The following is a 57671-nucleotide window of genomic DNA, read 5'->3' on the forward strand; positions in this document are numbered from 1 at the left end:
CGAAGAGCCCGGGACCGCACAGGCCGGCGGTACACGGTGAACACGGCACACCACCTGATACTCGCCGGACAACTGAATGACCTCGGCAACCACTGGATCACGGGCCTTCCCCCGTGAAGGTGGGCACGCGGTTATTGATCACGCGGCGAGCGTGATTTTAGCGGTGTGGTGTCGGTGTTCGTATTCGTTGGGGCTGAGGTGGCCGTTGGCGGAGTGCCGACGGCGGGTGTTGTAGCGGGTCAGCCAGGCGAAGACGGTCCTGCGGCAGGTGTCGGAGTCGCCGTAGTGGTGGGCGCCCTGGAGGGTCTCGCGTTTCAGGGAGGCGTGGAAGCTTTCGCAGGCCGCGTTGTCGGCGCTGGTGCCGACCGCGTCCATCGACCGGGTGACTCCGAGCTGGTCGCAGAGACCGGCGAAGGCCCGGGAGCCGTACTGGGCCCCGTGGTCGGAGTGGAACACGGAGCCGTCCAGGCGGCCACGGGTCGAGGCCGCCATCCGCAGTGCGTCGGCGACCAGACTGGTGCGCATGTGGTCGGCGATGGACCAGCCGACGACCTTGCGGCTGAAACAGTCCAGCACGGTCGCGAGATAGAGGAACTCCCCGCCTGCGAGCGGGAGATACGTGATGTCGCCCATGTACTTCAGGCCGGGTTCGATGGCGGTGAAGTCCCGCTGGAACAGGTCCGGGACCGGTGAGGTGGCCGGGTCCGCGACGGTCGTGCGGACGCGTCTGCGCAGGCGGATTCCGGTGATGGAGAACGTCCGCATGACGCGGGCGACCCGCTTCTCGTTGACCCGCAGGCCCTTCGCGCGGAGCTCGGCGCTCACTCGCGGGGAGCCGTAGGCGCCGCCGGACCCGCCGTGGATCTCGCGGATCTTCTCGGCCAGGACCCGGTCCTGGTGCTGCCGGGTGACCCGGGCCTCGGCGCCGGCGAGCCACTTGTAGTAGCTGGACCGGTTCACGTCCAGGACCTGGCAGAGCCGCTTCACCTCGTAGGTGTCCCGGTGATCGTCAACGAACTGGAAGCGGCTCCTCACCAGTTCGTCTCTCCGGCGAAATACTTGGCCGCCTTGCGGAGGATGTCCCGCTCGGTGGCGAGCTTGCGCTCACTCACCTCGAGCTCGGCCACCCGGGCCTCCAGCTGCCGCACCCGCTCGTCCGGATCAGCGGACGGCACCGCCTCCCGAGGCTGGGTGCTGCGGGACCGCAACCGCGGCGGTGACACCACGGCGTTCGCGGTCCCGCAGCACCCACCCGCGCAGCGTGGCCCGGTTGATGCCCAGGTCGGCGGCGATGCTCTTGTACGTCGCCCCGGGTGTGGACTCGTACAGGGCCACGGCATCGGCCCTGAACTCGTCCGAGTAGTCCTTCATCGCCATCGGCGGTCTTCTCGCTTCCTCCGGATCAAGCAGATCCGGTATCAGCGTGTCCACCACTCAGGGGGAGGCCCCGCCCGGGGGCCGCTGGCCAAACTATCGATCGACGTAGCCATCGAGCACGGCCAAGCGTGCCCGTTCTGCAATCCGGACACGGTGCTCCAGGCCATTTCGGAGTGGGCCGACGGGCGCGTGGCCAGCCGTAGGCGGCTCTATGTGCGCCGCCGTCTCCAGCGCAAGCGCCGTGAAGCCATCCACGCCTCGCAGGCCTCCCGCCCTGTCTCCGAACACCTCGCGCTGCCAGGCCAGTTGGAGCTCTTCCACCTGCCGCGCGACTGGACCCGCCTGGCGGGACTGTCTCCACGGGAGACCGACGGCGCTGACGAGATGTGGCTGCCCTGGCCGTGCGGCGGTGTGATCGATGCTCCCGCGCAGTCCGCTTGCGAGTCCGGACCGGAGGAGTCGGGTAGGGAAGATCGTGTATGGGGCGGTCAGCGCGCCTTCACGGCGGTGTGGTCGAGGACGGTCAGGTGCAGGGTGTGCAGGGGCCGGGTCCGCGTGGGGCGGATCACCTCGAACCAGTCGCTCACGTCTTCCAGCAGCCGGGGCAGGTAGCCGAAGTCGTGCCAGCCGAGTCCGATCCCCACTGTGGGCGTGGGAGCGCTGTGGTGGCTGTCGGTCAGGGGTTCACCGTGGAGCAGTACGTGGTCGAGGGTGTGCCCGGTGCTCTCCAGATGGGCGAGTGCCCCGGCGGCGGCTCGGCGCAGTGGGCTGGTCTCGGTCCAGCGGTGGAGTGCTTCGAGCGCTGCTGGATGCTGCGGTGCCGCGTCGGGCAGGTCGAGGCGGTCGATGCGGACGGCTCCCTGGGAGACCAGGTCGACGAGTTCGATGCGGACTGGTCGTGGGATCCACCGGTCGAGGCCTTCGAACGCCTCGATCATGTGGTCGCGCGGGGCCCGGCCGGCGGTGGGGTCGGGGGTGAGGGCGGCCAGGCGGGCGCGGGCGGCGTCGACGGGTTCGGGGCGGGTCCACAGCACGGTCAGGGGGAAGCCGTCCTCCTCCAGGGTGCTGCGCTCGCGCAAGTGGAGCTGCAGGCCGCGGCTGCGGCCTTTCAAGGCGCGTTTCATCGATCCGGACGGATCACCGCCGTAGGACAGGGCGTGGACGAACTCGGACGTCAGCCGCTTGTCCGTGCGGTGCTCGACCACGACGTCGACGTCGTGCGGCTCCAGTGCGCCGCGGGCGTAGGAGCCGAACACCAGGATCTGGTCGACCAGGTCCAGCGGCCATTCGCCTCCTTCCAGGCGGTCGAGCATCTCGGTCAGCAGTAACGTGGCACGAGCGCGTTTCACGGAAGAAACCTCCAGCGGGGTCCGGCCGGGGTGGTCATGGCGGACCTCCACGGTCACGGTGGTCTGTTGGGGACATGAGGTGGACGGGGAGCTGCAGTTGGGTGTCCGTGATCCTGTGGTGGCGGCAGGCCCATGCCTGAACTGCCCAGCTGTCCCGGTGAGGGGCGAGGATGACGGCGATGAGGGTGTGGAAGGCCAGTTCCGGGTCGCGCAGGAGCCGGCGGTAGGTGCTTGCATCGCGCGGGCTGGGGGTCGTCGTGGCGCTGGTGGGATGGGTGTGCCATTCGCCGACCCAGGTGCTGCCGTCGTCGGCGAACGCCTGGTCCGCGAGTGCTTGAGCATGCGCCAGGTCGCGCAGGAAGGATGTCGGTGTCCGTACTGCGGCGGGGCCGGGGGTGCCGGCGTGACGGACGACGACGGTGTCGCGATCGTGACGGCCCAGGAGGATGCCGCCGGTTTCGGTGTCGTGGTCGTTGGCGGCCAGCTCCGTCGTGATGGTGCGGACCGCTCGTGCGGTCATGCGTACCCGGGTGACCGGCTGCTGGAGGGTCATGGTGTGTCGCACGTGGGGCAGCCCGGTTCCGGGGGTGTCGCGGGCAGCCAGCGCAGTTCGCCGGTGCGGTTCAGGTCGAACGGTGGGGAGCAGTCGGGCTGGCGGCGCAGTGCCAGGAGAGCGTGTTCGCCGGGTAGCCGCTGGTCGGGGTGCCCGGCGCGTTCCAGGATGGTGGCTACGGCTGTTTTGGCGGCGAGGTGGGCGACCAGGTGCAGGTCGGGGCCGACTGCGGTCATCGGCCGGTGGCGTGTGCCGGTGCCGTAGCCGGCGTCCAGGGCGGGTTCGGGGTCCATACCCCCGTTGTTGACCAGTGCCTGGCGGCGGCAGGTCAGGCAGCCGTGGCGGGGCCAGGGTCGGAGCCTGAGTACCTCGCCGATCGCGCCGTCCTGCAGGACACATGCCAGGACGGCGGTGACGTCTGCACGGCGTGCGAGGTGGCCGATGGTTCTGCGGGCCGCGACGCCGTCGGCGGTGCACACCACAATGTCGACGGCGGGGAGCAGCGCCCGTACACGGTCTGCTTGGGTGATCACGTCCCAAGGCAGCGGTTGAACCTGGGTGTCCGGGCGCAGCCGGGTGAGTTCTTCAGTCAGGGCGGTGACTTTGTGGCGGCCGATGTAGCGGCCGGCGCTGGTGTGGCGCACCAGGTTGTGCCAGGACAGGCGGTCGGGATCCATCAGGGTCAGCTGTCCGATGCCGTAGCCGGCCAGGGCGTGGGCGGCGGCGCTGCCGATGCTGCCGGCCCCGACCAGGAGAGCGTGAGATTTCTGCAGGTGTGCTGCCGGCCAGCGCGGCTCCAGTTGGGCGATGCCGGTGGCCTCGGGCTGGATGAGGATGTCGAGCGGGAGGGCGCCTTCCGGGCTGACTTGCCAGGCGACCAAATCGGGCAGTGCGGCGTCGGGGAAGGCCTCTGCCATGCCGGGTGCGTAGGTGACGGCGAGGTAGGGCGATCCGAAGGTCTGGTAGCCGCCGCGTACGGTGTCCCGGAACACTGTTCGGGGAATGGCCGTGTCCTGGCGGGCGCGGCACTGCGCCCAGGCCAGGTGCAGGGCGGGGTCGACCCGGTACCACAGGCTGATCGGAGCGGGGTCACAGTTGGCAAGGAGCCGTTCGGCGGGCTCAGGGTCGACGGAGACTCTGGGGTTGTTGCCGTCCGACAGGGCGCACACAACGGCCAGTTCGTCCGGGGCGCTGACCCGCAGGGTCAGGTAGCCCCAGGTGCCAGCCTTTCGGATCGTGGCAGCAGCCAGGTGCGGGAAGAGGATCAGCACAGCGCCTCCGCCTTCGGGCCGGTGTCCGCTTGGCCGGCTACGGGTGCGGTATCTGGTTGACCGGCTGCGGGCGGCGGCTGGGAGAAGAGGTGATCGTGGCGGTTGTCGCTGACGATGCCGCAGCGGGACATCTCCTGGATGATGCCGTGTCTCATCAGGGCGTACTCCAGCCGCCATCCAGCCGCTTTGAGCAGCAGGTCGATGAGCGAGTCCCGCCCGGTCCACCAGGCGTGCTCCTGCAGCAGGCACAGGGTGCCGTCTCCGTTGACGTGCCAGCGGGTCTGGGTCCACTCCTGGGGCGGCGGCAGGGGGTCCAGGGGGTGCAGAGCGGGTTCCACCATGGGGTAGGCCTGGTTGTAGGCAACGGTCAGCCGCAGCCCCTCCTCCCCCACCCAGGCGCTGAGGTTCGGCGGTTGTGGGCGGTCGAACGGCCAACACGGCAAGACGCCGGTCCAGGTGCCGGCGCCGTCGCTGTTCCACACAAGGCCGCTGAACCGTGCGGTGATCTCGGACTGGTCCCGTTCAAGGCGCCGGGGTTCGGCTTTCCACCATGTGATCGGTTCACGGTCGGACCTGTCCATGGCTGTCATCCCTGGGGTGCATCCTTGATCGGCCGGGGTGCGACCAGGGCGGGTGTGCCTGTGATCTTCGACGCGGGCTTGGCGGGTGCGGGGAAGCCGTCGCCGAAGATGTCCTGCCACAGTCGCAGCGCACCGTCGGTGTCGCTGGCGGCAGCAGCGGCGCAGGCCCGCTCGGCGAGGTCCGCGGCATCGGCGAACGCGTCGGAGAGTCCGTCGTAGTCCAGGTCGGGCTGCACTTCCCCGCACAGGCCCGCGGGATCCGAGACTCCTTCGTTGACCCTGGCCGCGGCGGCGGTGAAGAACGTCTTCAGTCCTTCCGCGCGGCTGCCCTCTTTCGGCATGCACTCCAGCGCGAGGACCTCGACGACCAGGGACTTGATGCGGCCCTGGACCGGCGCACTGTGGCGCCAGTCCTTGAGCACCCGCACCAGCGGACGGAAGTGTTCCCACGCGCCCTGGTGCTCGGCGACCTTGCGGATCAGATACTCCGGATCCGCCGGGACCCAGCAGCGGTTGAGCTTCTCCGGGATCAGCAGGGTGCCGTCGCTCTGGCGCAGTGCCGGCATGACGTCGACCGTGAACGCCTCCTCCTCGTCCTTGTCGTCCAGGAAGCATTTGACCGCGTGGTTGCGCGGCACAGCCAGGCGGACCTCCTGGGCGACGGTGCCGTAGGTCTGGCCCAGAAGCCGGTGGATCTGATCGCCGGCGTGGTCCAGGGCCTCGCCCGCGCTGTCGCCCGGTGCGCCCCAGTCGGGGTGCGCGGCCGCGTGGTAGACCACGACGATGTCCACGTCGTGGATGGGCTTGAGCTGAGTGCTTCGGCTCAGGGAGCCCGATCCGAACGTCTCCAGGACGTCCTCCTCGCCGGACATGGCCTTCTTGAAGGTGTCCCGGCGTTCGCGCGCCAGCTTGACCTGGTCGATGTCGGCGTTGACCTCTGCCTGGAGCTGATCGAACGCGTCGTTGATCCCCATCACGTGCCTCCTCAGGCTCGCCGTTCAGCCCGAGTGCGCGCCGCCGCAGGCCGTCCGGAGACGGTCAGCGGGTCTAGTTGGAGGCACCGACAGCTGTTCCTTCCGACAAGCCTAGGACCCGCCACTGACAACGCCCCGGCCTCGTCCGCCGCTGCCTGCGGGGCGGGGTGGTGCCGGGGCAGTCGGATGTGTGGTGGGTGCCGTGACGTCTGCTTCCTGGTGCTGAGGCGGGTGTGGTTCAGGCATCCACGGTGAAGGCCGCCTCGTAGACGTCCTCCGTTGCCACGTGCTCGTACACCACGGTGGGGCGCAGCCGGTTCCAGCGGTGTCCGAGGAGGAGGGCGAGACCCATGGGGCAGGCCTGGAAAAGGTGGATCCGGGATGCACCGTGGCTGGCCGTACGGAGAACGTCACGGATACCGACGGCCAGGGCATTGGCGGTGGCGGCGTCGGGGATCGAGTTGTCCTTGGCGCCGGTGGGCGGGCGCAGGACCAGGAGGCGCGATACTGGCAGTTGCCGGTTTTGTAGGAACTCCAGGACATCGGCGGTGGGGTCGGTGGCCACCGCGATGGCCACGGCCAGGTCCTGGCCTTCGTCGATCGCGTGCGTCTCCTGGGCGGGGGCGAGCGCAGTGTCGTAGGGCTCGGCGGAGGACCAGAGTTGGCCGCGCTGGAGTACGGCCAAGTCGGCGCCGGTGACCATGCGGAAGGCGGTGCCGGTCAGGAAGGCGGGCGCAAGGCGCAGGCTGCCGGTTACCGCCACGGCTGCTGTTCCCGGGGGGAGCCGGTGGGGCGCCGTCTCGATCTCCTCCTGGAGCTGTGCCCAGGTGGCGGGGGCCTTGGGCCGACACTTGGAGTAGGCGGTGTCTCCCTCGAAGCGGTCGGCCCAGTCGATGGCGTAGTCGGCGTCGTCGGCCATCGGGTCTGGCTTGAGCGTGGCGATCGACACGACGGCACGGTTGGGGCCGGCCGTGAGCGCGAGCGTCTGGACGGCATCGGTGATCTGGGCCAGTGACAGCGTGCGCTGACCGTTGATCACCTGGCGGGCCACCCAGTCCGCGCCTGCTTGTACAGCAGCCGCGTCGGGGCGAAGGCCCGCAGCGAACATCAGCAGTTGCAGGTGTTCGTGGAGGTGGGAGACGTCGCGGGCGATGTCGAAGCGCAGTACGCGCAGCAGGTCGAGAAGTTGCTCTTCGTCTATCCCGGCATTCGCCGCCCAGCGCCCGCGGGCTTGGCCTTTCGCGGATCGGGGTCCTTGCTGACCGGCCTTGGGCATGAGCGTCTGGGTGCGTGGATCACGTAGCGCGACGAGCGTGTCAGCAGGGTCGGGCGCCCGGTTGCTGATCAGTGTCAGATCGACGGGTGCCCCGTCGGCGGTCAGACGCTGCCAGCTCTGGGTGATCTTCTTCAGGAGCGAGGCGCCGCCGGAGGTGCTGGGAGTGAACAGGTACGTCTCATTGACGGGGGTGGCGGCGTCGGCGGTGTACTTCACCTGGGCGTAGGTGTGCGGAGGGCTGGCCCGGTAGAGGACAACATCGTCCAGGTTGCCCGCCTGGTCGGCTTCGACACCGACGCCGACGACCGGGTTGGGTGTGCGGAGGGCAGCGTCCCGTAGTGCTGTGACACAACCCTGCCAGGCCCACAGCCACTGGTATCTATCGCCGGCGATCCGCACACCGGTGGGGCCAGGGGCCGGAAGGTCAGGCATGCGGTCCGCTCCGTGGTCTCGGGGTTGAGCTGCAACTGTTCGCGGGCTTCGATGCCCCATTGCGCAGGGTGGCCGATCTCGGAGCCGTACGACGGGCGGCGGCCGGCCATCACGGGGTGTCGCGCTTGGCCACGGCCGCTGGCAGAGCGTACTGCTGGGCCGGGTCGTGGGAGAGCAGGCCCGTGCCACGCTCACGGCTGCGGACGTTCTCATGGACCAGCTCCCCGAGAGCGAAGGGGCAGACGCCCGGCTGGTGTACGGCGAGCAGAAGCAGCACATCCACCTCAGTCACACCACGCCTCGCAGACACGGTCCGCGCCCACGAGCCAGCAGCGGGCGCTGGTAATGCCGGAGCCAGCCAGCACCCCGCTGCCCACCGACGCCCCTGTCACGCTCAAGCGTCATGAACCAAGTGCCGTCACCACCACTGACATGCGGGCAGGATTTTCAGTCCGGCACCGATCCGCTCCCGCAGCCGAGCTCGTAACCACCACGATCCGCCAGACCAACCCTGACCAGCGCATACCTACCCACCCAGGCCACGCAGCCATAAGGAAATCCTGAGCCGATCACTACATTCCGAAGTGATCACTAAACCTGCACCTCAGAGCCTGCCCGCATCCCAACTACCCCAGGAAAACCCAGGTCAGAACCATGCCGTACCATGGCAATAGATCCCGAAACGATCACTAGATACACACGTCAGCGCATCCATTCGCCTAGTGATCGTTAGCAGATTTGTCACAGATCGGCCGGTACACCGCGGCCACGCGCTTGGAGAACAGCACCAGCAGCTAGGGTGGCGCTACCGTACCTGCCCACACGCCCTGGCGGGTCAGATCGTGTCGTCCTCCAGGGCTGGCCAGCCGAACGGGTCCGTGTGCTCGATGTCGTCCGTCCAGTAGCCGTACCGGTCGCCGAGCACCGACAGCAGTGCCTGGGAGTCGAGCGGGCCCGGGCGGATGGTGAGGCCGAGGCCGCGCGCGGTGCTCACCGCAGCCACGGACAGGTGTGAGCGCAGGGCGTGTTCGGTGAATGCCTGGGCAGGGACAGGCGGGTCGTCCGGGCGCTCGGTGGCCTGCATGGCGGCGAGGATGCGAGCTCGGTGTTCGGGGGAATCGCCCGGGGAGGGGCGCAGGCCCTGCTGCTGGGTGCGATGGTTTCCGGCCGCGTTGGCGATGGCGGTCAGCAGGTGCCAGTCGCGCCATCCTTCCTGCCTCAGCTGCGTGGCTGTGCGCCGGAAGCCGGGGTGGGCGGCCAGGCGGGGAAGGGTGTAGCGCACGATGGGGAGCAAGTTGGCATAGCGGTTGCGGACGGTGTCGAGGGCTGTCTCGTGTTCGTAGCCGGGTCCTGGCCCGGTCCGGGCCGGTAGGGCAGCTGGTTTCGCCTGGCCGCGCGGTGTGCCTGCTCCGACGGCCGGGTCGGCGAGTGCAGCCATCGTCTGGTAGTCGTCGGCTTTCAGGAAGTCGGCCAGTTCGTCGTAGGGGCGGCCGACGAAGAGCTTGTGCCAGAGGCCGCCGGCGAGCGCCTGCTCGACGAGGTGCATGAATGCCTTGTCGGAGAGCAGCGACTGGGAGAGCACCACCTTGACCAGGGCGGCGAGCAGACGGGATGGTTCTGTTTCCAGGTCCGCGGGGGCGATTGTGGGCAGGCGCAGCCTCCACCGGTTGGTGTCCCGGTCGGCGTTCTGATCGCAGGCGGCGGGCTGGTCGTGGGGCAGGGTGGTGTCTGCGCGGATTTCGACGCTCAGGCTGCCGGGCAGGAACAGCGGGTCCTCTAAGGCGAGTTCGCCGAGGAACACCTGGAGTGCTGCGGTGTAGCGTTCCGCGGCCAGCACCGAGAGCCGGTCGTTCGGGCAGGTGATCTCCCAGTCGACGCCGAGCGCGTTCCAGGCATAGAGGCGTGTGGGGCCGGCGTCGCTGAAGGGCCGTCCCACACCGTGGGCGTCGGCCTCCTCGGCGTACGTCTCTTCGGCTGCTGTGAGGGCGTCTGCGGTCGAGGCGAGCAGGTCGTCGATGATGGTGTCGATGCCCGCCGAGGCGGTGATCGTGCGGAGCAGGGGGACCAAGCCGGGCCTGACCGCGTCGGCTACGCGCAGGGTGAGCGCCTGATTGCCCATCATGTCCCAGACGTAGGGGTAGCGTTCGTGGTTGTACGGCTCGTCGCAGTAGGCGTTCTGCGCCATGAGGCCGATGCAGAACAGGCGGGTGGCGGTGATCCAGTTTCCGGCTTGGCGGTCGTACTGGGCGGCGAGGATGATCCCGCGGGGGACGAAGCGGTTGAGCTCCGGGGCGGGTGAGGACTTCGCGGCGGTGGCGGCTGCGAGCGCGTACTGCTTGGCAGCGGTGGGCAGGCCGAGTTCGCTGTAGAGGCGCGCGCACAGCAGCAGCATGATCAGGCCGCCCTCGAGGGTGTCGCCGCGCAGCCAGTTGGCCTTGGCTTCGTGGATCTCCTGGAGCGCTTGCGGGAGGCGGCCGCTCTTGATCAGGGCGTGGCCCCGTGACTGTGCGCGTTCGCCGCGTGCACTCTGGCCGGTGACCCGGTCGGTGGCCTGATCGAGCAGGTCACGGACCTCCCGGTACAGGGGGTGGTCCACCAGTAGAGGGGTGAGGTAGTCGAAGAGGTCGGTGGTGTGCTCGATGGGGAACAGCGGCGCGTTGTCCAGGTGGTGGCCCAGCCGGAGCAGGATGCGCATGCCGGTGTCGAGGTCCGTGAGCGGGGGCTCCGACTGCAGGGCAGGGATCGGCTCGCCGGCTTCTACCGCTTCGCGGACGGATGCGGTGACCTCTGCGACGGTCGGCAGGTCCTCGGGCACGGATTCGAGGTCGGCGGTCATGTCGGCGTGCAGGGCCAGGCGGGCCCGCAGGGCCAGCAGATGGGCCATGGCGTTGGGGGGCGGGTCTGCAACCAGCAGGCGGTCGATCTTGTCTGCCAGCAGGTGCTGCCAGCCGCACAGGTCCTCTACGGTCAGCGCGGTGAGGCGGCGCACCCACGCCCCGAATCCGTATTGGAGGAGCACAACGGCGTCCTCGAGAATTCCGGGGTCGGTGAGGGCATCGTCGGCGGTGACCCTGTCGAAGAAGTCGCGGGCCAGTTGGTCCGTGGGGTGCATATCGCCGAGGCCGCGCAGGGTGGCCACGACAATCTCGTAGCGGGCGCGCAGGGCGGTGTGCTCTCCCTCTGCGGCGGCCAGCAGGGCACGTGCGTGGCCGATCCATTCCGGCAGATCGGCCCGGGCCTCGTCGTGGAAGGTGGCGTGGCGCAGCGGGCCCCGCAGGTCCACCAGGTCGCCCAGGGTGCGGGCCGGCTCGTCGTTGGCCTGCCATCGCCGGCGGGCTTCGACATACCAGTCGGGCAGTTCACCGGCTCCGTCCGGGCGCGGTGGAGCGAGGTCGGAGGGCAGGTGGAGGTACTGGACGGCGAGGTAGAACAGGTCGTAGTCGGCGAGGTGGAGGGCGAGGGCGGCCGCGTCCCAGATCTCCAATTCGACCTGGTGCGTCCGGGCGGCTTCGTCGATCAGGTCGTGCCGCTTCCTGGTGGGCACGGCGGTCACCGTGAAGAAGATGACGCGGTCAACGGGGGTGCCCTGCCCGCAGATCGATGCCAGGTCTTTTCGGATCTTGCCGGGGATGTCGGTGGTCTGGATGGTGCAGGCCACCACCACCCGCTGGACGGAGGCCAGCGACGCGAACAGGGACGTGCCGGGCAGTTCCCGGGGAATGTTGCTCCAGTGACTTTCGGCGTCCCGGCCCTGGTCCCCGCCACTGCTGACGGGGCCGGTCGCCGGTAGCAGATTGCTGGTGATCCTGCGGCGGGCCAGGCCCAGGCACAGGGCCTCGAACTCGTGGTGGCTGTTGCTCTCGCCGAGGGTGCTCAAAGCGAAGCGGATACGCCTCTCGAGCTGGACGGCATCGTCACTCACGTCGTTCCCCCTGGTCTCGCTGCCGCAGTCACGCACGACCAGTGTCCAATACCCCACTGACATCGCGGGGCCATCCATGCGTCTGCGGTACTGAGCGGGCATGGGTTCAGCCGCCGGGCGCGTGCTCATGCGCGTCAGGTACCGGCACCCCGCGTGGGCTGAGTCTCAGCACCGCGCGGCGCAAAGGGATCGAGCAAGAACGCATCACCAAAAACTCACTCGACGCCATCCGCCGCGACCACCTCGCCGAAACCCACCACCGCCCCCGCACACGCTGAACCGGCCTTTTCGCCCAGCGCCTCAGCCGCAACCCCTGCCGGCCCATTCACGTCGCCCGGTACTGCCCCCGCTGAACACGGACGACCCGGCCAGCCTTAAGAAGTCCGTCGATGTAGACGGACACCCCGTTACGGGTGCTCAGCTTGCCCCCCGCAGTCATCGCCTCCGCGATGTCGCCGAGCGCCATGGGAGCGTCCGCCCCCTTCAAAAGCGTGACGATGGCCTCGGCCTTGGTGAGGTTTTCGAATCCCTCAACAGGACTTTCAGCAGTCTCTACAAGCTTCCTGAGAGCATCGCGTTCCGCCTTGAGCCCCTCGATCCGGGCACCGAGCCGCTCACGCTCACGCTCCGCCTCGCGAAGACTCTTCTCCACACCCTCAAGGTCATCCCTGTAGTCATCCATAGAGACACCTTAAGTCAGAAGCTTAGGGATTATCTAGAGATTAATTAACATCTTCTAGTGCCGGGTGCTGTCACCCCCGCACCCGGCACTCGCGGACGGCCGCCCGCGAGCCACTCATACAGCGGTGCAGAATCGGCCGTACTGAGCTGTTCAGGAACCATCACCGTCCGATCGCTGCGAAACTCTGCCTGGCAGACGGTCGCACTGGTCGGGGGCGTGTAACTGTGGCAAAGACGAAGGCGAAACCTCGCAAGGGCTATTACCGGGCCGCGCACTACGTGAAGCCGTCGTCGGCATCCAGCCGATGGAAGAAGCCATCGATGGGCCTGGTCCTGGTGGGCATTGTTGTGGTCATCGCCGCATGGAACACCCTGTTCTCAGGCGGCTCCGGCGACTCCGTCAAGACGCCCCAGCCCCAGCCGTCCAGCGCGTCGGCCTCCGCCGTACCCGGTCACTGATCCCGCGCCCGGCGGAAGACCGACAAAGGGCGCTGCCACGCTCTGGCCTTCTCAGGCCCGCCGTCACGGGTGACTTCCGGGCCTGCCGTCTGCGCCGGCACGTTCTGCGCGCGCAGCTGCTGCCAGACGGTCTGCCACTGCATGATCTGTTCAGCGGGAACACCGCACGCTGAAAGGTAAACGGCCGTGGTACCCCACGTCGCCGGAAGAGTGCCGCGGTTGAGCAGACGGCCGACGGTGCCGGCCGCGATGCGCCCGGCCGACCGCTCGCTGACCGCCTGATGAGTCAGCCCACTGACCACCCGCACATCCGCGAGAGCGGTGAAAAACCCGGTCACGGTACGGATCGCGCACGGATCCGGCCAGGGGCGCTCCCCCGCACCCGCACCCGCAGCACCCGAGGCCACAGCAGCAACGGGCGCGGCAGGCAGATCCGCGTGGTTACGTCCGAGCGCGACCTGGGCACCACTGTTACGGTCCCGCGCCTGCGGAACAGGATGCCCGCGCGCCTCCAGCGTCAGACGCAGATGCCGGTACAGCGCACCGAGATCAACCAGCGCGGGACCACCCGGTATGCCCCGGCGCAGGGCCTCCAGCAGAGCCCCGGTGAAGGCCGTGTAGGTCTCCCCCGCTGGCGCCAGAGCAGTACGGGTCTCCGCGGCGGCCGCCAGCAGGAAACTGCCCTCTACCGCCGCCTGGTCGGCAAGCCCCGTCCCCGCGCTCATCCTCCCCAGAGCCAGACCGCTGTAGCAGCAGTCCAGAATCACCACATGCCGCTCGGCCCGGGAGTCCAGCAGCAGAACCTCGCGCACCCAGTCGTAGGGCAGACCGGTCTCGACGCGGCCGAACTCGGTACACGTCAGAGCCAGAACGAGCTGATCCCGGGCATCGACCAGTCCATGCCCGGCGAAGTAGACCACCAGCGTGTCGGTGGCCTCAGCGGCCGCCTGCCGCACCGCGCCCACCACCGTGTGCGCGGCAGCCGGATCCTCCACCACACTCACATGCCGGACCGGCAGCTGCAGCGACAGCGGGCTGGACAGAAGACCGGCGAGAGCCCGCAGATTGTTCGCCACGGCCGGCAACGGCTCCAGATGCTCATAACGGCTCGTGCCCACCAGCACGGCCCGTGAGGCCCCCGGATCGGGCAGCGCACTCACCGATCGCCGCCGCCACCGTCGACGGCCTCAAGCGCCCGGACCGCCCGCGCGATCTCCTCCTCAGAACCCTCCGCCAGGACGATGACCGTCTCCCCGCGGCGGATCTCCACCCGCGGCCGCTGCGGCCGGCTCTGCCGCCACGCCGCCACCGCCAAAACGAACGACGCCGCACTCCACCCGTTGCCCGTCACCAGCTCAAGCACATCCAGGGCCGTGCCCATCTCCCCCGGCCCCGGCACACCACCCCGGACCCCCACCACCACAGACCGGCGCACCACAGGATCCGCACGCAACCAGCCCTGCAGCGAACGCAACTCCCCCGCACCCAGCCCGACCTGCAGCTCCAACCGCACCCCGGCCTCCCCCGATCCGCACACGCACCCACCGACCATGCACAACAGACCAGGAAACCCGCTACCCCACAACACCACACCCCGACCAAAAAAAGACCCCTGACCAGCACAAACACACGCCAGACTTTTACGCGCTACCAACACCTACAACAAACCCAACCCTCCTCAACCCACCATCAACAACCCCAGCCCACACCCTTGATCACCCTCCCGAAGCCACCCCACCCAGCCTCTCAGCGAACCAACAACACACCAGGCCAGCAACCACCCACCACACCCCCTTCGAGCGTCACCACCACCGTGCACGCGGCCGGCGGGGAGACGCGAAACCTCACCGCCGAACTCCACACGTTTCTCAGGAGCACGGTCGAGTAGCTGCGGCAACACCACGTGAGACAACCTCTAAATCCTACGAGCACAGCACCTTGCGGGAACCTCACTGACACGTTTCTATGGTGGAATGCACAGGAATTTTTCTCTAATCAGCATAAGCCGGGTGGTGGTCACTGCAATAATGGTCTTGGCGCTCGTCGGGACCACAGGCTGGCTACTGGTTCCCGGGACCTGGCTAGTCGCCGGGGGTACAGTGCGACGCCTTCACGGGGAACAGCAGGCTGCAGCGCTCAACGCAGTACGGACGACGCTGATCGCCGCCTTCGTCGCAGTCATCGGACTCTTCACCTACATCCTTAATCGGAAAGGCTACTTCCTCAGCCACCGAGGCCAGGTCGCAGAGCGATACGCCAAATACGTCGAGCAATTATCATCGGGCAGCCCACTGGTACGGGTCGGCGCAATTCATTCCCTGGAGAGCGTGCTCGCGGAGGCTCCCGGGTACCATGCAAAAATTGTGCGGACCCTGGCCATCTTCGTCCGGATAAGCACCCGAGCGATTGGCGATCCACCGGCAATACCAGCAGAAGACGTCATCGCAGCGATGACCGTTCTTGCCTGCAGGCCCGTGCGGCGCGAGGACTTCCAGATCGACCTGAGTGAGGTCAAACTCCGAGGACTGAACTTGCACAACGGCGACCTGCCGGGTCCAGCCCGACTCCACCAGGTCAACTTAGCAGGCTCCGATCTTAGCGAGGCGAACCTTAGCCAAGCCGACCTATCTGGGGCCATACTGGACGGGGCTAATCTGTCCAGTGTTATAGCGGACTCTGCCAGCTTCGAACAGGTACGGCTGGCAAATGCAAACTTGACCGGTGCGAAGCTCTCCTACGCTCGATTTCAGAAAGCCGAGCTTGATGGCGCCGTGCTGAACGGCGCACATTTAAATCACGCGGACTTGACCGACGCCTGGCTGGACGGGGCGTATGTGGCCGAGACCAGCTTCAATTGCGCAATCATGACCCGCGCCTCGCTAGGAGCAACCGACCTGAGCACTAGCAATCTATTGCGCAAGAATCAGGTGCTGGTCGCGGACCTGTGGAACAACACCGTACTCCCGGAATTTCTCGCCCATGACACGGATGTACTGAACCACCTGGCCGACGTGGAGTCACGCGTTCGCCGCCCCCGACCCGCGCACAGTTAATTGGGACATGGACAAAAGCGGCAAGGGTGGGAGGAATCAATTTTTCCGAAGTTACAGAAAGAAACTTCTCCACGATTTAGAGAAATCTAGCCGCCGTTGGAAGATTTCCCCTCTCCACACATCTGGGCCGCCTTCCAAATATCTCTCTACCGACAAAGTTCGATTCCCAGTATCCGGCGATGCCTCCAGGCCAAGGCCAGGCAGGCGCGTGCTGCCGGCAAGGTCGCAGGGCTGTCGCGGTACTGGGCCACCACGTCTTCAGTAAAAGGCAAACCTTGGTACGGGCCCTTCTTTCCAGGCAGAGCGTAGAGCGCCTTTCTGAGCCGCTCGGTGTTCACAAGCTCGCCCTCAAACATGCTTTTCACCATTCCTGCGAAGACCTTGTCAAATGTCTTGGCATCGAACACGCTCACCACCAGTATTTCCGGTTTCCACGTGAGTGGATACAGCCCGATGCCCAAGTAGTGCAGCTGGGCGGCACCGCCCCGTACCACCTCTTCTAGTCGGCGGTGGTCATCGGGATGCAGCCGTGGGTTGTGTTCGGCCGGATCCTGAACGTCAGCCTCGTTCAGGAACTCCTCCGCGTATTCCCGGATGATCGTGGCCCTAAGGTCGAACTCGGTTCGCGTCAACGGCCCACCCACGGTCGATGGTTGGAATTCACCGGCTGGCACCACGTGTACAGTCCCCGCAGCCGTCGCTACCCCTGTCCGCCGGTGCAGATAGAAGGTGACGTCCCGGTTGGCCCTTCGCACCGTGAGCACGTTCACCCCCGGGATCCCGCACCGCTTGGACAAGTCGAACGGGTCAGCAAGCCATTCACGGTACGGGCCCAACACTGTTTCTCCTGCGGTTTCCTCGTAGCGCTTCGCTGCTTCGAAACCCAATGGCTCGCTTGTGTCGAACGCTTCAAAGTAGGTGCCCTCTGTAAAGGTGAAAGCTGGTGAGGGGAATGGCTCTACCTTGACCAGCCGGAAAGATCTCCCGTTGAAGAAGTGGCCCGGGTGCTGGTAGTACGTCACCGCGTCCGAGTACGTAGAGGTCGCTCTGCCCGGAACGTCAGGCCAATAGGCAGCGGACTGAGACTTTGCTTCAACGATATCTTCGCGTACGGAGGTCCAATAGAGCTGAACATCAGTAAGCGGAAGCGGCTGCGAGGGAATCCATCCCTCCTTATTGAGTAGCGGAACATCCCCATCGGCTCGGAACCCCTGCTCCTCAATGGACCGATGGATGAGGTCCGGTGCCATTGCGCCGACAGCCCTGCGGATCCTTATGAAGGTCTCAACGGCGGGCTGGTGAGACATCCGAGCTCCGGACTGTCCGTGTCGAGCCTCATCCCCGGCCTGCTCACTGCGTCCTCGTGGCGGTAAAGTCACCCCACTCTGTCCCTCTTTGGCAGCATCGGCCGCCCGCCAGGCGTCCATGACAGCCTGAGTCAAAACGTGGACGTCCCGGTCTGACCCTTCTGTACACGCTTTCAGGGCCGTCGCAAGGGCGCTGATCTGCGGACGGTTCGACAGCGTCGTACCGTGAAAAATAGCCCTCACCGTTCCCATGCCGACCTTGGGGCACGACAGCTCAGCGATCCGTTGCAGAGCCGGCCGTCCTGCCTCCACGTATAGCACCCACAACGCCTCGATGAAATCCCGATGCGGCCCAGGGGGAACCGCATCCGGGCCAGGCTTTTTCAGACTCATGGGCGTCCTTCCCGGTTGCGCTCCCCGGCGTGCCCTCGTGCTCCGCCAGGAAGATTCAGCAAACCAGACCATGCCTGACATCGAATAGGCCCCGAACGAAATCAATGAGAAAATATACGTCCTGCTGGCCCCTTACCTCCGCCGAAACAGCGGGCCGTTGAAAAGAGGCACGTCAAACGCTCTCAGGTGAGATAGTCGAGTGATGACCTGGGTAATCTTCGACTTCGCTGGTGTCATCGGACAACATCAACCACAGGCAGATCGAGACGCGATGGCTGCCACCGCAGGAGTGTCGGCGGCCGATACCTTCTGGCAGGCGTATTGGGCTCATCGCGAAGGCTACGACGCGGGCCGATTCGAAGCTGCTGACTACTGGTCCACGGTGCTCGCCGACTGCGGTGAAGTTCTGGCCCCGTCCACCCTCGACCGGCTCGTCTCCCTCGATGTCGCCAGTTGGCTACACCCGAACCAGGAGACAGTCGAGCTGCTTGACGACCTGACCATACGAGGCACTGACCTGGCCTTGCTCTCCAACTGCCCAAGGGATCTTGCGGCGGCGTTGGAGACGTTGCCTTGGCTCGACAACCTATCCCGCAAGTTCTACAGCAGCCATCTGTCGATGGTTAAACCTAGTCCCGAGATCTATCTGCGTGTCGCCCAGCTGATCGGCGTCGAACCGGGTGAGTGCATCTTCGTTGACGACCGACCAGCCAACATCTCTGGTGCGGAGCAGGCGAATATGCATGGGATCGTATTCACAAACGCAACCAGACTCAGAGAAGCGCTACTGTCCAGCCTCGATTGAGCACCTGGGGATCAAGAGAACTCAGTGGACGTTAAGTCCGTTTCTGGTAGCGGCCTCGTCCGGGCTGGGTGAGGAAGCCTTGACGGAGGAGGCGTCCGAGACGGCTGCGGGTGATGTTGACGGATGCCTCGTCGGTGGGCATGCCGAGGAGTTCGTGCAGCTCACGGGCTCGGAACTCCTGGCCGGGGTGCTGGTTGAAGGCGTTCACGATGGCCTGGTAAACGCTGTTCGTCTCGGGCGCTTCGGAATCTTCTTGGGTCGGTGCGAGTTCGGCGATGACTTTCCGGGTGGTCGCCAGGTCCGTGAGTCGTGCTTCGATCTCGGCCAAGGCGGCGGTCAAGCGCCCCATCTGGTCGCGTAGTTCACCGGCCCGAGCCGTGGCCTTCTCGTGCTGCGCCTGGAGGTCTGCCAGGAGCTCGAGGATGTTCACGCAGCCAGCCCGAGGGTGTCGCGCCAGGCCGGACTCGGGGTGGTGAGGCGGCGGGTCATGTTCGCGATGGAGGCCCAGTAGACGCGCGAGGCAGAGGTGTCGGGCCGGTGATCGTACTCGCGGGCCAGACGCCGGTGCAGCATCAACGTGCCGTTGACCTGCTCCACGATCCACCTTTTCGGTTGCGGGACGAAGCCTTTGCCCTGGTCGGCCGCGTTGCGGCGGACGACCTCGACGTCGATGTCCAACAACGCGCCATGGATGAGGACTTCGTCCTTGAAGCCCTAGTCCACCAGAGCCTTCTCCAGCCGCATCCCGCACCGCTCGGCGGCCTGGTCGAGCAGGGCGGTGCCGGCGGTGTTGTCGTGGGCGGATGCGGCCAGCACCACGACGCCGATGATCAGCCCCAGCACGTCCACGGCCAGTCCCCGCTTGCGGCCCGACACCTTCTTGTTGGCGTCCAGCCCCGTCGTGGTCTTCGGGACACCCGCGGCCGCGCGCACGGACTGGGTATCGAGGATCACGAGGGACGGGTCCTCTAATCGCCGGGCTCTCTCCCGTACCTGACAGCGCAGGAGTTCCTGAATCCGCTGGTCGAGCCCGTCCTGGCGCCACAGGCCGAAGTAGTAGAACACCGCCGACCAGGACGGCAGGTCATGGGGCAGATAACGCCACTGGCAGCCCGTCCGGTTCTGATAGAAGATCGCGTTCACGACCTCCCGCAGATCACAGGATCCAGGATCTCCGGTCGCTGACCGCGCCCCCCCCCGGTCCTGTTTCCAGGCCGTGATCATCGGCTCGATCAACGCCCACTGCTCGTCCGCTAAGTCGCTGGGGTAAGGCTCTCGCTCCATGCCCGCATCTCAGCATGCACATGCCCAGCGGATGGCCCGCCCGACGATCAGTACCTCGATCGAGCGATCACGAACCGAGAAAGATCGGACTTAACGTCCACTGAGAGCGTGGTGTCTTCTCTCCCACCTTCTTCACCTCGATGGTGCGCGGGTCCACGGCTTCGCCGGGGGCGCCTTCGCGGTACAAGCCGCCGGGGAGGCTGTCGCGGTCGTGCGGGAGAAGGAAGAAAACACGGCGCTTGTAGAAGCCGCTGTCAGGGTCGGGTTCGGCCTGATCGTCCAGGAGAGCGTAGCCGACCATGCGTCCGTCGCGCGCGTAGGGGGGTTTGGTATTGCGGCGCCGGGTCTTGTCGAGGGCGTGGCGGACATAGTCGAGGTGTTCGGGGTCTTCCAGCCACACGACGTCTTCCTCGTGGGTGAGATCGCCCTCGGTCAGTAGCGAGCTCATGGCTGTAGCCCCTCCTTCGTCTGCGGGACCCGATCGCGGCCCGCCTCGTGGTGTGGTGAGCCGCCCGCTGCCGGATGTGGCCCTGCGGCTCCATGGTAAGTCGGGCGGATGCGGGTGGGTAGGCACTGCCGGGCCTGCCGGTGGCCTTCGCCGGTGTGCGGCAGTTCGCCGCAGGGGCGCGGGAGTTGGTTCATGACGGGGCATCCAGCAGGGCGAGGCCGGGGTAGTACTTGCGGCCGTTGGATTTGATCATGTCGGCGGGTGAGGCGAGGCCGACTTCCTGCCGGACGCGGGTGGCGAAGGCACGGGTGCCGGCGGGGCGGATGCCTTCGCCGGTGCTGCACCAGGAGGCGTAGGCGGTGTAGAGGAGCCCCTGCTCGACGCGGAGGTCGGGCTGGGCCTCGGTGTCGCGGGTGCAGCACTCGGTGAGGAAACGGCCGATGTGGTCCTCGGTGTTGGCGTACGCGCTCGTGGCGATACGGACGCGGTCGGGGCCTTCGAGGTTGTCCCGGGTGGTGAGGTAGCGGCGGGCGCCCTCGATGAGCCACTGCAGGATGCCGGGGCCTTCGTCGCGGACGAGTTCGAGCGCCAGGTTGTCGATCTTTCGGTGGTCGGGGACGGTCCGCTCGAAGGGCAGCAGGCGGATACGGCGCCAGAACGCGAACCCGCCGGTGGAGACCTCCGGGCGGTGGTTGCCCAGCAGCCACAGGTGGTGAGTGGGGCTGAAGGAGAAGTAGTCCTGCCACATCCTGCGCGCTTTGATCTTGTCTCCGCCCGTCAGGAGCCTGACGCGGGCCTCATCGAACTTGTCGTTGGGCTTGAGCTCGCTGCAGACGATGAGACGGCGGCCGTGGAGCTCGGTGAGTTCGGTGGAGTGCTCGGAGAACGCGCCGCGGTCCATGAGGAAGCCGGGCGGCGCGGCGTCGGCGTAGTCGCCCAGGATCTGGATCATGGCGTCGAGGAGGACGCTCTTGCCGTTCTTGCCGTGTCCGTGGAGGAAGGGCAGGACCTGCGCGCCGACGTCACCGGTGATGGAGTAGCCGAGCAGCAGGTGCAGGAAGTCGATCATTTCCTGGCCTTCGGCGTCGTCGCCGAAGGTGTCGTGCAGGAAGCGGTGCCAGCGAGGGGTCTCGGTCTGCTGGGGGGGGCGACGCTGGTGGCGCGGGAGTGGAAGTCGCGGGTGGGGTCGGGCTTGCGCAGCAGGCCGGTGTGCAGGTCGACGACGCCGGCAGGGGTGCACAGGGCGTAGGGGTCGCCGTCCAGGGTGTCGGGGTCGACGGACAGGTCCGGGGAGGCCTTGGCCTGGGTGAGGAGGGCCCTCATGCCGGTGGTCGACAGGGTGCGCTTCTTGTGGTGGTGGAGATCGCGGTTGCTGAACAGGCCGCTGGGATCGGTGTCGGGCATGTCCTCGGCCATCTCGCCCGCGGCCCACAGGGCAGCCTTCTCGCCGCCGGTGCGCTTCCACCGGTAGCCGTCCCAGGAGAACCAGCCCAGGCCTTCGACATGGCGGAACTGATCACGGTAGAGCTTCACGAACAGCTTGGCGTTACCGCGGTCGGTGAGCGTTCCGGGCAGTGGGGCCGGCAGCGCCCAGGACGGCGCCGGCGTGGTGAGGGGGGATGCGTGGGCCTGGGCGGGCAGCGCGGGCTGCTGCTGGTCCGGCTGGTCGAGGTCCAGCATCTGCTGTGCAGCGGCGGTGGCGTCGAAGCGCGGCGTCTCGGCGCTGCTCATGAACGTCCTTCGAGGTGGAGCGGGCGGGCGGACCCGGCGGCGCGCGACCCCCGGCCTGCGCCAACTGCCCGGCCGCGCCACGTGGGCGCCGTCGGCGTCCACGGACACCTCGGTGTTGGGCCCCGTGGCCGCGTCGTCCGCGTTCGCCTCGGTCATGACGTTCCCGCTCGCCGGGCAGTGGGCTTGGGCTGTGCCGAGACCGCGTTCAACCGCCGTGACCGCCAGGCGGGTCGGAAGCGCGGGTGGTTGTTCCACTGCTCGGCCATCTCGTCCAGGAGCGCGGCGGTCGCGCGGATCCGGTTGTCCCCGTGGTCCATCTCGGCGAGCATCTCCGCCAGCATCGCCCGGCTGCTGGCCAACGCGGCCGCGGCGGTCCTGGTGTGCACATGGACCCGACCGGCTGGCGGGGCAGCAGCGCCACGGCTGGGCGCTCGCTGCAAAAGGAAGTGGATGTTGATAGGCCGGACGTCCTTGCCAAGGAGCTGCCGACGGACCAGACCTTCTTCCTCGGCCACGATCCGGGCGAGCGTCCGGGCATGGACGGCGGCCAGCTCTGCGTCGTTAGCCTCTACCCGTTTCAGGGGCCTCGCGTGCCAGACCGCAAAGCTTGTCAGCACCCCAATTGCCAGGGAGATGTCTTCCAACGGCGCGCCGAGGGCAAACGCCCACAAAGTCCCAGTGAGACCGGCGACCAGCACCACCGAGATGGCCATCCGTGCGCGTTATCGCCTGCCCCGGTACCGTCCCCCGACCCGTATCACGCTCCTCATCATGCAGTACCTCTACACTCCGCGACCGAGTCTCCGCAGACATCCGAGACGACCGACTTCGACTTCGGAGCGGTGAGGCATACGCCGCGGCGTGGCTTCGCGTGCTTGGGCGGGTGACGCCTCGTCTGCGTCCCCTCAGGTTTGCTGTGTGGGCGGAAGTGCCCAGCGATGCACCGCTCCAGCGGCATCACCGGCTGCCAGGCAGGTCGCGTCGGGAGAGAACGCCAGCGCCCGGACAGGACCGGTGTCGGGTCCTGTGAGCGGCTTTGTGGTCGGCTGGTGTGCGGCGAGATCCCAGAGTTGAGTGCCGACGCTGCTGCCGGTGGCCAGGAGCGCGGCGTCGGAGGAGAAAACGAGCGCCCGGACGGGGCCGGCGTGGTGGAGCTGGCCTATTTGCCCGCGGGTGGTGGCGTTCCATAGTCGTACTGTCGCGTCTTCCCCGGCTGTGGCCAGCAAGGTGGAGGAGAACGCCACTGCGTACACCGCTCCACGGTGCCCGGTGAGTACATCGACCCCCTGCTGGCTGGACACGTCCCATAGGCGGGTCCTTCCTTCGTGGCTGCCGGTGGCAAGAAGGGTGCTGTCGGGGGAGAACGCCACTGAGTACACCGCCCTGTCCTGGCCCGTGACGAATTCGCCGGCCAGCTGACCGGTGGCGCAGTTCCACAGACGCACCGTCATATCGCTGCCCGCCGTGGCGAAGTGCTCGCCGTCGGGGGAGAACGCCACTGCGAACACCTTGCCGGTGTGACCGAAGGGCGGATCAGGGACAGGGAGTCGCGCGGCCCGGTCCCACAGCCGCACGATTCCGTCCGCGCTGCTGGCGGCCAGCAGAGCTCCGTCGGGTGAGAACGCCACCATGAGCACGGCCTCGTCGAGGCCGGTGCGGAATTCTTCGACCCATTCGCGCGTGACCGGATCCCACAGCCGCACGACTCCGTCCTGACCACCCGTGGCCAGAACACTTCCGTCCGGGGAGAACGCCAACGAGTTGTGACCGCCCGATTCGGTGGGGATCGAAAGAAGCCGTGTTGCCAGGCCTGCGGCGAGGTCCGCCCGTAGGGCGCGCCCGCCCAGAGAGAGCGTGTGGATCAGAGGGGGCGAAGTCCGAGACGACAGATCAGTCGACGCCCCCGGTGCTCTCGGGGCTCCGCTCGCACCCAGGGCCACGCTGACCGGTGAGGATTCGTCAGATCCTGATACGGGCGCATCACGAGCTGCGCGGAGGCGGCGACGGTCGCGCGGGACCGCAGCACGCAACAACGCCAGTGCTCGCCACCGCTTCCGCCACGCCATCAGATCCTGATGGGTCTCCGGCACGAGGCTGTCCACCTCGACCTCCCCCTTGGCGTTGCGGGGACTGAGCAGGACTCGGACCACGGCCATCAACTGGTCCTCACGACTCAGCCATCCACCGTTGAACGCCTTCCCCGCGGTCGCGACGGACACCATTTCTCCGGAGCCGCGTTGGATCTGTCGCAGTGACAGGTAACCCGTCTCGAAACGCAGTTCCCGTAAGTCGTGCGTCATCACGCTCATCAGGCGGTTGTACTCACCAGTTGCCGCCGCTTCTGAGATACGGCCCTCGCTCGGCGACCTCATGACCTTCACCCCCAGCAGGCGCACCAGAGGACCAGGTTAGGTCCCGCCGGCGCGGACAAGGGCAGACACCGGCGAACAGACGCAGACATCCCGGCGACTGCCCGATATGCGGGCGCCGCACCCGGTGTATGCGTCCGATCGACCTTGTTCATACTGTCCGTTACGCCTAGTAAACGATCAGCAGTTGAACCTCTACTGACCGCCATGACGACCTTGCCACCGGATTCCTCGGGCCCGACCCCACCAGCCGCTGAACGCCCTACCTACCTCGACGGGACCGTGCCGCGTGAGCGGCTGTTCGATCTGATCGCGCTGCTGATGCTCTTGACCGTCACCGCGGTGCTCTACGTACTGTTCGGCCCGAGCGCGGGCATGGTCACTGGGACGGCGGCAGGTCTGTACACCACCTACTGCCGCAGCAACTCACAGGCCACAGGCCATCGGGCGGGCAGAGATGACATGAAGTAGCCGCGATGACCGAGGGATCCCCGTGGTAACTCGCGCGCGAGCGTCTAGGGCACTTTGGTGGCCTCGACAGGAGGGCGCAGGTATCCCGCAGATCCGTCGGGCGCGGCATCCCCGAGGTTTTTGGAGCCTCTTGCTCGGGCGTAATGAGCAAGGCGAGCCGCGGGAAGCGCGACCGAAAGAAGCAGGTGGGCAACGGTCGTTCGGTTGCAGCTGGCACGTCGACGGTTGCCCCGAGGCGGCCAGCACGCTGAACATGTGCTCGTCCACGGTGCGCCCGCGCGGCGCTGACAGTCCGTCAAGGTCCTGGTTCCCACTGGCCAGCCGCGCCCGGGCAGAGGTCATCGTCCGTCCCCCGATCACCCCCGACCTGGGCCGCGAGATCGCCAGCCACCACGTGGATGCCGTCCACTTCGAGGTCCCTCCGCCCGAGCCGTGGCCGCGGCGCGGGAACTGCGGGCAGCTGAACCCGCGTCAGTGGCGGGTGACGGTGTAGCCGGTGTCGTTGACCGCGCGGGTCCACACGTCCCGGTCGAACCATTTGCTGATGTCGGGCTGCGCCTCGGTGATGGTGCGCATCCGGGCGTCCCAGTCGTAGCCTCCGGGCCCGCGGCTGCCGTCGCAGCCGGTGCACCCGTCCTCGCCGTGGATGTGGCCGGCCATCCAGGCGTTGACCGCGACGTTGACGATGACCCCGTACAGGTCGCCGCCGGTCTGGGCGAGGGTGTTCGGAACACCCGCGAGGACCAGGGCAAGTTCCGGATTGTCCAGCGGCGGCATCGGCGCCTGCCCCACCCCTTGGCGGGCGCTGCTGTCCTCGAAGGTCCGCGCGCTGTCGGCGAGGCGGTCAGCGAGCGTGCCCGCGTCGAAGTACCGCCAGGCCAAGCGCAGTTGGATGCCGAGGCGGTCGGCCACCGTGCGGATGTTCTTTTCGATGGTGTCCTCGACCATCGCCGGCGCGAGCGTCACACCGCGGTGGGCGAGCTCCGCCAGGGTCTGGGCAACGGCTTCCTTGAACGCCTTCGTGTTCCGCACGATGACAGCGTAGGGCAGCCCTACCAGCGGGCCGGCCCCCACGCCAACGGGCCACACGGGCATGGCTGTTGCCGAGGGAGGTGATGGTTCCGTCGCCTGGTAATCGCTGGCGCTCAGTGACCCCACTCAGGGCATGGGCGTGCGTGTGGCGTGCCCGAGGAGCCGGGCCACGTCCGGGGGAGCCACCGTCCATTCGGATTCCCAGGCGTACTTTTGCACGATGTCCACCAGGTGCTGCCAGTCATCGTCGGAAGGCGACGCCTCTTCGAGGTACACGACGAGATAGGTCTGCAGAGCGTCGTAGCTCGCCTCCAAGGTTTCCAGCGTGGTGGCCGCGGCCTGGGCGGACGGCCGACCGGAAACCTTGAACCAGGCACGGAACCAGGGCGCCAGAGACTCGTCGTTGATCCCAAAGGCCTGCAGAAAGGCGACGTACTGCCGGAAGTCCCGTGGGACGGTGCGGACGGTGGTGATGGCATGGGCGGTACTGCGCGGCAACCGCCTGGAGGACAGTTCCATCCTCTGTGCCCCCGGCCGCCCCTCGTACGCCCAGGCGTCGCGCAGGGCGCCGCTGAGATCGGCGACGTCCCTGACGAACTGCGGCTTGGGCCGCACACTTGACCGGCGGGAGTCCCGCTTGGCCTGCGTGACACCCTGCACGGCCTCGGAGTAGTAGATCTGGGTGATCAGGGACGGCCTCAAGTTCCCCGTGCATGCCCCCACGTACGCGAGCATCACCGGGCGAGCAGGCAGGCTTCTGCCACTGGCTGCCCGCTTGAGGTGGGCGGCCGAGTAATTGGTTCGTACGGCGAGTTCGTCGTACGAATGGCCCGCCGTACGTCGGAGCTGGCGCAGGTGCTCGGCGAGCATGCCCAGGGCGGGCACGGTGCGGTCGACCGGCGTTTCCGGGCGCGCCATCATCGCCCGCCCGTCAGTTGCCGGAGCCGGGCGTCAGCGCGGCTTTCAGCAGGCGCCGCAGCAGACTGCGTCCCCCGCCACCGCGCGGGAAGCCGACGGCGAGCAGCACTGCGACGCCAATCGCGCCAGCGGCGGCCAGCAGCGTGACGGAGTCGCGCATGCTCATGCCCGCGGCCAGTCGGAGTACGACGGCGGCCGCGACGAAGCCGAGGACCACAAGGGCCTGCGCCATTCCGATGCCGGCCGGAGCCGCCGGGCTCGGCGACGTCACGCCTTCGGGGACGGGTTCGGACGCGCGCGTGGTCGCCTGGGCGTTCTTCTGGGGCATGATGCCTCCCGAATTATTCAGAGGGCCGGCCACGGCGGCCGCCGCTCTCGCTGCTGACAGGGCGAATCCGGTGGATCGCGGGGCGGTTTGGCGTTCCGCCCCGTGCGCGATGGGGATTCGGGTGGTCCGTGGGCCGCGGGCTGTCGGCGTACAGTCCGGTGCAGTGGCGTGGGGACCGCCAGAGGCCAGACTTCCGTAACTGGAGCGTCTTCACGGACGCACCTGGCGTTGGCTCAACATCCGTCCAAGGCGGGGACTTTCCTACCGGAAGCTCTGACCTGCCGCTTCGCCTGTGTGTGAGGGATTGGCTCCAACTTTGTCCCCCCTTAACAGCACGACGGGCGCCTATTTGCGGACGCATCATGGACAGCGTCGCTCGCGCGGTCCGACGGTCCCCGCGAGCGCACCCCTGAATTGCTGCTGACACATCAATCTGGGGATCTATCGGGCCGCGATTGGCGCGCGGCCCAAGAGAGATTGGGCCGGTGGCCGCCGCCCGACAACGGCCACCGGCCCTCGTCATGCGGCCCTTTCAGCCCAACCAACGGCCTCGCCGAGTCACGCCCCACCGCGAGGTGCGGGCGAGCCCCAGCCGGACCGGACCGTGCCAGAGGTAGATGGCTGTGTCCGGGACGCCGAGAGCGCGCAGCAGTGCATCGAGCTGGAGAAGGAGCCGGACCTGGCGCCGGAAGCCAGCGGGCCAGATGCCCGCAAGCCGGTCACGGACGGTCGCCTCGGGCAGCGCGGCCCGGCGGGCCAGCACCCGGTACGGAACGGCGGTGCGGCCGCGGCGGCGCAGAGCTTCGAGGGACTGCCCGAGCGACCACATGATCACCCTCGGGGTCACTCCGGGACGGTCAACGGGAGCGAAGGGCTGCCAGATCGCCTCGGTCCTCAAGCACAACAGCTTGCCCGGGTCAACTCCGGCAACAGCCGCCAGCGCCTTCACGGTCTCCGCCGAGGGCACGCACCTGCCGCTGCGTGCCCGGCCTACCGTGGCGGCCGAGAGCGGGAGGACGGTCGCGGTGGCGTGTATGGCGACCTCGGCGTCGGTCCATCCCCGTAGTACGTCGTCCAGCGCGGCAGCGAGACGGCCTTGGGCACTGCCGGGCGGGTGGGCGGGGCGCCGGGGGCGGCCACCGCGCCGATACGGGCGCCTGGTAGAGGGGGAGAGCGGAACGGACGGGGGCATGGGGACGGTGACTCCTGACGAGGGATTGGGTGAGGGTGGAGTGCTGGCCAGCGCCGACCGCGCGAAACCAACCTCACCACCCGTCGAGGCCGTCCACAACCTGCGCAGGTTGTCCCGTGAGCGACATTCCTATATTCATCAGCGAACAGGAACTCGCATGTCACAGGGTGCGTTTGTGACATCTTCCCGAAGACGTCAGGGCCATGGCCGAGCAGCCCCAGCCGTGGCCCGAGTCCGGGTTCGTCCGTGCGGTGAGGCCAATAAGGCCGCCACCGGAATCCCCCTTCTCGGCCACGTCGTTGTGCGGCGTGCTGGATGAACTGGTCGAGGGTCTCTCGTACGGCGGCCGCGCGGGCGCTCATCTCGTCCCGGTCGACGGCGCGGTGCACGATGTTCGCTTCTACAAGGATGCGCCGGGCCTCGGCGACGAGCTCGGCGTCCTGGCCATACATGTACAGCGCAGAAATGGGGCAGCTCCGGTCGCCGCCTCCCCGCTCGACACCCGGCGTCGAGCAAACCGCACAGGCCATCGCGGACCGCTGGTAGCCCGCCGGGAGCGTGTGTCGCAGGTGTTCGGGGAGGGCCGTCGGCGGAGTGAAAAGTGGCCTGTGTCTCGTTGTGCTGAACCTGGTGGGATCTGCTGCCGCGATCCGTACGGGTCCGATAGAAGAGGGCCATGACGGCGGATGAGCAAGCGGCGTTGGCGGAGGGGATGTGGCGGGCCACTGACCTGATGTGGGCCTACCTCACCGAGGACCGGACCCGGGTCAGTGCCGGACTGGAAGGCCTGGACAGCGACCAGCTGGCGCACACACTCGCGTGGCAAGCCCGGGACCACGACTGGCTGTTCGACGACCTGGGAGAGCCGTCGATGTCCGTGCCGCTCCTGGACACGGTCGCCGCCCTGGCACCGGTGGACTGCGAGTTCATGATGACGACCGCGGTGCGTAAAGGTGTCGCTGCGGGAACGGGACTCGCCTCCAGCGGGCTGGCGGACTTCCCGCCGGCCGCCCAGATCCACGCGCTCACGGTCTGCATGGCCGTGATGCTCCTGGAAGCCCACGGACGCCAGGGAGCCCTCGAGTTCGCCGCCGCATCGGCTGACAACTACGTTCGACGCGGTCACCCACGCCCCTACCCGACCCCCTGATATCGAGAGGCCGGCGTCATGGTCCACGGGCCAGCCGACCTTGCTCATTTCCAGTTGAGATAGACAGCCCGCCCATCTGACGCAAGAACCCCTTAGCTGGTCTGGGTGGGGAGACCCGGTCGGATGCGACGATTAAGGAGCACCAGGCGTGGCAGCAGACACCCCCGACGGACTGGTTCCGGCAACAACACGTGGGCAACAGGCCCTCGATCAGATGATCGACACCCAACGCCCACTCGTGCGGAGGAACATCGCCCGGGCCCGCCAGCGCAACCCGGAGGCGAAACCAGCACAGGTCATCCGCGATCTGGAGTGGAAGTACATCAGGGACTTCGCAGGGAGGGGTGCCGTAGCCGGAGCTGTTGCGGCCGCGCCCGGCCTCAGCACGAGATCCGTGTCGGCAGGCGAGGCTCTCTCATCTCTCCAGTTGAGGACCCTCTTCGCGCTCTCAATCGCCGAAATCCACGGAGTCCCCGACGACGAGGACGAGGACGAGCGCCTGCGATTGATCGTGGAAGGAGCCGTGCTCTCCGGGATCGGCTCCGCCGTCATCCCCAAGTTCGCCGGGCGCACCGGACCGCACTGGGGGCGTCGGGTGGTCGCCAGTGTGCCTATGGCGAGACTGGATCAGATCAACGGCGTGCTGGGGAACAACTTCGTCACGAAGTACGGGACCAAGCAGGGAATCGTCGTGCTCGGCCAAGTAGCACCGCTCGGTTTCGGTGCCGCGATTGGCGGTGGCACCAACGCCGCCCTCGCCGCTCTGCACGTGCGGGCCGCTCGCCGTGTATTCGGCCCGCCTCCGACGTCGTGGCCATCGCCGACGTACAGCACGCCGCCCACGTCCGAGGACTCGCCGGGCTGATCCCTGGTGCGCATGAAGCTCACCGCCCACCGCTCGCTGGGGCGTCGTACACAGTGTTGGCGGAACCGAGAGTTCAGTCGTCGTCCGGAGCGGTCCCCACCCAGGCGACGGGCTGTCCTTCGGAGTTGGCCCCCAAGTGCGGGTACTCCGCTTCGTGCCCGATGTCCAGGACGCAGACCCTCCCCCACCTGCCGTGTTTGCCCGGACATGAGCGGCTCAGCAGGTCGAGGTCGGCGTCCCGGACCGCTCGGTCGTACCGTTCCTGGAAGTGCCGGAGCAGGGGGCTGAGCTCCTGCGCCATGGAGGCTTCCAACGCGGCGATCTCTTGCTTGAGGCGCCGGGCCTCGGGGTCCGACATCACGGCGCTCAGAGCCGTCTCGGTCTCCCACTGCACGCGCTGCCGCGCGAGCATCTCCCGGCGCTGTACCTCTTCGTTCGCCACCGCGTTCCCTTTCTCGACGGCTGTCGCGTTACGGGCGGCGGTCGGCCGGCGCCGTCGGGCAGGCGATCACCGGGAACGTCTCCGTGTGCCCGCCTGCGGTGAACGCGATCGCGGCGGGCCTGGTCGGCCAGAACGGGGAGACATCGATGAGGTGGTCGCCGTACTCGGGGTTGATGCGCAGCCACACCACCACGCTGGTGATGCTGGCGCGGTACGCGGTCACATCCCACGGCCCGGTCGTGAACCCGCAGGTGTCGGCCCGGGCGATCACGGTGTCCGGGTGGTCGGCGGTGGACAGGTGCAAGGCGGTGCCGTCGTACACGAGCCGGATGCCGTCCTGCTTCAGGTCCTGCCGCCGGGGAGCCTGGCGCAGCAGGCCGTACAGATCCCGGATCTTCAGCTGAGCCATGTGCCCCTCCTCTCCGTGACGTTCCCGGCCGGTTGGTGACGGTGTATCAAGCCGCGGACGGTCTTCACCTGCTTCGTGCGCGCTGCTACCTGACTTCGACGGAGTACGAGGCGCCGGGGAACTCCCATCCGTCGGTGCCTTCGCCGATGTCCTCGACGATGACGTCGTCGATGAAGTGGTCCTCGAACTCGTCGTCGGTGAGTTCGCCGGCGAGCCAGAGTTCCTCGATCGCGTCCCAGTTGCCCCGGGTGCCGTCGATCCGCAGGGGCGCGGCGTCCACCGTGCCGCGTGTCCGTTCGTCGGTCCCGGTCCTGACGACACCGCTGATCTCGTACTGGCCCTCCGTAATGTGGTCGGGGAGCGGGTCGGCGGGGACGATAGCGACGTTCTCGTAGGCGGTGTGGATGAGGTCGCGGTAGCCGCGGCGGACGTTGTACTCGGGATCCGACAGCCACTTGAAGAGGGTGTCGGGCCGGACGTCGAGGCCGGCGGTTTCCAGGGCTTCGTATCCGCGTCGGGTTCCGGTGAGCTGGGAGAGCTGGGCGTGCCAGTGCTTGGCGTGATAGGTCGACAGCCGGTGGCGGGGTGTGACCTGGGCGCGCAGGAGGTCGTTGAGGGCGGCGCCGAGGGATCCTCCGCGTCCGGTGGGTCCGGCCATCAGTCGTCACCCTCGGGGATCATCTCGCCCAGTTCGATGAACTTCGCCTTGACCTCGCCGAAGCCGGTCCCGATCCGGTACGTGTCGGGCGGCGTGTTCTGGGGTGTCCAGAAGACAGCCGCGTCGACGTTGCGCAGGGCGATGAGCGTGTGGCCCGCCAGGACCGCGTTGAAGGCCGCGACCCAGTGACGGACGGACGCCTCGGCGACCATGCTCATGCGCCAGTCCGGCCGCCAGAACGGGGAGCGCTGTTCCTGCCGCTTGGGCCACAGCAGACGCAGCGCGATCGACAGCCGGGTCTTGTACGCCTTGTACGGCTGACCGCCGGCCTCGACGAGCTCGGAGCGCGCCTGCCGGGCAGCAGCGTAAAAGGGCTTGAACAGCGACTCGTTGGCCTTCCCGGTCCACGAGTCGTGGATGGCCGGCATCGCCGCGATGTGGCGGTCACGGACGAGCTTCACGAGCAGCTTGATGTGCGGGGTGGTGACCCACACCCGGCCCTGGTCGTCGGGCCGGTCGATGATCCGCCCCAACGGGTGCGGCATGTCCGTGCGCGTCCACTCCGGGATGTCGATGAGGTAGATGCCGGCGCTGGCCTTGTCGAACGCCTCAAGGGGCCCGGTGTGCAGCAGCTTGTTCGGGGCGAGAGGGACGGCTGAACAGGCGGACGGGTAGGAGCCGTTGCGGTCGATCAGGCACAGCACCCCCGCGCCGAACGAGTCGGGCACGCCGAGCTGGTCACGCCGGACCCGCTTCCCGTTCTCCCGGATGAAGGGCACGCGCGTACTGGTGACGTCGGGGTGGACCCAGCGGGGCTCGCCGTCCATGTGCTCACTGATCAGCGGCCACGGACCGTTCTCCCGCGCCTCGATGCCGATGACCGGGACCGGGTGCATCTTCGAGCGGCCGACCGCGTCCTTGAGGATCTTCAACGCGGGGAAGACCGCTGTCTCCGGCTCGTCCTCCTCATCCCCTGGCCGAAGTTCCACTTCGCCTTCTGCGTCGTCTTCGTCGTCCGGGACGCGCCCGCCGCTGCTCGCGGTGGGTTGAACGGCGACGTCGGACTGCTCGGTGGCGTCGGCGGGAGCGGTGGTGGTGTAGGCGTTCAGCGCGGCGGCGAGGCGACGTCCCTCGTCGGTGTCCAGCAGTTGGGGCGGTGCCGCAGCGATCTCGGCGAGCGACGGCCCGAGTTCGTTCAGGGCCTCACGGTTGCCGTTCGTGAGCGCGGTGCGCAGCGCGGCCAGTACATGGGTGACGGCCGCGGGCAGTCCCTGCCGGGCGCCGGACGTGTACGGAAGCGCCGCCTCGGCCAACTCCCGTTCCACAGCACTGCCCAGAGGCCGCGCGGGTTCTTCACCGGTGGCAGGGACGGCGGGGGCGGCGCCGGCGTCGAGGAAGCGGGCGTGCAGCAGGTCGGGGCTCAGGTAGGCCGAGCCGATCGTGCCGAGGTCGCGCTCGGCGACCGTCACCCGGACCCTGGCCGGGTCCTTGGTCGGCGTGAGCGTCAGCGTGACGTCGGCGTCGAGGAGTCCCAGGAGCGCGGGGTCGTCGCTGTCCACGATGGCGAGGACCGGCACGTGCAGGGTGCGCGCGAGCGTGGCCAGGACCTGGGACGCGTCCGGGAGACGGTCCCCGGACAGCGGCAGGCGGGCGCTGCGGGCGGCCTGGAGGCGGTCCACGACCACAAGGGCCAGGCCCTCCATGTGCGGGGCCGTCTCCGCGACGTCCACGGCGGTCAGATCGCTGCCATCGTCGATCATCAGCAGGTCGCCCGCCTGGACCAACTGGTGGGCGACCTCCTGCTCGTGCTCGGTGAGACGGCCCTGCTTCAGACGCGGGTAGTCGCCCCCGGTCTCCGCCGAGACGATCCGGCGGAAGATGTCGTCCCGGTTGGGGCCCGACGCCGCGTACAGGACCGTACGACGGTCCACGAGCGCGGTCTGCCGCGCGGCCGCGAGCCCCAGGAGGCTTCCACCGACGCTCGGGGCAGCCGCCACGAGGGTCAGCCGGCCCGGCTGCAGACCGCCCGTTGCGGCGTCCAGCCCGGGTAGTCCGAACGTGGGGCCTCCGGCGAGGCCGGAGGTGAGGACGGACACGGCGTCGCCAAGCGTGGCGAGCCTGCGCGGCGTAGTGCCGCGGTCCTGGTCGGCTTGGCTGTTCACCGCACCTCCTGCGGTCGCCGCGCCGGGGTGCGCGGCCGTGTCGGTCGAGAGGGCACTTGAGGCGGGGTCGGCGGGGAGTAGTACCGCGACCGGTGTGCTGTTGCGCCGAAGCACCTGCGGCTGGCCCTGAGCCGCCAGCGTGATGAGATCACCGAAGTCCTTCTGTGCCGCACTCAGTACGTGGGACGGGAACGCGCCGGGCTGCCGGGCTGCCGGAAACCGGGTCAGCGGTACGAGCAGGGCATGATCATCCCGCTTGTGGATCAGCGTCGAGACCCCGTCCTTCTCGGCACGCTTCACCAGGGTGAAGAGCTCCGTGCGGGCTTCGGTCGCGGTCATCGCGGTCTCGGCCGGCGGCTTCTGACTCGGACTCACTCACCCTCCCAGGAAACCAAACTGACCACCATGATATCAAAATCCACTAAGTAATTTGGCAAAAGTCACGCATCCGTGCATGAAATTCACTCACTTGTGAGATCTGCTGGTGGGGGTTGACCGGGTGAAACGCTCCTCGGCGAGCGGCGCCGAACAGCCGCACAGCAGGGCGGAGGCCGGGCCAACGGGCCCGGCCTCCGCTCACTGACGAACAGACGGGGTCAGCCGCGTGCCGCCGACTCCTGCTCCAGCTCGCGGTAGATGCCAGACGTTCCGCTTGGACTGCAAGGCGTACCCGCGCACGTTCCAGCGCATTGCCTGACCCCGCCCCGACCGCCGGGTGCCCGGTGCCAGTCCGCGCTGGGCTACTGGGGGTCGTCGGGGAGACCATGGTCCGGCGGTGGTGCTGGCCATCCTCGGTCAGAAGCGCACAGCAATCGGCAAGGCCGCTTAGCTGGCCCATGGCTCTGGCGGGCCCGTTGCGTCCACAAATCAGCCTCCCAGCAGGCCGACCAGCACTAGCGTGACGGCATGACACCAGAGTTCGACATCAAGGGTGCAGTGCGTTCCTGGCTCCGGCAGGTCAGCACAATCAGGCTTGAAAGCCGACGCTCGGCCACTTGGAACTGGTTCGCCAGGGAGCCTTCCTGGAGCGCTGTCCGGCAGGCGGTCACCATCGCGGCACCCCCCACCGCGCGCCCTGATCTTTACGCGAGGAAGAACCCACAGCGGGTCCATGACCGTGTCCTGCTTGACTTCACCGGGCTCGCTGCCTTCGCACGGAGCGTCGACCCTGAGGACCTTCGAGCCCAGGACATCGTCGCTGGGGAGTTCGAGGCATTCTGCATGGGTCCTCTCCCGACGTCGGAGGACTGGGTTCTCTTGGCGGCAAGCTTCCCCAAGGGCACCCGAGTACCTATCGGTGAGTACACCCTGCAGACCTTCACCGAGTCGGAGTTGCGGCAGCTCCACGCACTGCCCAGCGTGGACGACCTCCCTTTCAGCTCGTCGTTCCCGGCCGAGCTGCTGAATGGAGCTGCGTTCCTGCATCGGCCCGATACTGAGCGCGAACTCCTTCGGGGCGCCCGGGTCTCCTTCGCGATGAGGTCCCGGCCCGAACTGCTGCACTGGCAGCCCTTGCTGATCCTGATGCTGTGGTCCAGTGAGCTGATCAGGTTGCAGGCCAGCTACGAGGTGGAGCGTGGCCGCCGCATCGGTCTTGAGCACGGCATACCCGACATCTGGACGCAGGCCGACACAACGGACGACAACGAGATGATCGAGTACGAGGTCCATGAGAGGGGCTCCTACGAGGTCCTCCCGAAGGACCTGGAGCAATTCGCTGTGTTCTGCGCCTGGGCCGACAGCCGGATCCGCAAAGTGCAGAACGGCAGCGGGAAGATCGGGAAGCGGCGCGCCAACCGCCTGAACCGGGCAGCCCAGCACCTCGTCCGGGCGGTGCACCGGACTTACACAGAGAAGTACGTGCCCGAGGAGGAGGCCGAAGAGGTCCTGCTCCACTATGTGATCTCCGTCGAGGCGCTGATGGCGGACGAGGACAACCTGGACCTCAGCCGGAAGGTACAGATCCGGGCTGCAACCTTGTGGCGCACGGACAGGACCCGTCAGAAGGTCGCGGACACCTTGAAGAAGGCCTACAACGCCCGCTCCAAATACGTCCACGGTGACGAGATCGCCGAGAAGGACAAGATGGACCTGGCGGTCCTGCGGCAGATCGCATTCCAGACCTTCCTGCGCTGGCTGATCGTTGCCACCAGCGAGGGCGACACCATAGTGGACGTCCCCACGATCCTGGACGGCGCGACACTGTCCGACGTAATCAGGCAGAACAGCGTGATCAAGCCGATCGACGCCTTCTACGCGTCGGCACCGCCCGTGTGGAGGCCCACTGACACACCCGCCGCGGAGACCGAGAACGAAGCTCTGAGCCTGGCGGAACGCCACCCTCGACGACACGTCTCCTCAGGGTGGTGACAGGCCGCCGCCGAGAGCTAAGCGGCCTGGGTGAGCCAGCGGCGGGGCAGTGTTTTGACGCGGCCCTCAGCGACCGATCGGGCCACCCATCGGAAGCCCTTCTCCTGCGTGCGCAACTCGCTGCCGAGGAACCCCAACACCGCCAACTCGTAGCGCTCGCGGAAGAGTGGGTTGCTGGCCGTTGGCGGAACCGTCGTGGTGAAGGTTCCGCCAACGGCCAGCCGCCATAGCGGACTCGGGAAAATCTCCAGCGTGATCGCCGTCAGGCTTTCGGCGTCGCCCAGGCCATGGTCTCCACGGCTCAGACAGGTAGCGCTATGACCGCCACTATGGTGCCGGCAGGCGGCCCGGCAACGGGGTCGCCCGGTGCGGGCGGGGTCGGCGTGAACGTAGAGCCCCGGCCCTTGGACATCTCGATCAGCACCTTCCTCGCGGATTCGCAGTCGCCGAGGGCACGGTGGCGGCCGCCGAGCCGGAGCCACCGGAAAGATCCGGTCCAGTCCTTGTACGCCTCCATGAGGCAGAACCAGGAGTCCGAGGGCTCCAGGTGCATCGGCTTCTTCCCGGCCCGCCGGACGTCGCCGAGCACGACTCCCCGGTCGAAGTCGGCGTTGTACGCGCAGATGGTCTTGCCCCTGGTGACCGTGCGGAGCCTCGGAAGGACCTTCTCGAAGGGGCGGGCGTCGGCCACCATCTCGTCGGTGATGCCGTGCACCCAGCGCGCGCCGTCACTGATCGGCTCGGTCGGCTTGACGAGCGTGTCCATCAGCTTCTTGCCGGTGGCCGCGTCGATCGCGGCGATCTCGATCACTTGCCCGGGCAGATCGGTGGTCTCGGTGTCGATGATGACCGCAGCGTCCGGCTGCAGGAGCTCGCACGCGATGCGGGTCACCTCGCCCCACACCGGGCACAGGGTGATCTCGCCGGCGTACGCGGCGGTGGCCGGGTCGGCGAACAGCTCCCGCAGGACCTCCTGCTCGGTCGGCCCGCCGTCGACGCGCTCCCAGTCCAGCTCCCAGCCGCCCGAGTACGGGGAGTTCCAGGCCCACACCGTCGTACGGTGCCGGTCCGCGAGCCCCTGCGCGAACGCCTTCACCACGGCGGCCCGAGTGGGGGCGAGCGCCGCGTACTCGCGCAGCGGCGATACCGCGCCTTTGGGCAGCCCGCGCACGGATTCCCAGTCCACGCCCGGCAGGTCCCGTACGGCGCGGACGTCGCCGAGCCGGTACAGCGCCACGGTGATGGTGCGGCTGCGGCCGACCTCGCGCTCGTAGGTGTCGGCGGGCCGGATCCACCCGGCGGACTCGACGTACTTCCAGTCGGAGGGGTAGCGGATCTCCAGCACGTCCTCGGCGGCGGACTGCGCGGTGATGTACTGCTCGCCGTCGGCCTCGGCCGCGAGCGCGTCCACGTCGGCGATCAGGTAGCGGCCGCGCTTGCCCATCGTGATACGGCCCTCCTCGCCCATCCGCGCGATGTCCGTCCAGTGCCAGCCGATCCGGGCGGCCGCCGCGTCCCTGGTGACGCTCGCCTCCTCCCACGCGGTCCGCTCGGCGACCACCGACCGCACCAGGTCGGCATCGAGGGCGAGCGCGGCCGCCGTCTTGTACACGGGCCTGCGTTTGTAGTGGCGGAGTACGACCAGGTGCTTGGTGGCGACGAGTTCGTCGATGTCGGCCATCGTCACCTCGACGCCGGCGTGCTCGGTCAGGAGCTCCGCGATCCGCCAGCCCCCCAGCTCCTCCGGCGGCGGCGTCTCCTCGGAGGTCGTCTCCGTGGTCGTGGTCTGCGTGGTCTCGGTCATCAACGCTCCTTCGTCGGTCCCGTGGTGGGGGTGGCCAGCAACTGGCGGCGTGAGGCGGGCCAGATCAGGCTCAGGTACTGCCAGTCGCCGCCCGCGTAGCTGATGTCGACGTTCGCGTCAGTCACCGCGTACGGCGCCTGGCCGGGGACGTCGATCCGCACCGAAGCCCGGGGCCACGGGATTCCATCGCGGCCCTCGGCGACGATGTAGCCGCCGAACTCCTCGTACTGGCCGTACCGATCCCCGGGGCCGGGCACGCGCAGGTCCGGGACGTACGCGGTGACCGTCTGCCCGCCCTCGAAGGCGAGCGTGGCGGGCTCGGCCGTGCCGGTCTGGGGGAGTTTGCCGAGTGCGCGCAGCCACTGTTCGGCGGCCTTGCGGGAGAAGGTCGGCGACTCCTGGGTGCCGCTGGTGGCGTTCAGACCGCCGTGGCGGCGACGCCAGTTGACGACGGCCGCGCGGCCGACACCGGCCATGCGGGCGATCTGCGAGAGGTTCACCTCGTCGGGGTGGGGCAAGGGATCGTCCTGTCTGCTCGTCAACGAATTGGTGGGGGCGAGGCCGGGGCTGGTGGGTGCTGGGGGCCTTCGCCGGCCCCGGTCCCCCGGGTGCCGCCCGGCGCGGTCAGGGCTCCCCTGGCGCAGGTGCGTATGCGCCGGACGGCACCGAGGCCGTGAGCCCCTGGCCTGGGCAAGTTCCTATTTTTCGACCGGAGATGAGGCGGTCAGTCCTTGTCCTGGTCCGCGGCGGTCTTGCCCGCGTCGAACCGGACATAGCTGTAGCTGTTCAGTGGAAACTCACGCGCGCGACGACGGCCAGGAGTTCACCCGCGTCGCCCGCGGCCTGGAGTGCACCAGGAGCATCGGCGTCCTTGACCGGTCCGGCGATCAGCACGTGCTGGACGCGGTCGTACAGGTCCCACGCAGCCGTCGGCAGACTGACGGACTCGGCGGCCCGCCACAGCTCGACGTCGTCCTCGCCGTCCGGACCGACATGCACCAGCCCCGACAGGGAGCGGTCGGCGACGTTCGCGCGCAGCCGCCAGTGCGGGTCCATGTCCGGCATGTCATGCAGACCCCAGTGCTCCCAGGTGGTGCGCCGCTCCAGGTCCTCGATCCCGGCGTCCTCGGTCTCGGGATAGAGGACGAGCATCGGCATCGGCTGCCCGTCGGGCGTAGTCGTCTGCATCAGGACCACCCCGTAGTTCGGGGCCAGGTGGTAGGGGTCGATGTCGTCGCCGAGCCCCAGGTCATCCAAGGTGACGACCTTGATCCCGGCCTCGCGGAACGTGTCCACCGGATCCGTCGGACGCTGTTGCTGGGCTGCGAGGTCCCGGAGCAGCCCGACCGCGGGATACGCCGCCCCGGAGACGGCCCAGGCGTCGAGCGACACCTTCAGCAGGTCCGCGGCGTCCTCCTCGCTCAACTCGGCGACGGCGCGCAGAGTCTCCTCGGCCCGGCTGGTGCGGGCCGCGTCGCTCGCGCGCTCGATCCACGCCCGGGCAGCCGGACCCACAGAGGGCGCGCTCGGGGCGGCCGATGACGTCAGGAAGATGGCGCCGGCGATTCCGGCGAGGGTGGCACGGTCAGCAACGACCTTCGGAGTGAGGGCCGCCCGGCACGACTCGCATCCCTCCCAGCACACACTGACCACGCGGGTTGCCAGGGCGTAGTCGACCTCCCAGCCCGGTACGTACGGCAGCAGCCCCGTCATCAGGTCGGTGTCGGGTTCGATGTGGAAGTGCTTCGTCCCGGCCGACGACGGCCTCGGTCCTTCGGCCGGCCCCGCGAGGATGTGCGCGGGCAGCGGCGTGCCCATCGTCCAGTGGTCGAGGGCGTTCTCCAGGAGATCGGAGACGGCCGCGTCGTCCATCGCCTCCACGGCGGCCAGGGCCTCACCGGTGTCCTGCCCCGCCTTGGCCGTCCGGGCGAGGCGCGCCCATGACCTGGTGGTGGGCGCCGCGTCCGTGAACGTCATGCCGCCGCCGGTGCCCGCGAGTTCCCCGTATGCGGCTCCGGCGAGTGCGGCGAGGGTCGCGCGCTGTTTGGTGCGGAGCGTTGCCGCCAGGGATTTCTGGCAGGGCTGGCAGGAGGCCCGGCAGGCGGCGACCAGGCGCGCGGCGAAGCCGGTTTCGACGTCATGCCTGGCCGCGTACGGCAGTTGGCCGAGTACGGTCATGTCCGGCAGCGGCTCGTGGAGGTGTACGTTCCCCGTCGCGGCGGACGCCCGGGACGCGCCGGTTGCCGCGGCGCGCTTCTTGTCCCTGCTCTTTTTCCGCTGGTTCCTGACCATCGGCAGTCCTCAACTGGCGTGCACGGACCCATGACCCGATGCACGCGCGTGAGAAATTGACTGCGGTGATCGGTAACTGCGCCAATCGGCGGTGTTCTTCGCACTGATGCGCCCGGACTCTTAGGTCCCGCGTACCTTCGCCTCAACTGCCAACAGTCATGGGCTGAGGCGGGCTTGGGCCGGTGCACGACCCGTGTCCCACACGATAGCGGCCGCCACTGACAGCGAGTGCCCGTTTCCGGCCACGCCGGGCAGCGGATCGTTCAGGATGGCTTCATGGCGAAGTCCCCGAGCCTCTTCGGTATCACGGTCGAGGCATTCGATTCGGCCGGACGCCCGTGATGGATACCCCGCCGTTCCACCGAACTACCTCGGCGGATGGTCTGCAGACCTGGATCCGGTATGCCGCACCGGCCAGTTGGTGCGTTCCCGCACGCGGCCAGCCTCACTCCGGAGGCGAACCGCATGGCCGTGGCCGTTCATGAAGCCAGCCCGCGAATAGGCCTGCGAGTACCCCTCAGTTCGGGGTTCGGTTGGTTCAACTACCGGTGCAGTGCCGCGCCCATGCCCCAGGCCGCTGCGGCCACGGTGAACAACGTCAGGGCGACGTCGGTGGTGCCGCCTATGACGAGGAGCGCCAGGGCGGTTCCGAAGGCCGTGAAGCCGGCGAGGGCGAGAGCGTAGACGAGGACGCGCGGTGCGATCTCGCACACCGTCCCGGCGACCTTCTGATAGCGCTGGTGGCGGTGTCGACGGGCGACTTGGCGCAATCGTCCGCGAGCGGCCCTGGTCTCGTCCTTCTTCGTCGCAAGCTCACCCTTGACAACTCTGAGGAGCGCGTCGAGGTCTCTCTCGAAGACTTCGACTGCCGGGGCGGGGGTGGCGGCCATGAGCAACTCCTGATGTCCGGGGTCCTTACGTCAGATACGACGAGAGCCGGAACCCGAGTGTGAAACCGCAGGTCCCGGCACCTTCTCGCCGCATGGGCGCGTCAGTGGACGAGAGGACTATCTCGCTGGGCCTATTTCCTCCCGAGGGTCATCGGAGGCTGGAGCGTGGACGAATGCCGCATATGTTTCTGTTACGCAACGTTCGGTCCGGTTATTTCGGCTATCCGGCTCGCCTGACGGGCATCGGATCCCTGAAGGGTGTCGCCCTTCACGGCGGAAATCACGCCGGGGTCATTCCATATCGGCGCAGGCGTCCGCGCGTTCTCGATTCGACGGACGAGCGATATGCATCCGCCTATCAGGAAAGTGGTGACGATGCGGGTGAGGAAGCGCAGTTGCTGTATCACGGGACTCCTTGGTCTTGGTCACGGCCTTGCACTGGACGGTCTGTGAGGTGATCAGTGCAAGGCCTCACGCGGGGGAACTGATATCCCCTCGTGCGCCGGCGGTCCGTCCGAGGGGAGGACCGGGACGGACGTGCCGCCGGTGCTGGGGGGAATACCTGCTACAGCTGCTCGTGCAAAAGACTTCGCAGGCGTCGCTTTACTTCCTCCTTGGCGAGCGCTTTTTGTGCCGCCTCCAATTCCTTGCGCGCCAGTGTCGGCTTGATGCCCAGGGCTTCGCCGATCTCGCGGGAATTGAGCTCCTTAACGTGACGCAGCACGTACACGAGATGCTGACGGTTGGTCAGGAGTTCCGCCATGACCTTCCGGATCAGAAGGTAGCCCTCACTTTCGACCACCTCGTCGGTGTCGCTGACGCCCTCGGGCGGGATGCCCACCTTGATCAGGACCGCTGCCTCAGACTTGGACCGGCGCAACTGGTCGATGGCGCAGTTGACGCAGGTCGTCGCGATGTACGCGTCGATGTCCTTGATGGTTCGCGGATCGGTCTTCGCGATGTAGGCCGATATTCGGACGGTCACCTGTCCGTACACGTCCTCGACGTACCGGCCTGGTACGCGCTGCCGGATCACGGCATGCCAATACGCACGGCGGTCGCCAAGGCGCCGCAGGACCTCGGTCCTGGCCTCATCCTGAGTCTGCTCGCGCTTCCTTGCGATCGCCTGGAGCACCTTGAGCTTGCTCCGCCTCGGCGCCGGGAGTGGCCCCGAACTCTCAACCGTCACCTTGCTGTTCTCCCTGTCTTCGTGCGTCGGCGACACATCCTTGTGCCCGGGCTGGTCCCCTGCCGACACGTACGTCGACGTAGGGGGGACACGAAGTGTGAAACCCCTGGTCAGCAATTGACGCCGTCATGCGGCGGGTGGGTGGCGGCCCAGTGCCTCGCCCCTGAGTTGAGGCGCAGAATCTAATGCCATGAGTCCGATCCGCCCGTACCCGACAGCCGACCACGAGTACGTCCAGCGAGTGCGCCGGCACCCGCCGAGCTCGCTGCTGCCCCTGATCGCGGCGACCAGCGGGAACCTCCCCACGCCACGCGAGATGCGCGGGCACCCGAAGGCGAGCACTCACGGACCGTGGGCCCTCGCCGACGTCGCCTGGGTCTCCCTGACCCGCGGCAACGAACACCGCGGCGGGCCGGCCACCGAGGCCGACCTGGACGAGATCCTCGGCTACTACTTCGCGCTGGAGGAGCCGATGCGGCGCGAGCCGGTCGGCCAGCGCATGGAGGGCTTCCTGCTGCGCCTGGGAGGCCAGCAACTCGTCTGGCAGGAACCGGAGTTCTCCGAACTCTCCCGGTCCATCGCCCTGTTCCTGCAGACCACGCCCACCAAGGCCCTCAAGGTCATTCAGCCCGGCTGGGACATCCAGCTGCTGGGCTGCTCCCTCACGGACTACGTCGGCATCGCCCAGCTGCTCTTCGCCGCCGCCACCCACAAGGACGGACGCTTCGTCCCCGAGTGGCTCGACGGCGGCCTGGACGCCTTCACGGGCCTCACCACCCCTGGCGCCCTCGCGGCCGCGATCGACCGCCAGTTCGCCACCGACGTCCAGACTCTGAAGAACGAGGAGGCTGCGGCGGCCGCGCAGGCGCGGGCGGCAGGAGCCCCCGCTCTGGATCCGGCCCTGCGCCGGTTCTCCTACAACCCGCTGCGCGGACGTCCCCTCGTCACCGGGTACGGCCCCGGCTACCTCATCCCGGTGCCCGCGGCCGTGATGGCGAAGGCCAGTCCCCTGGGCCTGTACTTCACCGGTCTCGAAGGCCTGGGCGGAGCCTTCGCCAACGACCTGGGCGAGCTGTTCGAGCAGTACGTCGGCCGCCAACTGCGCCTGCTGCCCGACGCCCTGGTGCACCCCGAGGTCGTCTACACCGAGGGCAAGGGCGAGAAGAAGAGCGTCGACTGGATCGTCGTCTTCGACGACCTGGTGCTGCTCGTCGAGGTGAAGTCCGTGCGGCCCACCATGCCGTTGCGGCTCGGGCCGAAGGACTTCGCCACCGAGCTCACCACCAAGCTGGAGAAGGCGTTCGGCCAGATCGACAGGACCGCCACGCTCATCGCGGCCGGCAAGGAGGAGTTCGCGCACATCCCCGCCGACCGTCCGGTCCTCGGCATGATCGTCACCATGGAGCCGTATCACCTGATCAACGCGCCGGAGTTCCGCTCCGTGTTCCCGGCGGGCGCCGTGTCCACGACGATCGCGGCGATCGGCGAGGTGGAGGACGCCGTCACGGTCGCGGACACCTCGCTGTCGGCGATCCTGCTCGCCGGCGCCCAGGCCGGTGCTTCTACGCCGGGCGGCGGCTGGTCGCTGCGTTCCGCGCTCGGCGACCACCCCCTGGCGATGAACCCGGTCCTCGACCAGGCGTGGGAGACAACCCCCCTTCGCGAAGCCCAAGGCGACGGCCCGGCCCTGAACCCGCAGGACCCCGGGGATCACCCCTTCGGTTCGGGTAGCTCCCCGGGCTTGACGGGCACGACTTCGATGCGGGTGGCGCCCGCCCGCTCCAGTTCGGTCCTGCGCTGGCCGGCACTGGGCTCGTCGTATGCGACGGCGGACGCCCGGGGCGTGCCGTCGGAGTCGGTCCAGGTGAGGGCGAAACTCCGCATGGTGGTCGTCATGGAGACATCATCGCCGCCGGCACTGACACGTGCGTGTCCGGCGGCGGGCCGCGCTTCGGCCGGTGTCCGGCCACAGCGACTCGCGCTGGAACCCGACCGATGTCAGAGCGTCGAACTAACATCCAGTCCATGCCGAGTACCACCCCGCCCGAAACCACCGCCGAGAAGCCCTACGACCCGTTCGCGTTCCCAGACGACTTGACCGCGGCGCAGAAGGAGCTGCACGAGACCTACGCCGCACTTCACCGCTTCCAGAAGGAACTAGCCTGGTCATCGGCCCCCCACGCGGGCTTCAACGACACCGACCGGTGGCGCAACGCGGCGCGCCCCGCCACTGAAAGATGGACGCCGGACCAGAAGACCGAGTACGAGCGGCTGTGGTCGAAACTGCGCGAGCTGACGGCCTGCATCGCGGGCCACAAGCACTGGGAGAACTGCCCGCAGGAGAAGGCCGTCGAGGCCAGGCAGGCCCTCAAACACGCCCCCGGCGCGACGCCCGATCCGGCACCGGCCGGAGCCCTGGAGCCGGTCTAGCCACTGTCACTCTCCGCGCGCACGCCACCGATACGATGGCCATGAGGCGTGCACGTACGCCGGAGCCCGAGAGGCGCGCGGCCCACGCCCGAGCCTCGAAGTCCCGGGCAAGGTTCTCGGAATCGCGTGCGGTAACCCGTCTCCCTGATCTGGAGCGGTGCGAGCGTGGGACGCGCCGCAGTGTGGATTGGGCATGACGAAGGACCGCGCGCGGAAGCGGAAGATCCGGACCGAGATGGCCGTGACGGGGATGGCGTACAACGACGCCGCCCCCGCGTTCGACTCACACAACGTGCCCGACGTCGGGCACCGGCCCCCCGAGGGCGTTCCGATGGCGGACGACCCGCTGGGCCTGGGCGACAGCACCGACCTGTTCACCGCACCGCTGATGGTGGTCACCATGCTGCCGCCCGGGCCCGAGGGTCTGGACGCTGCGCAGGTGATCGGAACGCCGTCGACTACCTTGTCGATCCGGACACGGGCTGGTACCGGGCGTACGCCGAGGTATATGGGCCCCGGCCCACCCGGGAGTCCGGCATGGCCCCGCTGGCCGGGCACCGGCCGGGCATGCTGCTTGTCCAGGTGTCCGCGCGGCGCCGCTGGACCACCGAGACCCTGCAGAGCTTCCTGCGGGACGCCGCGGTCGCGATCCTCGCCGCGCTCGCGGCCCGGTACCCGGCCATCACTGAACGGCACGTCACCGTCCAGGCCTTGCAGAGGGAATCCGCCGAGCAGATCCTCACCACGGACCCGGATGCGACCGCTCGTACGGACCAGGCGCACCCGAGCCTGCGCAACAACAGCCTGCCCCGTACCGGAGGCGAGAATGAGCCGACGACGGAGGAGGCCTTCTACCCGTTCCGTCTCGTCGACGCCCACGACCGCGGCTGGTTCGCCGTCGGCACCGCGATCTACCTGTGTGCGAACGCCGAAGAACGCGGCGTCGAGGCGACCTCCCTTGAGGAGCTGGATCGTGAGCGGGGGCCCTTGCGCCCCGTGGTACCCGCGTCCGACCACGACCTGGTCCGGCTGCAGTCCGCCTTCACGGACGCCAGCCCGACGGCCGTCGCCTCGCTCCTCGTCGCCCTCCACCGACTGGCCCGGCAGCACGCCGAGGAGGAGCACGGGCGCTCCGGGCGGATGCAGAGCGGCCGGCTGTACGCCGGGGGCGAGGACAACTGGGAGACCGTGGCGATGCGGAGCCTCGTATGGGGGCTGGGAGTCGACCTCGCGGACAAACCGCAACGCCTGGACCAGGCGATGATCGACGCGGTCCGTGACGTCGTCGACCAGTGGGTGGCACCCGGCTCCGGCGTCTACATCGAGGTCGCGAACAACATCACCGAGGCATTCCAGGCCGCGGCGAAGACGGCCGGCGGCTGGCCGGGGCTTGCGGACAAGCACTTCCAGCTCGGCGTCAGGTTCGCTCACTCTAAGAACTCCATCGAGGCCGCCCACGCCTGGCTGATGGGACAACCACCCGCCGCCAACGAGTAGGCAGTCCAGGGGACTTCGCCGCCCGTACGTACGTCCTCGACCGACACCCGGATGTACGTGCACGAAGGCGTTCGGCCAGATCGTCAGGTCCGCCGCTCGCATCGCGGCAGTGGCTCCGGCGGCCCGTCGAACACGGTGGCGGTGGTCACTGCCAGGCGGCCGGGGTTCTCCAGGTGAGTGAGGGCAACGACCGCGCTCGGTGTCGGACCAGGCCGGTAGCCTTCTGGGCGGCACGGTGCGGACGGAGTGAAGGGGGCGGGGATGAGCGGCGGATGGCAGCGGGCGATCGCCGAACTGCGCGCACAGGGTGATGCGGCCAACGCCGCCGCCCAGCGCTTCGACGAGATCGCCAACGGTGCCACCCGCGAGGTACGCGAATCCGCCGTCGCGATCCAGTACGTGGCCGAGGCCGACTATCTGCGCAGCGCCGTGACGCTGCTTCGCGCGCATCTGCGCGGCCGGCGCCCGCCCCGACGGCTTCCCGCCGCCCGGGTGTGGCCGTGCTTGCGGGACGTGTGGAAGGACCAGGCCCTGAACCGGCTCGGCGGGGTGTGGCGGGCGATCCCCGGCCGGTCTTCCCTGGAGCGGATGCGCGGCGCACCGGCCGAGCCGCTGCTTGACGCGGTGATCGAGCAGGCCGAGGCCCTGCAGGCCAGCCTTCGCGGCCACCGGCAACGCGACCGGATGTACGAGTCGTTCATCCCCGCCCCGGGCGCCAGTACGGTCGACGAGCTCGTCGGCAGCGCCGGCCGGTCCGCTCCCACGCTGCCCGGCTTCCCCGACCCCGGTCACCCGCTGAACCGCGCCTTCCCCCGGGGCCGGGCCACGCGCGTACGGCCCGACCGGTTGGACGAGTTCAACCGGCTGGCGAGCGACCGGTTCGCTGTTCACCAGCGGGTCGCCGCTTTCGGTGACGCGGTCCTGGCCTTGCTCGTCGAACACCACGCGGACGGCGTCCTCCCGTCGGCGGGCAGGGCGCGCGGCGTCGGCCGGTGGGTGACGCGCGAACAGGCCCTGGTCCCGCACCGGCCGGCGTGGCCGGCCAGGCCCAACGTGTTCCAGATCGCGACGCTGGCCGGGCTGGGGTGGCTGGTGTTGGTATGCAGCGCGCTGCCGCTCACCTTCGGCAAGAGCGCCCACCTGTTGGCGTCCCACGGCGCAATGTTGCTGCTGGGGGCCGGTGCCATCGCGGTCCTCGGCATCGGGATCGTCTACCGGTTCGGGCCGAAGCTGATCCAGGCGCCTGGTGCCCGTGCCGTGGTGCCGGGCGTCGTTGCTGCCTTCTTCGCGTTGCTCATCGGACAGTGGCAGGGGCCGGTCGCGGATCACTTTTTCGCGGGCCCCTACGACCGCTTCGAGCGTGAGTACGTCGACGATTGCCTCGCCGCCAGCCCGTACCGCCGCGACGCCGTCCAGGCGCGCGTCGAGGACCGCGTCCTCATCGTCACCCCCGTCGGCGGCGGTACGACACTGCGCCTGGGCCCGGCGGAGGACGGCGGTATGCACCCGCTGCGTCCCGTGGACCGGGCCACCCGGGTCGTGCTCGCCCAGTACGGGTGCTGACCGGGCACTCGGCCGAGGTCGCGCCTGGGCGGTCCTGCTACGGGTTTTCTGTTCCCAGGGCCACCCGGGCGGCATGCTGAAAGGCGCGGTCCCTGGCGATGCGTCATGAGCTCGTCGTCAGACGACTATTTCGCCCAGGGCAGCGTCTCCCTCCAACACTTCAGAAAACGCCTCCTGCGCCGCATTGGGCTTCTACCATCGGAGGGTGCACCGCCCCATGTTGGAAGCCCTGGCAACAGGGGAGTTACGGCCATTGCGTGAGTGGCTGGCAGGTCTGCAGGTGGAGACCGAGCGCCTGGTCTTGCTGCCGCAGGAGGATGCTCATCCGGTGCCAGATCAGCCGTCGCCAGGGCGCCGGTTGGTTGACCGGACCGAGGCTCCCACTGCCGAGATCCTTCGACAGTGGGAGAAGGCCGCGATCGCGCCTGGCGGTGTTCCATTCCTTCTGCTGTTCCTCCTCACCGTGGTGGAAGCGGAATGGAATATCTCCTACCATTTCGAGCCCCTGTGGGAGACGTTGGAAGCGGCCTCCCGGTGCGTGCGGGAGCGTGGGGCGCGTCTGGAGGCCGCGGACCAGCTGTCCGGGCGGGCGGTGGTAGCTCTGATGGAGAGCGTCGCGGCGCAGATCCACGCGGAGAACGCGATGGCCACCGGGCAGTTGGACGCCCAGCAGGCGGCGTTGGACGCGGCCGTGGTTAAGGCCCGCGAAGCTGGCGAACTCGCGCGGCAGGCAGCGGACGGCCTTCCCGATCTCAGCCGCTATCTCCTCATGCGGATCGCGGAGATCGACGACGTGTGCGGTGTGGCGGTCGCCTGCGCGGTGCGCGGGGTCCGGGAGTTCCTTGCGACGGGCGAGCCGCTCGACCAGGCGATCGCGCAGATTGAGTCGGCCGAAGCCGGAGGCCGCGTCACTGACTTCGGTTACCTGAGCGAACTTCGGGCGCACCGGCTGGCGTTGGTGTCGCTGGCTGAGCGGAAGGACGACCCGTGGCTGCGCGTGGATCACGGGAAGATCGTGTATCTCTACCCGTTCACGGTGCGCGGAGTCCCGCCGCAGGAGGTTCTCGACGCCGTCGCCACACGGTGCGCCGATTGGGAGCTGGGGGGAACCAGGCCGGTCTCCGTCAACAGCTCGCTGAACCTGGACGACGTCTGGAACGGCTCGGATGCCTTCAAACGGCGGTACGGCGGCGCACAGGTCGAGCTGCCTGACGTGCTGGTCAGCAGCATGGACGGCCGCCCAGTCGGGCAGGTCCGGGCGGAGATCCGCTTCTCCCGACTCGGCAACCACTACGTTCGCCTCAGCCGGGAGATCGTGGACGCCGGCCCCGCTGACCTCTACGCGGCGATGCTGCGGGCCGCGCCGGAGTACGGGGTGGCCCGCGTTACCTTCCGGACTGGCCAGTCCGCTCGGTGGCGGCGGCTGTCGGACCTCGCATTGGACCTCGCCGAGGACGTGTGCGAGCGCTTGGGTGACGCCGGGGGCCGGGCCGGCTCGCGTGCCCTGGCGAGCCCGGGGATGTTCCACGTCGTAGTCGCGGTCAACGCGGCCTCCACCATGCGGGGGCCGGCCGGGGACGCGCGGCAGGAGGTACGCACCGCCGCCGGCCTCCAGGGAGTGATGGGTGCCCAACTGCTGACCAACCCAGTCACACACCTGATCGGTTCCATTGTGGAGTGGGCTCGGTACACGCGCGCCAACGACCTGACCACCACCATCACCGGGTTGACCGGCGAGCAGATTGTGCTGACCTCGAACACCACGGCGATCATCGCCCCGGGGATGGCGGACTTCACCCACAACAGCCGGGGCCACGTGGTGGAGTTCGTCGCCTCCCTCGACGGACTGTTCACGGGCTGGTCCCTCGAACTAGTCGACCACTACCAGCGCGTGGAGGCGTTCAGAGCGCGGGTCGACGCGGCGGAGCGGGACCAGAGCGGCAGTTCGCAGGCCCTTCGGGCGCTCGCGCACGAACTCGACGCCGAGAGGATCCGTCTCAACGACTTCGCCCTGTCGGTCAGGTCGACAATCACCCACATCCGCTCGCCGACGCTGGTCTCGTCGCCAGTAGTGGCGGGCGTCCTGCGGCGTGTACTGGACGGGTCGACCTTTCACCAGCGGGCCGCGGAGCTCAACGCCATGATCGAGGAGGTGGCAAAGGACCAGCTCGGGTCAACCATCACCAAGCTGGCCAGGCAGCGCGAAGAGCAGGAGATCCAGGAAGAGGAGCGGCGGGAAGACAGACAGCGGGCGAAGCTGGAGGTATTCCTGGCCGTGATCGCGGCCGCTGGGATGTCGGGTGTCGTGCAGGTCCTCCAGGCCGGGTTCTTCCAGTCGCGGGACGCGGCGATGTGGGCGGCGGGGAGCGTGTCCGCGATCGTCATCGCAGCACTCACCCTCGGGTACTTCTTCTGGCCCCGCGGGCGTCAATAGAGTCGCGGAGCACGACCCTGCCCACCACTGACCTTCTTCCAGTACCAGTGGTCACGTAATTGACCATCGACAAGGGGCGCTGCCAGCCTGCCAGCAGTGGGTTCGTAGGATCGGGCAGTGACCAAGCACACCACGGTGCGCACCGGGCGGAAGCAGGTCTTCGGAACTGTCCTCTGCGTTGTGATCGCCATTTCCCTCTTCGGTGTCACCGTCTACATGGCCGTCTCGGCCGTCGGGCGTCTGGGGCTGGTCGGGCATCAGGTGACCATGCGGGTCACGGACTGCGAGGCGTCCGCGCCTGCCACGACGTCCCGGGGCGGCGGTCATCCCTACAACCTGCGCGCCACCGAGCAGCTCAAGGGGTTCGCCGCCACCAAGGGCGTCGCCACCGCCCAACTCGCGCTGGCCTGGCTGCTCCACCAGGGCGAGGACGTCGTCCCGATCCCCGGCACGCGCAGCGCCCTTCGCCTGGAGGAGAACGCCGGCGCCGCCGAGGTCGACCTCACCGGCGCAGACCTCGCGCAGATCGCCGAGATACTGCCGCACGGTTCGGCCGGCAGCCGCTACCCGGCCGAGATTCTGGTGGGCTTCACGACCGACTGACCCCACCTCCCCGACCTGCTGCGCAGCGTGTTAAGGCAGCAGGTCGTCGGCTTGCTTGATCGGCTCCCGAGTATGAAGGCCCCCACCGGCGTCCCCCGTCTTCGGCAAGGAGGCGGGGACCCTGCGGCCCCTTTAACCCGCGGGTGGGCCGAGGGTGCCGATGCGTGAACCCAGGGGCCTGGTCTCCCTCGCGTGGACAAAGGGACTGCCCTGTTGATGCTCATTGGGGCTCAACTCATGGTCGTCCAAGGTCCGTTGTCAGTGACTGCCGGTACGTTTTGCAGGCGTCGCGGGCCGCAAGGCCGCGCAACGCACATCTCGACCGGTAACCCCGGTACATCCCGAACGACTTAGGGACACGTATGGAACCCGTTTTCGCCGACTTCTCCAGCAACCCGGCCCAGCTCTCGAACGCCGTGGTCACCCACCACCGTTGCGGCATCGCTTCCTCACACCTCGCGCTGGGTGCCGGCGGTCACATCAAGGTGGACTTCACGGTCGATGGGCGGGAGGAGAACGACGAGGTCGTCGTCACGGTCACCGTTCTCGGGACGAGCGCTCCGATGGACGTCCTGCTCAACGGCAAGGCCCTCGCGGAGCAGTTGGCGATACCGGCGGACGGAACGCACAGCGACCCGCAGGACATCGTCCTCAGTGCACCGGGGGGACTGCTGGCCACCGGTGCCAACGTTCTCGAGGTACGCAGTCCGGAGGGCTCGGACGCACTGCTGCGGCTGCGCGCCGTGACCGTGGTCCCCGCACACGATCGAGACCAGGCGGAGCGCGCCAGGGCGGCCCGGGCGGCCAACCGGTCCGTCATCGCCTTCAGTGCCGAGGTCCGTGCTCCCGGCGCCACCGCCTGGCAGCCCGCGCCCCGACTGCTCGTCCACATCGACATGGGCGAGCGTGCCATGCCCGCGCACCTCGCGTGGCGCGGGGCGGACGGCTCGGAGGCGGCGATCGGGCTGCGCGCGGACCTGACCGGTTTCCTGGGACACCGCAGGACCGCCGACGGCGCGGTCACCGAGTACCGCGGCTCGCTCGCCGACCGCTGGGCCTACCCCGAGGGCACGACCGCGGCCCGGCTGCACCGGTTCTCCACCGAGGAGGGGCATGGCGGCACCTGGTCCCCCTCCGGCGAGCTGCGGTTGCTGCTCGACGACGGAGGGGCGCCCGTGGAGCGCGTGTCCTGGACCGACCGGCGAGGCACCGCCGCCTCAGTTGTTCTGAGCTCCGCAGACAGTCCCGATGTGCGGAAACCCACCGGTGAACTGCGGGACATCACGCGTGCGGTGGTCGGCATCGAAGCGAGCGACGAGTTCGACGCGGCGGGCGAGGTCGCGGAGAACCTGCTCAGCAAGTCCCGGAGCAAATGGCTGGGGGACGGTGACTCCGCCGTGCTGGACTTCACCCTTGCGCACCCTGCCGCAGTCACCGTTTACCGGCTGACCTCGGCGAACGACGCCCCCGAGCGGGATCCGGAGGAGTGGGAACTCCAGGGATCGCACGACGGCGGTCACTGGACGACCGTGGACTCCCGCACCTGCGAACACTTCAGGCAGCGATACGAGACGAAGGAGTACTCCGTCGTCTCCCCCGCGTCCTACGCCCACTACCGTCTGAGCATCACCGACAACCACGGCTCCGAGCAGACCCAGCTTTCCCGGGTCCAGTTCCTGGCCGCCGAGTCCACCGCCGGGCCGGCGCATGGCGCCGCCGACTTCACCGGCTACCGTACCTCGGTCGGGGGCGACCCCGTTGGATACCGGGGTACGACCGTCCCTGGCCCCTGGTCCGACACCTCCAGCGGGCAGGAAGGCCAGGAAACTGGGCAAGCCCTGCAGAAGCTCCTCGCCGGTGACCTGGGCGAGACGGCCCGCGGCCTGGACAACGCCGCCCGGCTCATCGGCAAGCTGGCGGCATACCTGCAAAATTCCTGAAGCGCTGGCGCCGCACCGGCGAGTTCGAGGAATCGTCGCCGGCACCGTGGCCGGTTGATCAGGCCGCGGGCAGTGTGTGCAGCACGCTCGGCCGAGGCTGCCCGGCCGAGCGTGCTGCACACACAGGGCAAACAGGGCCACTCCGAGGCCTGACCCGGCCCAGTGCCGCAGCGTCAGCCTCCGCCTACCGCCCCACGGCTGTAGGTGATGGCACTCTTGCCACTAGAATTGACACCATGACTGCCATCACTTTGCGGATCCCCGACGCCATGGACAAACAACTGCGCGACGCCGCCGCCGGCGCCCCCTCCCTCAACGACTACATCGTGCGAGCCGTGCGACGTCAGATGACCCTCGATGCCGCGCGCAAGCTCGCCTCCATCGCCCCCCTCGACCTGGCAGGCGAAGGCGACGCCCTGTGATCATCCGCAAGGGCGACGTCTGGGACGTCGACACCGGGAAAGGCACGCGCACCGTTCTCGTCGTCAGCCTCGACGGACTCGCCGACGCTTACGGTGCTGTCGTCGTCCTGGTCCTGCATGCCCCGGCACAGCACCCCGACACTGCGATGAGCGTTCGTCTGACCACTCCCGTCGATGCCTCCGCCGTCGCCGTCAATCTCCTACAGCTCTCCACCCTCCGCTTCGAAACCGGCACAGCGCACGGAAACATCGGCCCCGAACAGCAAGAACTCGTCGACAACGCACTTCGCGCCGTCCTCGACCTCTGACCCCACGACCGCCATCACCGGCAGCCCAGAGGAAAAGCAGACGTCAGAGCGTCCGTCGTCCGGACGACACGGCAATGGGTCGTTTCCATAAGACCACGCCTTATGACGGTCTTCGTCAGTTTGATCCGCTTCCCCGGGATGTGCGCTTTTACGCTCAAGAGTCAAGGCTTCATCGGGTAACTGTCTGCCGACGAGGGCGTCTCCAGCCGGTTCTGAACTTCGGCACCGATACAGCGCCCGAGGGTCTGGTAAGCGTCGAATTGCTCGTGGTCGAACCACTGGTCGCTCGTGCTGTCACGGGGGAAGACCGGGTGGGCTGCCGCGTAGGAAAGCAGTTGGTACGGCAGATCGCCAGTCAGCGTCGCACGAGCGACGATCAGCCTTCCCTCTCTGCCAGTCCACGTGGTTTGGCCTTTTTCGCCCTTGATCTCCAAGTCCTTGGGATAGGTGATGGTTCCGGTGATCACGGCTGTCTTGGACAGTCGTGTGTTGATGTCCGACAGGATGCTGGGCGGCGAGAGTGGTTTGCCGCTGCCGGGGATCAGCGTCTCTGGGTGGTCCAGGGTGATGGTGACGCCGAGTTCTTCGTATGCCAGGGCGATGGCTTCGGCCAGGGTGGTGGCGAAAGGTGGTGTGTCGCCGCTGGCGTCGATGCAGATCGCCGTCCGGACGCCCTGGCGTAGCAGTTCGACGAGGCCGAGGTTTTCGTAGTGGCCGCCGTCAGTGACGAGGAGCAGGCGGTCATCCATCGGGTAGCGGCCGAAAACCTCGCGCAGCAGATAGGGCAGCCGCCGGATCGAGGGTGGAGGCGACAACCACCATGGGGCGTCGTCTGCCCATCGCTCGGCCAACGCGGAGGGGTTCGGCAGCCAGCTGCCCAGGCGAGCGTTGGACAGGGCAAAGAAGGTCTGGAAGGCGCGGGCTTGAGCGCCCATGGCCGAGGCGAACGCGGCCCCGGAGATCGCCATGGCCGACTGAACGGTCAGGTCTCGGGCGATGTGCTGCTTGGTTTGCGTCTCCAAGCACGCGGTGCAGGCGTAGCCGACATCGGGGCTTCCGACGTAGTCGCGGGAGAAGGTGAAGGACACCGCTCGCCGGCCGGGAGGCGTACGGCTGGCGCCCGAGAGGTTGGCTGCCGCGGCGAAGATGACCTGGGGGAACTTGGAACGCTTGCCGCCGTAAGTGCTGAGCGTCGTGGTCTCGGTGTCGAAGTTGTACGGCTCGGCGATCTGGACACCCGGTTGACCAGGATCCTCGCTGCGGCGGACGGCGAAGCACGAGGCAAGGCGGCGGCGATAGAAGGGGTGCAGACTCATCCAAGTCTGGTCCAGGCTGGAGCCGAGGACCAGCAGGATCCCGGGAACGGCGACCTGCGCCCACGTCGGCCAGGACCACCCGGTGGCCGTGGACCATCCCAGCAGGAGCAGGAAGCCGGCTGCCAGCAGGGCGAGCACGGCCCAGACCAGCAGGTATTGGGTGAAGCCGTTGGGGACGGCTCGGGCCAGGCCGGGTTTACCGCGGAGTAGGTCGGTGATTTTGGACAGGCCGCTGCGCAGCGTCTGACGCCGCCTCCACAGGGTGGTGATGAGCGCGATCGCATAGCTGATCAGGATGGTCGCGCCGATGCCTGCACCTGTCTGGGGGCGGCTGACTTTGAGCTGGAGTTGGAGGTGGATAGTCCACCAGGACAGCAGCGGTACGAGGATCACCGTGGTGGCCAGCGCTACGGCGAGAACGACCAGTAGACGGAAGGCTCTGGCGAAGAAGATCCCGAGTTTTTCCTTACGGGACCACGTGGTGGCGAAGAGCCAGATCAGCCAGGTGCCAGCGGCGGCGGCGAACAGGCCGAGGACGGCCCACACGGCCGGATGCCGAAAGACGGGCCGTGGAAGTGGGGTGCAGTGGTTCGGGCAGAAGCGGGTGCCGGGGGCGGCCAGGTGATTCAGGTCGGTGACCGGTACAAGGTGATAGGCCCAGCTCAGGCCAAGGCCCAGCAGGGCGGTGGCGGTACCCAGCAGGAACAGTGAGGCGAGCAGACCACGCAGCAGCACGCCGAGCGCGACGAGCCACTCCCCCGTGCCGTCGGCGACGTACTTGGAGTGCCGGCGCAGATGGTCTTCTTCGACCGAGCCGGGTTCGAAGGCGTTCCCGGTCGACGGGCCGACGCTTTCCCCCTCCTTGTCGGACAACGCCAGCTGCATGGCACCCACGGCGTAGCCGCCGCCGGAGACCGAGACCAGGTAGCTGGCCTTCGTTAGAGTTTTTCGCAGCGCCTGGAGGGCGCCCAGCGTCACGCAGGCGGACCGGATTCCGCCTCCGGAGACGCAGATGCCGGTGTCCGCGTTCTGGCGTCCGGGGGCCGTCGTACCCTCATAGCGCCAGTGCGACGGTGTCTCTTGCGGAGCGTCGTACTTGTTGTCGGGAATGGTCGGCCACGGTGTTCCGTCCGGCTCCAGAGCAACGGGCCACGACGGAACTACGGCCGGACGGTCGTTCCCATGGCGTCTTTTGCAAGTGACGGTCGCGGTAGTCGGGTCTGCCTGCGGTTGACGTCGCAGCCGTCGCCGCACAGTCGGAAGGGCTACGCGTCCAGCGCGCGACAAGGCGATGAGCCACTGGTAGAGGGCCAGGATCGTAAGCATGGCGATCAGCCACTTGAGGGCCGCCAGTCCGGCCGCCATGGCGAACCAGCCGTTTCCTGCCTGCTCCTGGCCAAGACCCAAGCCGTGTTTGATCAGGGAGTTCTCCCCCGCACCGCAGAGGCCACCCACCGCCGTCACGATCATCGCCAGCACCGCGACGTACCGTCCACGCTTGCTGGGGAAGGTGAAATAGCTCAACCAGAAGATCAACAGGAGACTGATCGTGCAGCACGCGACGAGGGTGTAATACGCCGTCAGTGCATCCTGGCAGGCAGACAGGCGTCTTTCGCAGATGGCGAAGGCCTGGTCGGCCGATCCTGCCAATTGCAGCCGGGCCAGGCCCACTCGTGGTGCCTCGGCCAGGAAATACCAAAGGCCGCCAACCGCTGGCAGGACAGCACCAACTGCCCAGAAAAACGCAGTAGTTGCTTCGATCCGGCGCTGTGGCTTCTCCGTTGAGGGCATACGAGCCACTCCTTGAAGGTGGGTCGTGCTGGGTGACGCCATGTGCTGTCGCCAACGGGGACGAGGTCGCCGAGCAGGAGGTGACGAGCCGTTCGATCGCGGCGGTACAAGCTGAGACAGCCCCTACCGCCGCGATCAAGGAACCTACGAGGAGTCGTCGTCCGATTCCGGCGCGGTCGCAGTGCGCTCCTTCTCGACCTTGGCCTCGGCGTCCAGTTGTTGCATCCGGCGGTGAACGATCTCGCGCAGGCTTTCACCGTGAGGCCCGGTCGGCGCCGCGCCACCGGGCGCAGCCGCGCCGGAGGTGAGCTGGTCGATTACTTCCTGGAGCTCGTCTGCACGGTCCTGGCCACGTTTCTCATCACCCGCCATGGTGCGCCCTCCGTCCTGGGCGGCCTGGTGCTGCTGGGCATTGTTCTACTCGCCGCCTTCCCAGGTGCCCTCGACGACAGGCTGGGACTGCAGTTCCTCGATTCGGCCGCTCCACCGGTCGGCACGAGCTGCGGTGGCTTCCTTCACCGCGGCTGTCCGGGTGAGAGCGGTGGCGAAGAGCGCCGACTGCGGACCGCTGTTGGCGATGCGCGAGATGGTCTGGGTGCGTGAGTCGATGGCGGAGCGCAGGCTGCCGGCCCGGGCGGTCAGGCGGCCCAGGTCGCGGAACACTGGCTCCTGTGTGCCGAACCAGACCTGCTGCCACCAGTGGTCGCCGACCGGGTCGTGCCAGCTGATGTACCCACCGGAAAGGATCTTGCGGGGGCCGTCGACGGCGCCGGTGAAGCTGTAGCGCACCCCTGGCGCAGCAACGGGGTCATAGAAGTTCGGGGTGAAGAAGTCCGACACCAGCAGGCCGTTGATGGTGTAGCCGTTCTCCGGGGCCTCCGACGGGTCGGCGACCTCGACCAGGAACTCCACCACGCCTTGGCCGGGCTT

The 57671-nt window shown here is 68.0% G+C and carries 48 protein-coding genes and 4 pseudogenes (1 of these 52 running past the window's edge); 16 read left to right on the top strand and 36 right to left on the bottom strand.

Annotation, left to right across the window (positions count from 1 at the left end):
• Window positions 1-138: 138 nt before the first annotated feature.
• From OO70_RS46770 to OO70_RS46815, 10 genes and pseudogenes are all read right to left on the bottom strand, one after another.
• Window positions 139-1377: pseudogene (locus OO70_RS46770) on the bottom strand (IS3 family transposase).
• 488 nt (window positions 1378-1865) lie between these two features.
• Window positions 1866-2726: a nucleotidyltransferase domain-containing protein gene (locus OO70_RS46780; RefSeq protein WP_043686568.1), complete on the bottom strand. Its 861-nt coding sequence runs from the start codon at window positions 2724-2726 to the stop codon at window positions 1866-1868.
• A 34-nt stretch (window positions 2727-2760) separates the two neighbouring features.
• Window positions 2761-3291 (bottom strand): Mov34/MPN/PAD-1 family protein, encoded by a 531-nt coding sequence (locus tag OO70_RS46785; protein WP_234337104.1) that lies wholly within the window; start codon window positions 3289-3291, stop codon window positions 2761-2763.
• On the bottom strand, window positions 3276-4550 hold the full coding sequence (locus OO70_RS46790) for a HesA/MoeB/ThiF family protein (RefSeq protein ID WP_043686571.1): 1275 nt from the start codon (window positions 4548-4550) through the stop codon (window positions 3276-3278). Before OO70_RS46790 ends, OO70_RS46785 begins: the two co-directional genes overlap by 16 nt.
• Window positions 4544-5131, bottom strand: a complete 588-nt coding sequence (locus tag OO70_RS46795) for a hypothetical protein (RefSeq protein ID WP_043686574.1) — start codon at window positions 5129-5131, stop codon at window positions 4544-4546. The genes OO70_RS46790 and OO70_RS46795 overlap by 7 nt, the downstream gene beginning before the upstream one ends.
• 5 nt (window positions 5132-5136) lie before the next feature.
• Window positions 5137-6105 (bottom strand): SMODS domain-containing nucleotidyltransferase, encoded by a 969-nt coding sequence (locus OO70_RS46800; RefSeq protein WP_043686577.1) that lies wholly within the window; start codon window positions 6103-6105, stop codon window positions 5137-5139.
• Between the two features lie 238 nt (window positions 6106-6343).
• On the bottom strand, window positions 6344-7813 hold the full coding sequence (locus OO70_RS46805) for an SAVED domain-containing protein (protein WP_043686581.1): 1470 nt from the start codon (window positions 7811-7813) through the stop codon (window positions 6344-6346).
• 109 nt (window positions 7814-7922) lie between these two features.
• On the bottom strand, window positions 7923-8105 hold the full coding sequence (locus OO70_RS54995; RefSeq protein WP_158711611.1) for a hypothetical protein: 183 nt from the start codon (window positions 8103-8105) through the stop codon (window positions 7923-7925).
• Window positions 8106-8648: 543 nt separating this feature from the next.
• Window positions 8649-11735, bottom strand: coding sequence for a hypothetical protein (locus OO70_RS46810; protein WP_158711612.1), 3087 nt, complete (start codon window positions 11733-11735; stop codon window positions 8649-8651).
• Between the two features lie 325 nt (window positions 11736-12060).
• Window positions 12061-12417: a hypothetical protein gene (locus tag OO70_RS46815; RefSeq protein WP_043686587.1), complete on the bottom strand. Its 357-nt coding sequence runs from the start codon at window positions 12415-12417 to the stop codon at window positions 12061-12063.
• A 224-nt stretch (window positions 12418-12641) separates the two neighbouring features.
• Between OO70_RS46815 and OO70_RS55610 the strand changes: the two genes are divergently transcribed.
• Window positions 12642-12875 (top strand): hypothetical protein, encoded by a 234-nt coding sequence (locus OO70_RS55610; protein WP_199827539.1) that lies wholly within the window; start codon window positions 12642-12644, stop codon window positions 12873-12875.
• Here the strand turns inward: OO70_RS55610 and OO70_RS46820 are convergent.
• Window positions 12869-14035 (bottom strand): caspase family protein, encoded by a 1167-nt coding sequence (locus OO70_RS46820; protein WP_043686590.1) that lies wholly within the window; start codon window positions 14033-14035, stop codon window positions 12869-12871. The two genes, OO70_RS55610 and OO70_RS46820, sit on opposite strands and share 7 nt — an antisense overlap.
• Window positions 14032-14388: an effector-associated constant component EACC1 gene (locus tag OO70_RS46825; RefSeq protein WP_043686591.1), complete on the bottom strand. Its 357-nt coding sequence runs from the start codon at window positions 14386-14388 to the stop codon at window positions 14032-14034. The genes OO70_RS46820 and OO70_RS46825 overlap by 4 nt, the downstream gene beginning before the upstream one ends.
• Before the next feature lie 586 nt (window positions 14389-14974).
• Here OO70_RS46825 and OO70_RS53285 point away from each other — a divergent pair.
• Window positions 14975-15928, top strand: a complete 954-nt coding sequence (locus tag OO70_RS53285; protein ID WP_158711613.1) for a pentapeptide repeat-containing protein — start codon at window positions 14975-14977, stop codon at window positions 15926-15928.
• 146 nt (window positions 15929-16074) lie between these two features.
• Here the strand turns inward: OO70_RS53285 and OO70_RS55000 are convergent, their stop codons facing one another.
• Window positions 16075-17628: a hypothetical protein gene (locus OO70_RS55000; RefSeq protein WP_158711614.1), complete on the bottom strand. Its 1554-nt coding sequence runs from the start codon at window positions 17626-17628 to the stop codon at window positions 16075-16077.
• Between the two features lie 202 nt (window positions 17629-17830).
• Between OO70_RS55000 and OO70_RS46835 the strand changes: the two genes are divergently transcribed.
• Window positions 17831-18433: an HAD family hydrolase gene (locus OO70_RS46835; RefSeq protein ID WP_158711615.1), complete on the top strand. Its 603-nt coding sequence runs from the start codon at window positions 17831-17833 to the stop codon at window positions 18431-18433.
• Between the two features lie 31 nt (window positions 18434-18464).
• Here the strand turns inward: OO70_RS46835 and OO70_RS46840 are convergent, their stop codons facing one another.
• The 6 genes and pseudogenes from OO70_RS46840 to OO70_RS53290 all read right to left on the bottom strand — a co-directional run bounded on the left by OO70_RS46840 (window position 18465) and on the right by OO70_RS53290 (window position 24292).
• Entirely contained in the window at window positions 18465-18863 is a 399-nt protein-coding gene (locus OO70_RS46840; protein WP_043686593.1) for a hypothetical protein, read from the bottom strand.
• Window positions 18860-19717: pseudogene (locus tag OO70_RS46845) on the bottom strand (IS5 family transposase). The gene OO70_RS46840 and the pseudogene OO70_RS46845 overlap by 4 nt, the downstream one beginning before the upstream one ends.
• Before the next feature lie 67 nt (window positions 19718-19784).
• Window positions 19785-20165 (bottom strand): DUF6009 family protein, encoded by a 381-nt coding sequence (locus OO70_RS46850; RefSeq protein ID WP_043686594.1) that lies wholly within the window; start codon window positions 20163-20165, stop codon window positions 19785-19787.
• A gap of 190 nt (window positions 20166-20355) precedes the next feature.
• Window positions 20356-21896: pseudogene (locus tag OO70_RS46855) on the bottom strand (DNA primase family protein).
• A 152-nt stretch (window positions 21897-22048) separates the two neighbouring features.
• Entirely contained in the window at window positions 22049-22609 is a 561-nt protein-coding gene (locus OO70_RS46860) for a hypothetical protein (RefSeq protein ID WP_043686597.1), read from the bottom strand.
• Between the two features lie 192 nt (window positions 22610-22801).
• Window positions 22802-24292 carry a WD40 repeat domain-containing protein gene (locus OO70_RS53290; RefSeq protein ID WP_078651843.1) on the bottom strand — a complete coding sequence of 497 codons (1491 nt, stop codon included), beginning with the start codon at window positions 24290-24292 and terminating at the stop codon, window positions 22802-22804.
• Window positions 24293-24472: 180 nt separating this feature from the next.
• On the opposite strand from OO70_RS53290, the gene OO70_RS46870 reads away from it, so the two are divergent.
• Window positions 24473-24736: a hypothetical protein gene (locus tag OO70_RS46870; protein WP_158711616.1), complete on the top strand. Its 264-nt coding sequence runs from the start codon at window positions 24473-24475 to the stop codon at window positions 24734-24736.
• Window positions 24737-25207: 471 nt separating this feature from the next.
• Here OO70_RS46870 and OO70_RS46875 read toward each other — a convergent pair whose 3' ends face one another.
• The 4 genes from OO70_RS46875 to OO70_RS46890 form a co-directional block, all read right to left on the bottom strand.
• The gene (locus OO70_RS46875) at window positions 25208-25768 is read right to left on the bottom strand and encodes a hypothetical protein (RefSeq protein WP_234337105.1); all 561 of its coding nucleotides are present in this window, start codon (window positions 25766-25768) and stop codon (window positions 25208-25210) included.
• A 126-nt stretch (window positions 25769-25894) separates the two neighbouring features.
• Window positions 25895-26686 (bottom strand): helix-turn-helix domain-containing protein, encoded by a 792-nt coding sequence (locus OO70_RS51545; RefSeq protein WP_158711617.1) that lies wholly within the window; start codon window positions 26684-26686, stop codon window positions 25895-25897.
• Between the two features lie 13 nt (window positions 26687-26699).
• Window positions 26700-27014, bottom strand: a complete 315-nt coding sequence (locus tag OO70_RS46885; RefSeq protein ID WP_043686605.1) for a hypothetical protein — start codon at window positions 27012-27014, stop codon at window positions 26700-26702.
• 532 nt (window positions 27015-27546) lie between these two features.
• A complete protein-coding gene (locus OO70_RS46890; RefSeq protein ID WP_158711618.1) occupies window positions 27547-28206 on the bottom strand; it encodes a hypothetical protein in 660 nt (219 codons plus the stop codon).
• A gap of 676 nt (window positions 28207-28882) precedes the next feature.
• On the opposite strand from OO70_RS46890, the gene OO70_RS46895 reads away from it, so the two are divergent.
• Complete coding sequence (locus tag OO70_RS46895) at window positions 28883-29356, top strand: hypothetical protein (protein ID WP_043686610.1); 474 nt, start codon at window positions 28883-28885, stop codon at window positions 29354-29356.
• A 148-nt stretch (window positions 29357-29504) separates the two neighbouring features.
• Window positions 29505-30221 (top strand): hypothetical protein, encoded by a 717-nt coding sequence (locus tag OO70_RS56420; RefSeq protein WP_043686613.1) that lies wholly within the window; start codon window positions 29505-29507, stop codon window positions 30219-30221.
• Window positions 30222-30294: 73 nt separating this feature from the next.
• Here the strand turns inward: OO70_RS56420 and OO70_RS46905 are convergent, their stop codons facing one another.
• From OO70_RS46905 to OO70_RS46920, 4 genes are all read right to left on the bottom strand, one after another.
• Window positions 30295-30663: a hypothetical protein gene (locus OO70_RS46905; protein ID WP_234337106.1), complete on the bottom strand. Its 369-nt coding sequence runs from the start codon at window positions 30661-30663 to the stop codon at window positions 30295-30297.
• 28 nt (window positions 30664-30691) lie between these two features.
• The gene (locus tag OO70_RS46910) at window positions 30692-31072 is read right to left on the bottom strand and encodes a hypothetical protein (protein ID WP_043686614.1); all 381 of its coding nucleotides are present in this window, start codon (window positions 31070-31072) and stop codon (window positions 30692-30694) included.
• A gap of 85 nt (window positions 31073-31157) precedes the next feature.
• Window positions 31158-31730: a hypothetical protein gene (locus tag OO70_RS46915; RefSeq protein ID WP_043686617.1), complete on the bottom strand. Its 573-nt coding sequence runs from the start codon at window positions 31728-31730 to the stop codon at window positions 31158-31160.
• Window positions 31730-34267, bottom strand: coding sequence for a DnaB-like helicase C-terminal domain-containing protein (locus OO70_RS46920; protein ID WP_234337107.1), 2538 nt, complete (start codon window positions 34265-34267; stop codon window positions 31730-31732). Before OO70_RS46920 ends, OO70_RS46915 begins: the two co-directional genes overlap by 1 nt.
• 882 nt (window positions 34268-35149) lie before the next feature.
• Between OO70_RS46920 and OO70_RS46925 the strand changes: the two genes are divergently transcribed.
• The gene (locus OO70_RS46925) at window positions 35150-36262 is read left to right on the top strand and encodes a HEPN domain-containing protein (protein ID WP_158711619.1); all 1113 of its coding nucleotides are present in this window, start codon (window positions 35150-35152) and stop codon (window positions 36260-36262) included.
• A 301-nt stretch (window positions 36263-36563) separates the two neighbouring features.
• Here the strand turns inward: OO70_RS46925 and OO70_RS53295 are convergent, their stop codons facing one another.
• The 6 genes from OO70_RS53295 to OO70_RS46955 form a co-directional block, all read right to left on the bottom strand.
• Entirely contained in the window at window positions 36564-38066 is a 1503-nt protein-coding gene (locus tag OO70_RS53295; protein WP_078651845.1) for a 3'-5' exonuclease, read from the bottom strand.
• Window positions 38066-38584: a hypothetical protein gene (locus OO70_RS46935; RefSeq protein WP_043686623.1), complete on the bottom strand. Its 519-nt coding sequence runs from the start codon at window positions 38582-38584 to the stop codon at window positions 38066-38068. The genes OO70_RS53295 and OO70_RS46935 overlap by 1 nt, the downstream gene beginning before the upstream one ends.
• A gap of 268 nt (window positions 38585-38852) precedes the next feature.
• A complete protein-coding gene (locus tag OO70_RS46940) occupies window positions 38853-40358 on the bottom strand; it encodes a hypothetical protein (RefSeq protein ID WP_051742319.1) in 1506 nt (501 codons plus the stop codon).
• 542 nt (window positions 40359-40900) lie between these two features.
• Complete coding sequence (locus OO70_RS46950) at window positions 40901-41248, bottom strand: hypothetical protein (RefSeq protein ID WP_043686626.1); 348 nt, start codon at window positions 41246-41248, stop codon at window positions 40901-40903.
• A gap of 191 nt (window positions 41249-41439) precedes the next feature.
• Complete coding sequence (locus OO70_RS55005; RefSeq protein ID WP_158711620.1) at window positions 41440-41655, bottom strand: hypothetical protein; 216 nt, start codon at window positions 41653-41655, stop codon at window positions 41440-41442.
• A 158-nt stretch (window positions 41656-41813) separates the two neighbouring features.
• The gene (locus OO70_RS46955; protein ID WP_234337108.1) at window positions 41814-42506 is read right to left on the bottom strand and encodes an RNA polymerase sigma factor; all 693 of its coding nucleotides are present in this window, start codon (window positions 42504-42506) and stop codon (window positions 41814-41816) included.
• A 121-nt stretch (window positions 42507-42627) separates the two neighbouring features.
• On the opposite strand from OO70_RS46955, the gene OO70_RS46960 reads away from it, so the two are divergent.
• The 9 genes and pseudogenes from OO70_RS46960 to OO70_RS47000 all read left to right on the top strand — a co-directional run bounded on the left by OO70_RS46960 (window position 42628) and on the right by OO70_RS47000 (window position 53634).
• On the top strand, window positions 42628-44535 hold the full coding sequence (locus OO70_RS46960; RefSeq protein WP_043686631.1) for a hypothetical protein: 1908 nt from the start codon (window positions 42628-42630) through the stop codon (window positions 44533-44535).
• Window positions 44463-44867 (top strand): hypothetical protein, encoded by a 405-nt coding sequence (locus OO70_RS46965; RefSeq protein WP_051742320.1) that lies wholly within the window; start codon window positions 44463-44465, stop codon window positions 44865-44867. Before OO70_RS46960 ends, OO70_RS46965 begins: the two co-directional genes overlap by 73 nt.
• A 537-nt stretch (window positions 44868-45404) precedes the next feature.
• On the top strand, window positions 45405-46364 hold the full coding sequence (locus OO70_RS46970) for a hypothetical protein (protein ID WP_043686634.1): 960 nt from the start codon (window positions 45405-45407) through the stop codon (window positions 46362-46364).
• A 261-nt stretch (window positions 46365-46625) separates the two neighbouring features.
• Window positions 46626-47927 carry a hypothetical protein gene (locus tag OO70_RS46975; RefSeq protein WP_043686635.1) on the top strand — a complete coding sequence of 434 codons (1302 nt, stop codon included), beginning with the start codon at window positions 46626-46628 and terminating at the stop codon, window positions 47925-47927.
• Between the two features lie 217 nt (window positions 47928-48144).
• Window positions 48145-50361, top strand: a complete 2217-nt coding sequence (locus tag OO70_RS46980; RefSeq protein ID WP_158711621.1) for a hypothetical protein — start codon at window positions 48145-48147, stop codon at window positions 50359-50361.
• A 318-nt stretch (window positions 50362-50679) separates the two neighbouring features.
• Window positions 50680-50964: pseudogene (locus OO70_RS46985) on the top strand (aldo/keto reductase); the annotation flags it as partial.
• A 362-nt stretch (window positions 50965-51326) separates the two neighbouring features.
• On the top strand, window positions 51327-52904 hold the full coding sequence (locus tag OO70_RS46990; RefSeq protein WP_043686640.1) for a hypothetical protein: 1578 nt from the start codon (window positions 51327-51329) through the stop codon (window positions 52902-52904).
• Between the two features lie 236 nt (window positions 52905-53140).
• Window positions 53141-53326 (top strand): hypothetical protein, encoded by a 186-nt coding sequence (locus OO70_RS46995; protein ID WP_043686642.1) that lies wholly within the window; start codon window positions 53141-53143, stop codon window positions 53324-53326.
• A complete protein-coding gene (locus tag OO70_RS47000; RefSeq protein ID WP_078651846.1) occupies window positions 53323-53634 on the top strand; it encodes a type II toxin-antitoxin system PemK/MazF family toxin in 312 nt (103 codons plus the stop codon). The genes OO70_RS46995 and OO70_RS47000 overlap by 4 nt, the downstream gene beginning before the upstream one ends.
• A 161-nt stretch (window positions 53635-53795) precedes the next feature.
• Here the strand turns inward: OO70_RS47000 and OO70_RS47005 are convergent, their stop codons facing one another.
• The 3 genes from OO70_RS47005 to OO70_RS47015 form a co-directional block, all read right to left on the bottom strand.
• Entirely contained in the window at window positions 53796-56741 is a 2946-nt protein-coding gene (locus OO70_RS47005) for a hypothetical protein (protein WP_158711622.1), read from the bottom strand.
• Window positions 56742-56885: 144 nt separating this feature from the next.
• Entirely contained in the window at window positions 56886-57113 is a 228-nt protein-coding gene (locus tag OO70_RS47010; protein WP_043686643.1) for a hypothetical protein, read from the bottom strand.
• Window positions 57114-57158: 45 nt separating this feature from the next.
• A protein-coding gene (locus OO70_RS47015) for a hypothetical protein (protein ID WP_043686645.1) crosses the window boundary here: on the bottom strand, window positions 57159-57671 show its 3' portion. Its footprint extends 357 nt past the window's final position; 513 of the gene's 870 nt are visible here — the last part of the coding sequence; the start codon falls outside the window, past its right edge; its stop codon occupies window positions 57159-57161.

Source organism: Streptomyces xylophagus, from assembly GCF_000716435.1.
GTDB lineage: Bacteria > Actinomycetota > Actinomycetes > Streptomycetales > Streptomycetaceae > Streptomyces > Streptomyces xylophagus.

Coding starts and splice junctions, on each gene's coding strand:
- OO70_RS46910 (WP_043686614.1), bottom strand. CDS start 31,072: ATGGCTCAGCTGAAGATCCGGGATCTGTACGGCCTGCTGCGCCAGGCT.
- OO70_RS46885 (WP_043686605.1), bottom strand. CDS start 27,014: ATGCCCCAGAAGAACGCCCAGGCGACCACGCGCGCGTCCGAACCCGTC.
- OO70_RS46800 (WP_043686577.1), bottom strand. CDS start 6,105: ATGGGGATCAACGACGCGTTCGATCAGCTCCAGGCAGAGGTCAACGCC.
- OO70_RS47010 (WP_043686643.1), bottom strand. CDS start 57,113: ATGGCGGGTGATGAGAAACGTGGCCAGGACCGTGCAGACGAGCTCCAG.
- OO70_RS46870 (WP_158711616.1), top strand. CDS start 24,473: ATGACGACCTTGCCACCGGATTCCTCGGGCCCGACCCCACCAGCCGCT.
- OO70_RS46950 (WP_043686626.1), bottom strand. CDS start 41,248: ATGGCCGCCACCCCCGCCCCGGCAGTCGAAGTCTTCGAGAGAGACCTC.
- OO70_RS53295 (WP_078651845.1), bottom strand. CDS start 38,066: ATGACCGAGACCACGCAGACCACGACCACGGAGACGACCTCCGAGGAG.
- OO70_RS46965 (WP_051742320.1), top strand. CDS start 44,463: ATGCCGAGTACCACCCCGCCCGAAACCACCGCCGAGAAGCCCTACGAC.
- OO70_RS46860 (WP_043686597.1), bottom strand. CDS start 22,609: ATGGCCATCTCGGTGGTGCTGGTCGCCGGTCTCACTGGGACTTTGTGG.
- OO70_RS46975 (WP_043686635.1), top strand. CDS start 46,626: ATGAGCGGCGGATGGCAGCGGGCGATCGCCGAACTGCGCGCACAGGGT.
- OO70_RS46850 (WP_043686594.1), bottom strand. CDS start 20,165: ATGAGCTCGCTACTGACCGAGGGCGATCTCACCCACGAGGAAGACGTC.
- OO70_RS46795 (WP_043686574.1), bottom strand. CDS start 5,131: ATGGACAGGTCCGACCGTGAACCGATCACATGGTGGAAAGCCGAACCC.
- OO70_RS51545 (WP_158711617.1), bottom strand. CDS start 26,686: ATGGCGCGCCCGGAAACGCCGGTCGACCGCACCGTGCCCGCCCTGGGC.
- OO70_RS46970 (WP_043686634.1), top strand. CDS start 45,405: ATGGCCCCGCTGGCCGGGCACCGGCCGGGCATGCTGCTTGTCCAGGTG.
- OO70_RS46980 (WP_158711621.1), top strand. CDS start 48,145: ATGTTGGAAGCCCTGGCAACAGGGGAGTTACGGCCATTGCGTGAGTGG.
- OO70_RS46805 (WP_043686581.1), bottom strand. CDS start 7,813: ATGCCTGACCTTCCGGCCCCTGGCCCCACCGGTGTGCGGATCGCCGGC.
- OO70_RS46990 (WP_043686640.1), top strand. CDS start 51,327: ATGGAACCCGTTTTCGCCGACTTCTCCAGCAACCCGGCCCAGCTCTCG.
- OO70_RS46815 (WP_043686587.1), bottom strand. CDS start 12,417: ATGGATGACTACAGGGATGACCTTGAGGGTGTGGAGAAGAGTCTTCGC.
- OO70_RS46940 (WP_051742319.1), bottom strand. CDS start 40,358: ATGGTCAGGAACCAGCGGAAAAAGAGCAGGGACAAGAAGCGCGCCGCG.
- OO70_RS46915 (WP_043686617.1), bottom strand. CDS start 31,730: ATGGCCGGACCCACCGGACGCGGAGGATCCCTCGGCGCCGCCCTCAAC.
- OO70_RS46960 (WP_043686631.1), top strand. CDS start 42,628: ATGAGTCCGATCCGCCCGTACCCGACAGCCGACCACGAGTACGTCCAG.
- OO70_RS46895 (WP_043686610.1), top strand. CDS start 28,883: ATGACGGCGGATGAGCAAGCGGCGTTGGCGGAGGGGATGTGGCGGGCC.
- OO70_RS46890 (WP_158711618.1), bottom strand. CDS start 28,206: ATGCCCCCGTCCGTTCCGCTCTCCCCCTCTACCAGGCGCCCGTATCGG.
- OO70_RS47005 (WP_158711622.1), bottom strand. CDS start 56,741: ATGCCCTCAACGGAGAAGCCACAGCGCCGGATCGAAGCAACTACTGCG.
- OO70_RS55000 (WP_158711614.1), bottom strand. CDS start 17,628: ATGAGTCTGAAAAAGCCTGGCCCGGATGCGGTTCCCCCTGGGCCGCAT.
- OO70_RS46995 (WP_043686642.1), top strand. CDS start 53,141: ATGACTGCCATCACTTTGCGGATCCCCGACGCCATGGACAAACAACTG.
- OO70_RS46835 (WP_158711615.1), top strand. CDS start 17,831: ATGACCTGGGTAATCTTCGACTTCGCTGGTGTCATCGGACAACATCAA.